We start from the raw sequence: 54,899 nt of genomic DNA on the forward strand, positions 1-54,899 counted from the left end.
ATACCGGTCGGACCGAGACGGCAAACGCGCGGCCGCCCGCGCGGTATGCGCGGGCGGCCGAAACGGCTTCTTCCGTCCTTCCGGGCGCCCGTTGCTCCACTCCTGCCCGGTCCGCCTGTTGACGCCGACGATCCGGCACGCCTCTCGAACGCTGAAGCCCTGCTGCATGAGCCGGAAGTATTCCTCCCGCTCCGCGACCAGCTTCTTGCGTCCCTGAGGCACCCGACCCTCACGAACCTCGAAATCCATCGCATCCCCTGAACTGGGGTGTTGCGACGACCACTAGAACTCAAGTGTACTCCGGGGCGGGGCTTCCGTGTGAGCCGCGCTCGTCCTACTTCTTGGCCGGCTTGAGGCAGAGCACCTTCTCCGGCTTGTTCTTGGTCTCCAGGATGACGACCGGCTGCTGCGGGTCGCACTTGTCCTGCGCGTCCACCGACTTGGTGATCACGTAGGCACCCTTGGCGTCACAGCTCGACGGCTCGGCCTTCTCGCCCTTCTGCACGATGCACGACTCGACCTCGTACTTCTTACCGCCAAAGGCGAAGTACCCGATGCCGGCCGCGCCCACGCCCGCCAGCACGACGGCGACGAGCAGCAGCGCGATGATCAGGCCCTTGCGGGACTTCTTCGCCGGAGCGGCACCCGGGAACGGCGGCAGCGAAGCCCCGCCACCCTCCGGCGTGACCGGAACCGGGGGCACCGGCGGGCCAGCCGGCGGCGGCACCTGGGCGTGACCGGTCGGCACGGGCGCTGTCGGCGTCCCGTACACGGCGGGGATCGCCGGAGCGGGCACGACAGCAGTGGCGTCCTCGACCGGAGGCTGCATGACCGGGGCCTGCGGAGCCGGGGTCACCGGAGCAGCGGGCGGCGCCGGAACGTACGGCGGCGGGGTCGGAGGCATCGCGACCTGAGACGTCACGGTCTCGGGCTCGGCAGGAGCCGCAGGAACGACCGGCGGAGCAGGAGCAACCGGCGGCACCGGAGCAGCAGCGTCGACAACCGGAGCGACCGGAGCCGGAGCAGCGGGCGGTACCGGCGCGGGAGCAACGGGCTCTGTGGACACTGCCGGGGCAGCGGGGGCAGCCGGAACGACCTCGGTGACCGGCTCGGCAACCGCTTCCGTGACAGGCTCGGCCGGGGCCGGAGCGGCGGCAGACGCAGATTCCGTCGCCGGCTCGACGGCGGCCGGCGCCGCGACAGGCTCGGCGACCGGGGCAGTGACGGGCTCGGCAGCTGCGACCGCCTCGGTCGCGGGCTCTGCCGCCGGCGCCGGTTCCGCTGCGGGGGCCGGGACCGCTGCCGGCTGCACCGCTGTCGGTTCCTCAGTGGACGCCGCGGGCACAGCAGGCTGGGGGGTGACCGGCTGGGCTGGGGCCGTCGCGGGCTCGTCCGCGGCCGGCGCCTTGGCCGAGGCGGGGTCCTCGGACGTCATGAAAGTCTCCTTGAGTCGGCGGTCCGGTCGCACCGGCAGGTCCGCCGATGACAGTAGCCGAGAGCAGGACGCTGCGAGATCGCGAAACCGGATACCTCGCTTTATACACTGCGAAGCCCCGGCGGGCTGTGCCTGCCGGGGCTTGCGAAGTGTGGAGCCGGGGATCCGGCTGGGAGATTAGTAGCGGTTCGCGATGGTCAGCAGCTCGTCGCGGAGGGACTGCGACGGGCAGTTCTGCAGTGCACGCTCGATGGCCCGAGCCCGCCGGTGCGCGGCGCGCCGGTTACGGAACTTGTCCATGAGGTTGCTCATCTTCACTCGCCTCTTCTGCGTAGCGCGTCTTTGTTGTATCTCTATTTAACTCCCTCAGACCCCCTCTTCGCCAGCGAATCAAAGGTGTGCTCCCTCACGCTGCCTACGAATCGGAGGTGTCGCGCAGGCGACAGAGTGGTTTCGAAAGGGGCTAGCGTTGGCTGGCATGGCCGCACTGCTGATGCTTCTCGCGTACCCGCTGATCGCGGCCGCCGCGTTTCCCGGGCCGGGGCGGCAGGCTCCGGTGCGGCTGGCGCTGCTGCGCGCGGCCGTGATCACGGGTGGCTACGCCGTGCTCAGCACCGAACTGCTCTCCTGGTACAAGATGATAGGCCTTCTGGGGTTTTGCCTGGTTTGGCTGGTGGCTATCGTGATCGCGGCAGCCGTGCTCGCCTGGCGTCGTCAGAAGATCAATATCGTCGTGTACTGGCGGCATCCTGTGGTCTGGGCGCTCGGGGCGCTCGCGCTCGGCACGTTCGTGCTCGCGATCGGGTACCGGCCGAACAACTTCGACTCCATGACCTACCACCTGCCCAGGATCGAGCACTGGCTGCGGCAGGGCACTGTGGACCTGTTCGCCGTGCGGATCCACAGGCAGGTGACGTTCCCGCCCGGGGCGGAGTACGTGCTGCTTCACCTGCGTGTGCTCAGCGGAGGCGACGCGCTGCTGAACCTGCCGCAGTGGTTCGCGGCTGTCGGGTGCGTGCTCGCCGCCAGCCGGATCACCCTGCAACTCGGCGGCGGCCGGACAGCGCAGCTCCTCACAGCCGTCGTGGCCGGCAGCGCGCCGATCGTGCTCCTGGAGGCCAGCAGCACGCAGAACGACCTGATCACCGCCCTGTGGGTGGCCTCGCTGGCCACGATCCTGCTCGACTTCCGGCTGGCCGACGCGCCACTGCTGGGCCTGGCAACCGGCCTGATCGCCGTCACCAAGATGACCGCGCTGTTCGCCGCCGCGCCGCTGCTGCTGTGGTGGGGAATCCGGCTGGTACGCGAGCGGCCGTGGTGGACCGTCGCGGCCACGGGCGGGCTGCTCGGGCTGGCCGCCTCGCTGTGCACACCGTTCCTGCTGCGGATCTACGCGGAGTGGGGGAACCCGCTCGGGCCGGAGTACCTGGGCGACTCCGTCACCATGCAACGCCACGACCCGGCCGCGATCCTGGTGAACGGGCTCAAGATCGGGCAGGGCATCTTCGACCTTCCCGTACTCGGGCCGCTGGCCGCAGCAGCCGTCCGGGGCGTGGCGGGCCTGCTCGGAGTGGGCATGAACGACCCGGCCGCGAACTTCGGGCCGGCCTTCCCGCAGACCCTCTGGTACCCGGACGAGGACCGCGCCTCCTACCCCCTCCAGGCCGCGCTGATCCTGGCCGGCCTCGCCTACTGCGTCCTCCGCCGCCGGATCCACCTCTACCCCGCCTGCTTCGCCGGGGCGATCCTCCTGCACGTCTCCATGCTCAAGTGGCAGATGTGGGGCAACAGGCTGACCGTGTACCTGCTGATCCTCGGCGCTCCGCTGGCCGGTCTCCTCCTCGCAGCCCTCGCCCGGAGATGGCGGCGCACCACGGCTGCCCTGGTGGCGGTGATGCTGCTGGTCGGCGGGGCGACCGTCGCGTACGGCTGGCCGCGCCGGCTGGCCGGGCCGCAGTCACTGTTCACACTGGACGAGATGGGCGAGCGCTTCGCCCGGCGGCCAGCGTGGGAGGCCGACTTCCGCTGGGCGGCCGGTGCGGTCGGCGGGGCACGGAAGATCGGGCTGGCGCAGGCGAACGACTCGTGGGAGTACCCGTGGTGGGTGCTGCTGGGCGACCGCGACTGGTACGCGCTCCAGACGATGGTCGCCAGCCGCCCGGCGGCCGACCCGCTGAGCATGGACGCGATCGTGTGCATGGTGGAACCAGTCACCGCGTGCGCCAACTACCAGCCGCCGGGGTGGAGCCGGCAGACACACGGCAGGGTGGCGGTGATACTGCCACCGGGCCTCGCTCGTTGAGCCTGCGGCGGCGCTTCGCGGTCACTTGAACCAGGGTGTGGCTTCCGGGTCGAGGGCGAGAGCCACGTACCGGGCATGACGCGATGGCAGCTCGGGCATCGCCTCCGGCGCGAACCACGCGACTTCCAGGGACTCGTCGTCGCCGACCCGCGCGGCACCGCCAGCGGCCCGGCAACGGAATGCCGTGTCGAGCCAGTAGACCTGGTCGCCGTTGGGGCACACCACCAGGTCGAGTGCCTCCACGCCGAGCAGGCTCTCCACGACAGCCTCGACGGCCGTCTCCTCGGCGATCTCGCGCAGCGCCCCGGCCGCGGGCTGCTCACCCGGCTCCAGGCACCCGGTGACCAGCGCCCACTGGCCATTGTCGGACCGGCGGACCAGCAGCACCCGGTCATCGTCGTCGAGCACCACCGCCGTCACACCCGGCAACGGCAGCGGATCACGACCAACTTTCGCCCGCAGGGCGAGCACGAACTCCGGGATAGCCATCCGGCGACACTACTCGGGCGGGCGGCTCACCCGGGTACCCACAAATGATCTTGATCTTGGTTCTTGATCTAACGCGCGGTGGCCCGCTGAGGGCGGATCTGGCAAGCATCAGGGCTTCCCTCGTACCGGTGTTGTACGTGGGAAGCCCTGATGCGCAGTCCAGATTCGTTCTCAGCGGGTCGGCACTACCTACCAGCCGAGGAGAGCGGTTTCTGGGTCCTCGAGGAACGCGCCGATGTCGGCCAGGAACTTCGAGCCCAGCTCGCCATCGATGATCCGGTGGTCGAACGACAGGCCCAGCGTCGTGACCTGACGCGGCTTGACCTTGCCCTTGTGTACCCAGGCCTGCTCGCGGATCGCGCCGAACGCGAGGATCGCGGACTCGCCCGGAGGCAGGATCGGGGTACCGGTGTCGACGCCGTAGACGCCGACGTTGGTGATCGTGAACGTGCCGCCGGTCATGTCGGCCGGGGACGTCTTGCCGTCGCGTGCCGTGCCGACCAGCGTGGTGAGCGCGTCGGCCAGCTCACGGAACGACAGCGAGCCGGCGTCCTTGATGTTCGGCACGATCAGCCCGCGCGGGGTGGCGGCGGCGATGCCCAGGTTCACGTAGTCCTTGACCACGATCTCCTGAGCGGCCTCGTCCCAGGACGAGTTCACCATCGGGTGCCGCTTGAGGGCGGCGGTGGCCGCCTTCATCACCAGCAGCAGCGGGGAGATCCGCACGTCACGCCACTCGCGCTTCGCCTTCAGCCTGTCGAGGGCCTTGACGCCACGGGTCACGTCGATCGTCAGGAACTCGGTGACGTGCGGCGCGGTGAACGCCGACTGCACCATGTTCGCGGCGGTCAGCTTCCGCACACCCTTGATCGGGATGCGGGTCTCGCCACCGGTCGTGACGACGCGGACCGGCGCGGCAGCCGCCGGGGCCGCCACGGCCGCGTGCACGTCCTCGCGGGTGATCGAGCCCTGCGGGCCGGTACCGACGAGGCCGGCCAGCGAGACGCCGAGGTCCTTGGCGAGCTTGCGTACCGGCGGCTTCGCCAGCACGTGCGCCGCGACCGGGGCCACGGGCTCTGCCACCACGACGGGAGCCGGAGCAGCGACGACCGGAGCCGGAGCGGGGGCAGCGACGACCGGAGCCGGGGCACCGCCCTTGCGGGCCCGGCGGGTCGCCGTGCCCTGGCGGGGGCCGTAGCCGACCAGGTTCGCCTCGCGCTTCGGCGCCTCGGCCGAGGCCGGAGCGGCAGCCGGGGTCTCGACCGGCGAGGCCGGCAGCTCACCGGCCGTCGGGTCGGTGTCGTACTCGATGATCGGCGCGCCGACCTCGACCGTCGTGTTCGGCTCGAAGAACAGCTTCGTCACGACGCCGATGTACGGCGAGGGGATCTCGACGGCGGCCTTGGCCGTCTCGACCTCGACGATCGGCTGGTTGAGCTCGACGTGGTCGCCGACCTTGACCAGCCACTGCAGGATCTCGCCCTCGGTGAGGCCCTCGCCGAGGTCGGGGAGCTTGAACTGCTTGATCCGCGACATGCTCACCACCCGAAGGACTTGTCGACGGCGTCCAGGACCCGGTCGAGGTCCGGCAGGAACTCCTCCTCGACCCGGGAGGCCGGGTAGGGGATGTCGTAGCCGGTGACCCGCTGGACCGGGGCCTCCAGGGAGTAGAAGCACTCCTCGGTGACCCGGGCGGAGACCTCCGCGCCGATGCCGAGGTTCTTGGAGGCCTCGTGCACGACGACCAGGCGGCCGGTCTTGCGGACCGAGGCGAAGATCGGCGCGTAGTCCACCGGGGACAGGCTGCGCATGTCGATCACCTCGATCGAGCGGCCGTCCTCCTCCGCTGCCGCGGCGGACTCCAGCGCGACCTTGACCATCGGGCCGTAGGCCACGATCGTCGCGTCCGAGCCCTCACGGAGCACGGCGGACGTGAAGAGGCTGCCCGGCTTGACCGACAGGTCGACCGAGGCCTTCTCGTAGTAGCGCCGCTTGGGCTCCATGAAGACGATCGGGTCGTCGCTGGCGATCGCTTCCTGGATCATCCAGTACGCGTCGGCCGGGTTCGAGCAGGAGACGACCTTGAGGCCCGCGGTGTGCGCGAAGTACGCCTCCGGGGACTCCGAGTGGTGCTCGACCGCGCCGATGCCGCCGCCGAACGGGATCCGGATGACGACCGGCAGCTTCAGCTTGCCGCGCGAGCGGTAGTGCATCTTGGCGAGCTGGGAGACGATCTGGTCGTACGCCGGGTACACGAACCCGTCGAACTGGATCTCCACCACCGGCCGGTAGCCACGGATGGCCAGGCCGATCGCGGTGCCGACGATGCCGGACTCCGCGAGCGGGGTGTCGATGACCCGGTTCTCGCCGAAGTCCTTCTGGAGACCGTCGGTGATCCGGAAGACACCGCCGAGCTTGCCGATGTCCTCACCCATGAGCACGACCTTCGGGTCGTCCTCCATCGCCTTGCGAAGCCCGTTGTTGAGGGCCTTGGCCAGGGTCAGCGTTTCAGCGGCCATCAGTGGGCACCTCCCTCGAACGTTGCCTCGTACGCGACGAACTCCGCGCGCTGCGCGTCCAGGTGGTGCGAGCCACCCGCGTAGACGTGGTCGAACATGGACTCCGGTGCCGGGTTCGGCAGGGAGAGCACCCGCTCGCGCAGGCTCACGGCCTCGACGCCGGCCTGCTTCTCGACGTCGGCGAGGAACGTCTCGTCCGCCAGGCCCTGATTGTTGAGGTACGCGCCGAGCCGGGCGATCGGGTCCTTCGCCTTCCACTCCTCGACCTCGGCGGACTGCCGGTAGCGGGTCGGGTCGTCGGAGGTGGTGTGCGGGGCCATCCGGTACGTGTAGGCCTCGATCATCGTCGGGCCGTTGCCGCGCCGGGCGTTGTCCATCGCCGCCTTGGTCACGGCGTAGACGGCCAGCACGTCGTTGCCGTCCACCCGGATGCCGGGGAAGCCGAAGCCCTGCGCGCGCTGGTACAGCGGGACGCGGGTCTGGCGGGCCACGGGCTCGGAGATGGCGTACTGGTTGTTCTGGCAGAAGAACACGATCGGCGAGTTGTACGCGGCGGCGAACACCATCGACTCGTTCACGTCGCCCTGGCTGCTCGCGCCGTCACCGAAGAACGCGATCACGGCCTCGCCGTTGTCGTCGCCGACGGCGCCGTCGTTCTGGATGCCCATCGCGTACCCGGCGGCGTGCAGCGTCTGGGCGCCGATCACGATCGTGTACATGTTGAACTTGAACTCGTTCGGGTCCCACGCACCCTGGTCGACGCCCCGGAACAGGCCGAACGGCATGATCGGGTCGATGCCACGGGTGTAGAGGACGCCGTGCTCCCGGTACGTCGGGAATGCCATGTCCTGCGGGCGCAGTGCGCGGCCCGCGCCGACCTGGGCGGCCTCCTGGCCGAGCAGCCCTGCCCACAGCCCCAGCTCGCCCTGGCGCTGGAGGGCGGTGGCCTCGGCGTCCAGTCGGCGGACGGTGACCAGGTCGCGGTAGAGGCTCCGGAGCTCGTCGTCGGTGAAGCTGACCGAATACTCGGGATGCTCGACGCGGTCGCCTTCGGGGGTGAGCAGCTGGACGTACTCGGGCTGGCCGCCGGTCTTGCTGCGGCTGCCGGTCTTGGCCTTGGCCTTGGCCTTCTCGGCCATGCGGTTTCCCTTCTCCCTCATCGAGGTGCGCCAGCGCAGGGGTGACGCGCCGGAGCATGACGAAACTGTGCGGCATCCGCCCCGGGTCCGGGGCCTAGTCGCGGGAGCGCCGGCACCGGGAGTTCCCCTTCCGCACGGTAGTGCGGTCACGAACACCTGTGCCGTCGCTGTCCAGCATCGCATGACCGGTGAGAGCGGCCACACTCACGGGATCGGTGGTTTGGCCAGACTCGCCGGTGACTCACGGTTCGAATCCAACTTACGTCGGCAAAAGCCGCAAAATCTCAAGGTCTCGAATCGGCAACGCTCGCGGCCGGCAATTCGCTTCCTGCCTGGGTGACCGTTTCATCCTTGGTACCCGCAGCGCGGTGTTCACGAAGACTCGCCCGGCGGCGGGTCTCGCCTTGGCGCCAGTCATTCGGGCATCCTGGTTGTCCGGGGGATGCTAGGGAGGCTTGGGGATGAAGATCCGGCCACTCGCCGGGCTCGTGGTCGTGGCGTCGTTTGCCGCCGCCGTCCAGTTCAGCGCCGGCGAGGCCTCCCTGAACCAGGGCAGCAGGCCGAGCGTGTCGCTACCGCAGATCGCCGTGCTGCCGACCGGGCCGGTCGTGGTGACCGTGGAGCCCACAGCCCCGGCTGGTACCTCTGGTACCCGGCAGCCGTCGCCGCCCGCCCGCGAGGCCCAGCCCGTCCCGGCCGCACCTCCGCCCGCTCCGCCCCGGGCCCCGGCACCTCCGCCACAGCCGGTGGCTTCCCCGGTACCAGCAGCGCCAGCCCTCCCGGCCACCTGGCCGTCCCGGCGGCCCGAGGTCGTGCCGGTCCAGTCGCCGCCGGTCGTGAAGCCCCCGCCCGTCGTCCAGCCGGTACCGAGGCCGGGCCCTCCGGCTGGTGAGCCCGGCCCGTGCGTGCGGATCAAGGTGCCGTGGCTGGCTCCGCGCATCGCGGTCACCGAGGAGAACGTGCAGATCCGGGTACACCGCGTCACCCACCACAGAGGACGCCTGCCCCGGGTACCGTAGGGGCATGACATTCGTCGATGCCCTGATCGGGGCTGGCATCCTGCTCGTCATCGCCGCGTTCGCAGTCCTGGTACCCGCGACCCGGGGCCGGGGCTATCCGACACCGGGTCAGGCCCGGCGCGCCATGCGCGTCGCGACGCACTCCGGCCCGTGGATCGTCCGTAACTTCACCGACGGCCCCACCCAGAAGCCGGGAATCGACGTCGGCTGAGCCCTCAGGTCCTGGTGACCGCTCCGGTGGTCTCCAGGATCGTGCGGGTCACCAGTTCCGGGTCGTCGTACATCGGCAGGTGGCCGCAGCCCGGCAGCCAGACGTGCCTCGCCTCGGGCAGCCGCTCGCGGGCACGGTCGGCCTGACGGGGGCGCAGGATCCGGTCCTTCGTCCCCCAGGCGACCGTCACAGGGCTCGCCGGGCTCCCCGTGAACTGGTATCCGATCCCGGCCCTGGCCACGCGTGTGAAGGCCCGGCCGCTCCGCAGCGCCATCATGTCGCTGAACAGCACCTCCGGGTCGAGCTGGCCCGGCCTGCCGTAGAACAGCGCCGAGCTGATCCGGCGCAGTCGCGCGGTGCGCAGCGTCCGCCGGATCAGCGCACGCGGCGCGAAGCTCAGCATCCGGTAGCCGACGAGCACGCCAGCCGTGTACCCGAACTCGAGCCTGCTCCAGAAGCCCGCCGGGTCCAGCGCGGTCGCGCTCGCGACGTGGCCCGCGGCGGCGAGTTCGAGGGCGAGCGCCCCGCCGAGCGAGTTGCCGGCCACGTGCGGCCGCTCGACGCCGAGTTCCGTGAAGAACTCGGCGAGCCTGCCGACCACATGACTCATCTCGTACCGGTCGATGCCGGCCGAGGCCCCGAAGCCGGGCAGGTCGATGGCGATCACGTCGTGCCGGGCCGCGAGCCCGTCGAGCACGGGAGCCCAGGCCTGCCAGTGGTGCCCGATGCCGTGCAGGAGGACGAGCGGGCTGCCGGCGCCCCGCCGTTCGTACACAATCGCCATTACCCGAGAGTAGGGACTGGGGTTACTCAGCGGTAGACCTCGATATGCCAAAACCGGCCGGCTACCCGGATCAGTCGAGCGGCCAGGTGTGCACCGGGGCGTTCGTGACCGAGTGCCTCCGGTACCGGACCAGCATCTCGCGGAGCGCGTCCGGCCTGGTCAGGCCCGACTTCTCCAGCTTGGCCACCATCACGGTCTGCCAGGTCGCTCCCGTGCGGCGCAGGGCGCACCGGCGCTCGATGATGCCGAGCAGCCGGTCGCGGATCTCGGGCTCCACGCCGAACCGGTCGAGGCCCTCGTACGCCAGCGGCAGCAGCCGGTCGAGGATCAGGTCGGTGAACTTCAGCTCCGACTCGCCCGGCCACTGGCCGACGGCGTCGATCCCGCGCCGGGCCGCCGAGTAGAAGTTGGCCTCGGCCGCAGTGAAGGGCAGCTTGGTCCACACCGGACGGTCTTCCTCCGCGAGCGCGCGGACGAGGCCGTAGTAGAAAGCCGCGTTGGCCATCATGTCGACGACCGTCGGGCCTGCCGGGAGGACACGGTTCTCGACGCGCAGGTGCGGGCGGCCGCCCATGACGTCGTAGACCGGCCGGTTCCACCGGTACACGGTGCCGTTGTGGAGGCGCAGCTCGCCGAGGGTCGGCACGCCGCCGCCGCGCAGCACCTCCAGCGGGTCCTCGTCGTCGAGGAGGGGGAGCAGCGGCGGGAAGTAGCGGACGTTCTCCTCGAAGAGATCGAAGATCGAGGTGATCCAGCGCTCGCCGAACCACACGCGCGGCCGGACGCCCTGGACCTTGAGCTCCTCCGGACGCACGTCCGTGGCCTGCGTGAACAGCGCGATCCTCGTCTCGGACCACAGCCGCTTACCGAAGGCGAACGGCGAGTTGGCCCCGACCGCGATCTGGGCGGCGACGATGGCCTGCGAGGCGTTCCAGTAGGCCGGGAACTGCTCCGGCGACACCTGGAGGTGGAACTGGATGCTCGTGCACGCCGCCTCGGGCGCGATCGAGTCCATGTCGGCGGAGAACCGCTCCGCCCCCCGGATGTCGATCTCCATGTACTCGCCGCGCTCGGCCATGATCTGGCTGTTCAGCAGGCGGTACCTCGGGTTGGCCGAGAGGTTGTCCTCGATCATGTGCTCGGGCCCCAGGGTCGGCAGGATGCCGATCAGCGCGATCCCGGCGTCTGCCTTGGCCGCGCGGTCGCCGAGCTGGGCGAGGGTGGTCTTCAGCCCGTTCTCGTACGCCGAGAGGCCGTCAGCCCCGATCAGCCGGGGCGGCACGTTGATCTCCAGGTTGAACTGGCCGAGCTCGGTCTGGAGCAGCGGGCTGGCCATGTACGTGAGGATCTCGGCGTTCTTCATCGCCGGGGCCGCAGCGCCGTCAACAATGTTCAACTCGATCTCCAGCCCGGTGAGCGGGTGATCGGAGTCGAACCGCAGCTCGTCGAGCATCAGCGCGAAGACATCGAGGCAGCGCCTCACCTTCTGCCGGTACCGCTGGCGGTCCTCATGGGTGAACTCACGCTGCTGGACGTCCCTGCCCATCGACTCTCCTGGATGGTCGTTCGCGGCGGTGAGCTTCCTAGGTTAGGGGTACCGGGCACCCACGGCTAGTACCCAATCGCATAGCGTATTCACTCATGTCACTCATCGGACAGATCGGCACACCCGGAAACCAGTTCGGACACTGTGGAGCGTGACCGGTCGAGCGCCGGAAACCAGCACTAGGGGCGGTCGCGTGCGCGGTCCCCGGTACAGAATAGTGATGTTTGTCAATGCCGAGGGGCCGCACCTCACGGCACGGCCCCTCGCGGCAGAGTCTGGTCCTGCGGAGATCTACGCCTGGCGGATGGCCTCGGCCTCGATCTCGATCTTGATCTTCTTGCCGACCAGCACGCCGCCGGTCTCCAGCGCGGCGTTGAAGGTCATGCCGAAGTCCTCGCGGTCGATCTCGGTGCTCGCAGAGAAGCCGGCGACCTCCTGGCCCCACGGGCTCTTCGCGAGGCCCTCGAACTCGACGGCCAGCTCGACCTCGCGGGTCACGCCACGGATGGTCAGGTCACCGACCAGGACGAACTCGTTGCCGTCGACGTCCTTGACCGCCTTGGAGGCGAAGGTCACGACCGGGTGGTTCTCGATGTCGAGGAAGTCGCCGGCCTTGACGTGCGCGTCACGGTCGGCGTTGCCGGTGGTGAAGCTGGCCGCCTGGATCGTGACGTTCACGGCGGAGTCGAGCGGGTTCTCCCCGACGGTGATCTCCCCGGCGAACTCGCCGAACGAGCCGCGCACCTTGCTCACCATCATGTGGCGCGCGAGGAAGCCGACCCGGCTGTGCGCGACATCGAGGGCGAAGGTGCCGGCCGCCGGGATGGCAACGCCGTTGAACTCACGGGTGACGATGGAGGTCATGGCTCGTTCCTTTCAGGTTTTGTTGACGACGCAAATATACCCCACGCAACTATCCCGATGTCAACTACTGACTGATAGGGTTGTCACATGAAGGCGTACGAGGACCCGAGGATCACCGCATTCGGCCTGCTGACCGAGGTGCACAACGGCCTGGCCATCCGGCTGGGCCAGGCGAGCCCCAACGGGCTGTCCGCGCCAGAGTTCAGCGTGCTGATCCGGTTGGTACGCAGCCCCGGCTCCCGGCTGCGGCTGTCGGACCTGGCCACGCAGACCACCCTGTCCACCAGCGGCGTCACCCGGCTCGTCGACCGGCTGGAGCAGCAGGGCCTCGTCGAACGGGAGCCCTGCCCCACCGACCGGCGCAGCTCGTACGCGAAGATCACGGCAGCGGGCGCCGAGCTGATCGACAGCCTGGCCGCCGACAGCGTGAAGGTGATAGACCGCTGGTTCACCGGGCTGCTCAGCCCCGAGCGGCTGGACGAGTTCCTCGGCACCCTGCGGATCATCCGCGACGAGGTGCACCCGGGAGCGACCGCAGGCTCTTAGTCTCCGGTCAGCAGAACTCGTCGAGGAGCCGGAAGAAGGCGATCCTGCCCGGGTCCGGCTCCGCGCCGTACCGGCTGAGGAAGCGGGCGGCCAGCTCCGGCCCCCACTGCGCGTTCATGTCGCTGGTCAGCGAGCGGGTACAGATCGCGAGGTCGATCCAGCGGTCGCCGACTCCGAGCCGTTCCACGTCGATCAGCCCGGTCACCTCACACGTCTCCGGGTCGAACAGGACGTTCGGGACGCAGAGGTCGCCGTGCGTGACGACGAGATCCTCGGTACCCGGCCTTGTCCTGAGCAGCTCGGCCACCAGCTGGTCCCGGGTCCAGCCCGAGCGTTCGGCGTCGAGGTCTTCGAGGTCGACCTCGTTGCCGAGCGCCTCGGGGATGGTCACCGCGAGCGTCCGGTCGTACGGGCACCCGGCGACCGGCAGCGCGTGCAGCCGGACCAGCACCTCCGCCAGCGCGTCGATCACCTTCGGGCGCAGCTCGGCAGGCCAGGGCTCGGCGGCCGACCTGCCAGGCACCTCGGCGGTGACCAGCAGGCCGGGGCGGCAGTCCAGCACCTCGGGCGCCGGGATGCCCTGCCCGCGCAGCCAGGCCAGCCGGGAGCCCTCCGCGACCAGGTCGACGGCCCGGTCGTCGGGGTCGGCGGTCTTGCGGTAGACGCCACGGGAACGCGCGACGGCAGCACCCGACCTGCCGATCGTGACCTCTTCCCAGCTCACAGCGCTACCTCTTCTTCTTCCGCCCGTGGTCCTTGTCGCTGCCCGGCATGATCGCGGCGGCCAGGATCCAGGCGCCCCAGATGCCGAGCGGCCAGATCGGCCAGAAGTACCGGAACTCGCCGGACGCGAAGCTCGACACGCCCCAGATCGCGGTGAGGATGACGGCGGTGCCAGCCCAGGTACGCCACTCGTTCATCCAGGCCTTGCGGTCGCTCTCCTTGCGGGCGACCTCTGCGCTCACGACCGGGGCCGGCAGGTCGGCGGTCAGCGGCACGAGTTCGCTCTGGACAACCGCGCGCAGGCTCAGGTCGAACCGCCGCTCGTACTCGTTCAGATCCAGCCGGCCCTCCGACAGCGCGATCCGCAGCCGTTCCGCGACAGCAGACCGGTCCGCGTCGGAGACCCGGATATCGGGGGTGTTCTCGTGATCCACCCAGTGATTGTCACACCCTCGGGCTACGGTCCGGCCATGCGATATGGATTCGTTCTGCCTTATGGTGACGCGCGCCAGGCCGCGGAGCTGGCGGTGATCGCCGAACAGTCCGGATGGGACGGTTTCTTCGTCTGGGAGCCGGTGTGGGGTGTGGACGCCTGGGTGGCGCTCACCGCGGCCGCGATGCGCACCGAGCGCATCAGGCTCGGCACGATGCTCACTCCACTGCCGCGCAGGCGGCCGTGGGAGCTGGCCGGTCAGGTGTCCACTCTCGACAACCTGTCCGGAGGCCGGGTGATCCTGTCCGTCGGGCTGGGCGCCGTCCACGAGGGCTGGCGGGCCTTCGAGCGCGACGAGGGCCGCCGGGTCAGGGCCGGCAAGCTCGACGAGGGCCTGGACATCCTGGCTGGCCTGTGGTCAGGGCAGCCGTTCAGCTATCAGGGCGAGCACTACCAGGTCTCGGAAACAGACTTCTTCGTACCGGCGCCGCCGGTCCAGCGCCCGCGCGTGCCGGTCTGGGTCGTCGGGGCCTGGCCGCGTCCACAGTCGATGCGCCGCTCGGCCCGCTGGGACGGCTGGCTGCCCAACTACATCCCGAAGTCCGATGTGGAGCACACCGAGGGCGGCAGGCCGCCGGTGCCGGAGTTCGCGAAGGCCGTGGAGTGGCTGCGCAGGGAGCGGGGCGGGAGCCTCGACGGGTACGACGTCGTCATGGAGGGCTTCACACCCGCCGATGACCAGCAGGCCGCAGCCGACGAGGTCCGGCCGTGGGCCGAGGCCGGGGCGACCTGGTGGCTGGAGGCCAACTGGGGCCTGGCGAAGGACGAGGTCTACGCGGCGAGCGTGGCCCGGCTGGAGGCGGGGCCGCCCCAGCTCTGATCATCCGCTGGTGGTAACACATACACATGCGCGCACCGATCCCGTACGACTACCTGCCGCCCGTCCCGGCCTTCGCGCTGACCAGCGAGTCGATGGCCGACGGCGGCCGGGTGGCCGACGAGCAGGTCTACGACCGGGGCAACGTCTCGCCGCAGCTGTCCTGGTCCGGCTACCCGGCCCAGACGCTGAGCTTCGCCGTCACCTGCTTCGACCCGGACGCGCCGACCGGCAGCGGCTGGTGGCACTGGCTGGTGTTCAACCTGCCGGCCGATGTCACCTCGCTCGCGGCCGGAGCCGCGCTACCTGCCGGGGCGGTGACATCCCGCAATGACTATGCCGAGTACGGTTACGGCGGCCCGAATCCGCCGCACGGACCAGCACACCGGTACGTGTTCGCGGTGCACGCCCTGGACACCGCTCGCCTGGATCTCGATCCGGACGCGCCGGCCGCCCAGGTCGGCGGGAGTATCCGCAGGCACACCATCGCCCGCGCGGTACTGACCGCGGAGTTCGGCTACTAGGTTTCTCCGGCTTCGGCCCAGCACCACCCCGTCGGCTCGCGAGAAGAGCCACCAGTCGGCTGACGGGCCTGACCCGAGACCACAGGTACCAGCACATCCCTACGGGGATCGGGGATGGCCCGGAAGCTCCGGCTGGCCCTGGAGATGCCCCCAAGCCGTCTCCAGGACCAGCCAGCGGGCATTCCGGTCGGCGAGTGAAGCCCCCAGCGCTCGGCCGCCCGGCCCCATGTGCTTGCCCTGCCCCGGACACTAGCCGGGTGGTTTGCCGGATTCGCCGGTTAAGTTGCTGGTCACCGTGCGTCAGGCGGCAGTTCTGCCGCACGTTCTGCCGCTTTCCGGGGCTGCGTGCGCTGACCTGGTCGGCTAGCCGACTTTCACAGAAGTCCGGCCAGGAGCTTCTGCTCCCGTGGCATCAGGCTCATGCCCTGCCGGGCGCGGAGCCGGTCGAGCCTGGCCAGCGCGTCAGAGCGTTCCGCCGAGTCGTCCGTGCTGACCGCGAGGCCGACCAGGGCTTCGAGGGCGTCGCGGGCGTCGTGCTGCTCGGTCAGCTGCTCGACCGCCTTCGCGAAGCGTTCCGCCGCCCCGCGCCGGTCGCCGCGGGCCAGGGCGACGCTGGCCTCGATCGCGGTACACAGGCCCCGGACGGCTCGGTTCTTCTCGTAGCCGGGCCGGGCCCGCAGGTCGGCCAGGATCGCGGTCGCGTCGTCGAGCCGCGCGTCCTGGGCGTAGGCGTGGGCTGCCGTGCACAGCAGCCGCAGGTGCAGCCCGGGCTCGCCCAGCTCGACCAGGAGCGGCATGGCCTGGCGGGCCACCATGACCGCGTCGGCGTACCGGCAGTCCAGCCTGGCCACCTCGGCCAGGTTGAGCCGGACGACCACGGTCAGCCGGGTGTCCTCGATCTGCCGGGCGAGCCGTTCCGCGACCTCCAGCCGGTGCCGGGCTGCCGTGAGGTCGCCGACCCGGATGTCGTGCCAGATCAGGTTGTTCTGGGCGACGACCATGTCCCGTGGCCGTCCGCTGCGCTGGGCGACGGCGACCGCGCCCTGAGCGTGCCGCAGGCCGGTCTCGTAGTCGCCGAGGGCCTGGCAGAGCCCGGCGGCCATCCCGTGGGCCTGAAGCTCGCCGGAGCTGTCCCCTGCCGTGGCGAAGAGCGCGATGGCCTCGTCGAGCACGTGCAGCCCCGAGTCCTCCGGATCCTGCGCGCCGATCCGGCCCGGCTCGTGGGCCAGCATCACGACACCGAGGATCGCCCAGGCCTTCGTCAGTGGTTCCACTGTGGTGGCTGCCGGGTCGGCCATGAGCGCGCGGAGCAGCTGCTCGCCCTCCTCGCTGCGGCCACGGGCCCGCCAGTACCGGGGGAGCCGGGCGGCGATCCGCAGGGCTGCCGCCGGGTCGTGCTCGGAGCCCCAGACGAGGGCGTAGCGGATCTCGCTGTAGATCTCGGAGAGTCTGGCGATCGCCTGCTTCTGGCCGGCCCCGGTCAGCGCGGCCGAGATCACCGCGACCTGGTCGGCGACGAGCGCCGCGTGCCGGGCACGGAGCGCTGCGAGTTCCTCGGGGCCGGTGCGCTCGGCAGCGTAGTCGCGTACGACGTCGAGCAGGTGGAACCGCAGCTCGGCACCGGGCAGCAGCGTCACGAGCCCGAGAGAGACGAGCCGGTCGACGCTCGGGACGATGTCCTCTTCCGCGAGGGACTCGGCCAGTTCCATCGACCAGCGGCTCGCGAAGGTCGACAGGAGCCGGAGCACCTTGCGTTCGGTCTCGTCGAGCAGCTGGTAGCTGGAGGCGACGGCCGCGCGGAGGCCGGCACCGAGGTCCAGCACGCGGCCGCCGTACCTGGACAGGATCTCCACCACGCTCAGCACCCGGCCCCGCGCCGCGGCCAGTTCGAGGGCGAGCGGCAGGCCGCCGAGGCGTTCGACCAGTTCGGACAGTGCGTCGCGTTCGTCGTCGGAGACCTCGTGCGCGCGGACGCGGCGGAGCCGGTCGAGGAACAGTGTCGCGCCGGCTGTGGCGTCGAGGGGGAGCAGTGTGCGCTGGTACTCGCCCTCGATGCCGATCGGGTGCCTGCCGGTCGCGATGACGTGCAGCCCGGGCAGGCTGGCCCGCAGCTGCGACAGCGCGCCGGCCACGGCGGCGGGGGAGCGCTCGATCGCGTCGACGACGATGAGGGCTGGCTGGGTACGCAGGTGGTCGATCAGTCCCTCTATCCGCACCACCTGGAACGCCGCGGCGATCGCGCCGAGCAGGTCGGTCTCCCCGGCCGCGTCGGTGACCGGCACCGCGACGACGCCGCCCGGGTACCGGGACGCGACCTCGTGCGCGAGGGCGACCGCGAGGCTCGTCTTGCCCACGCCGGCCACGCCGACCAGCGTGATCAGCTCGGCGTCCGGCAGCAGGTCGCCGAGCTCGGCGAGGATCAGGTCCCGGCCGATGAGCTGCGGGGCCGGCGGGAGGTTGCGGATCGCGCCGTCACCGGGCGGGGTGACGACACCCCTGGCGGCGTTGTCGAACTCGACGCGGGTGTTCCCGTTCAGGTTCAGCGCGTCGGCGAGCAGCTCGACGGTGGCGCGCTGCGGGCGGGCGACGTGGCCGCGTTCGAGGTCGCGGAGGGTACGGATGCCGACGCCGGCCCGGCTGGCCAGTTCGCTCTGGGTCAGGCCGGACGCGCGGCGCAGCAGGCGGAGCCGTTCGGCGAAACTGATCACCGGGAACCCTCCAGTGTGGACGATGCCCGCGTGGTCGATGGCCACCAGTTCCACCGGCCGAGGACGGTCATCGAGGCGGGAAGCAGGAGCCCGCGCACGATCGTGACGTCGATCAGCACGGCGAGCAGCATGCCGACACCCAGCTCACGGACGGCGATCAGCTGCCCGGCGGCGAAGCCGGCGAAGACGAGGCAGATGCAGACCGCTGCGGCGGTGACGACGCGGCCGGTGCGGGTGATGCCGTCGAGCACGGCCCGGTCGTCGCTCAGGCCGTTCCGCCTGGCCTCGGTGATCCTGGCGAGCAGGAAGACCTCGTAGTCGGTGGACAGGCCGAAGACGAACACGAACAGCAGTACCGGCGTGGTCAGGTCGAGCGTCCCGAACAGCAGGCTGAGCAGCCCGAAGCTCGCCCCGGCCGTGAGCAGGTTGAAGACCAGCGCCTTGAGCGGGACGACGAGGGAGCGGGTCAGCCAGAAGAGCAGCGCGAACGTGGCCAGCAGCACGGCGAGGACCGCGATGGGCAGGCGCTTGGCGACCGAGGACCGGTAGTCGACGACCTCGGCGGCCTCTCCGCCCACGCGTACCAGGAAGGGGGTTGGCACTTCCCGCACGGCCGTGACGAGATCGCGTGCCTGTGCCCCCGTGGTCTCGCCCTTGGGGGTGAGCTGGATGATCGTCGTGCCTTCCGGCGCGTCGGAGTCGAGCGCGAGCCGATGCGCGCCGGGCAGCCGCAGCAGCTTGTTCATGTAATCGCGGACCTGCGGCGTCGCGTCGTCGGCCTCCACGATCACGTCCAGCGGCCGGGCCGCCGAGCCCGTCATCTTCTGGTACGCGTCGTAGGAGCGCCGGGCCTCCTGGCTGGCCGGGAGGGCACGCGCGTCGGAATTCTGGAGGTCGACGCCGAGGAACGGGACGCTGAGGAGCGCGAGCCCCAGCACCGTCCACAGTGTGACCTGGCCGGCGTTGCGCTGCGCGAAGCCGGCCAGTTTCGGCAGCAGCCGATCGCTGACCTTGGCCGGTTTGAGCCGGTGACCGGCGACGGCGAGGATCGCGGGCACGAGCGTCACCGCCACGGCCGCCGAGACCAGCACGACGACACAGCCGCCGAGCGCCATCGACACGAGCAGCGGCTCGTCGAAGAACAGCAGGCCGAGGAGGGACGCGGCGACCGTCAGGCCGGAGATCACGATGGTCCGGCGGGCCGACCGGCCGTCCTCCCGGAAGCGGGCGACGATCAGCAGCGAGTAGTCCACGGCCAGGCCCAGCCCGAGCAGCGTCACGATGTTGACCGTGTACTCGCTGACCGGCGCCACCCCGGCCAGCAGCCGCAACGCCAGCAGGCTGACGAGGATGGACACGACGGCCACGGCCAGCGGGATCGACGCGCCGAGTACCGAACCGAAGATCACGAAGAGCGCGACCAGCAGCAGCGCGAAGGCCACGCCCTCGCCGATCGCCAGGTCGCTCATCGCCTGCTCCTGGAACGCCCGCTCGGTCAGCTCCTTGCCGCCGACCAGTACCTCCGGCGCGCTGATCTGGTGCAGCAGCGTCTTCACCTGGTCCTCGGCGCCGTGCCGCTCGTCCTCGGACAGGCCGTCGACCAGCTTCACCCGGATGGTCATCGCCAGTTTGTCCCCGCTGACCTGGCCGCCGGGCGAGGAGTACAGGTCGTCGACCTTGGCGACCGGGCCGAGCTTGCGGACCTGCTCGACGATGCCGGAGACCTGGTCGACGAGCGCCTTGTCGTACACGTCCCGGCCCTTGACGACCGCGATCATCACCGGGCCGTCGGGCACGAGCTGGTGCAGCCGGTCCCCGGCCTGCTTCGACTCGGCCCGCGGGCTCAGGGTCGGCGTCTCGCCCAGCCGGTCGAAGACCCCGCCGCCGAGTACGCCACCGAGCACGGCGACCACCGCCCAGATGGCGAGAACGACGTACCGGAACTTGTACCCGAGGCCTGCTGACACCCCGGCACTAAAGCACACCTCAGCAGCACGGGAAACCCCTCGTCAGGTATAGGACAAGTGCGGCACGGCCGGATGCCGGTTCGCTGTTCCGGTACACGAATGATCTCCTTTGGATAGATTTGCCGGAATCACGTGTATGGAGGTGATCGTGAAGGTTCTCGTGTCCGCGCTGCTGCTCAGCGCCCTTCTCGTACCGGCCGGTACCGCAGCGGCCGGTCAGCCGCAGGCCACTCAGGACGGGGTCGTCGCGGCGGCCGCGCAGCAGCTCGCCGGGCCGCCGGTGACGCTGCACTACCCGGGCAGCCAGTACGTCATCGCCCAGCTCCTCGTGCCACCCGGCAGCTCGGTCGAGGTCACCGACGCGACCGGCAGGCAACGCCGGACCTACACCGCCTCCGGCTGGACCTACTCAGTCGAGGGCGACACCATGCTCCTGACCTCCAGCTCAGCCCGGATCGTGCGCACGGCACGCGGCTTCCGTCCCGGCGAGAAGCTCTGCGGCGACGAGGACTTCCGCAACGTCACCTGCTACGCGAAGTCCCATCCGTGGACCTACGAGCACAGCAAGGCCGTCGCCCGGCTCCGCATGGTCCGGCCGGAAGGCGTCTTCGTCTGCACGGCCTGGCGGATCGGCGAGGGCGACCGGATGCTCACCAACAACCACTGCTTCTCGACGGAAGACCAGGCCCAGGGCGTCGAGGTCCAGTTCAACTACCAGTGCGGCACGTGCGACAGCACGACCGTCGACACCGAACAGGTGATCAAGGTGCGTCCCGCCGGGATCCTCACCACCAGGACAAACCCCGACTTCACCTTGTACCGGGTGAGCGACCCCGGCACCATCGCCCACTTCGGATACCTCGAACTCGCCACCGGGGCCGCCGACGTCGGCGAACCCGTCTACATCCCCCAGCACCCGGCCGGGCGGCCCAAGCAGCTCGCGATCCACGACGACCAGCTCGGCGGGAACCGCTGCGAGATCGGCGGCCGGTCGGCGACCCGGCTCCACTACACGTGCGACACGCTCGGCGGCTCGTCAGGCAGCCCGGTACTGTCCCGCAACTCCCACAAGGTCATCGCCCTCCACGCCCTCGGCGCCACCTGCCTCGGCACCTCGGGCGGCAACTCCGGCTACCGGTCCGACCAGATCCACCCACTGATCGAGGAGTACCTGTAAGCAGGCTCTGCTGTGGATGAGCGAGCCCCAGCCCGGTGCCTCTGTCGTGACCGTTCAGCGGCCAGGGGCTGTCGGCAGCGCTGGCACTCGATTCCTGCCTACCCGACCGGACGGGGGACGCTCTAGACACAGAGTCACTGGTCAGCCACGATCACTGAAGCACCCAGCTGTCTTCTTCGTGCTTCTTTCTCTGGCATTGGGCGGGTTGGTGATCAACACTTGATCCCGATGGCTGACATGGATGGCGCATCGCTGCGCAGGGCTCGCGAGGAGGCCGGGCTCAGCCTGGCCGGGATGGCTCGCCGGGCCGGCTACAGCCGCAGCCACCTCGGCAACGTCGAGACCGGCGCGAAGCGAGTGACCACCGATGTCGTGCTGGCCTACGAGCGCGTACTGGGAGATGTGTTGGACCGCCGCGGAGTACTGACCGGCCTGGCCGCCGGGCTGATCGGACCGGGTGCCGCGTCTGAGCTGATCCGGCACGGGTTCACCTCGGCGCTCGACGGGCGGGGTTCGCCCGATGACTGGGAGCGGCAGGTCGCCGGGTACGGCCACGACTACATGGTTCTCGGAGCGAGCGAGTTGCAGGCCAAGCTCGCCGGGGACCTGGTCGTGCTCCAGCAGCACGTGGAAAGCCCGCACCTGTGGGGCCTGGCCGCCCGCGCCATGACCGTGTACGGCAAGACAACGAAGGAACCGGCTGAGGCCATCTCCTGGTACGCACTCGCAGGGAAGGCCGCTGACCGGTCCGGCGACGAATCCGTACAGGTATGGACGCGGGGCCGGGCCGCGCTGGCACTGGCCTACGAAGGCGCTGCTCTCAACGTCGCGAGCCAGCTCGCCGAACACGCGTTGCAACTCTCGGACAAGCCCTCACTGGGACGCCTGAACGCCCTGCTCGGGCAGGCCCACGTCCAGGGACTGCGCGGGCAGCGCAAGGAAGCACAGTCCTCGCTGGACACCGCCCGGCGGGTATTCGACCAGTGCGGTTCCGAGGAACAGATCTCGGACTTCGCCATCCCGGAATGGCGCATGGCGACGATCAGCAGCCTCCTGCTCTCCCGGGTCGGAGCAGAGGCCCAGGCCGTGAAGGCACAGGAGACAGCGGACACGACCCGCCCGGCCACACTCCCCCGGTTCGCGACCCACATCGAACTCCACAGAGGACTGATGCTGGCTCGCACGGGTGACCGGACCGGCGGGGCGACCTACGCCCGCGCCGCCCTGGCCAAGCTGCCAGCCGAGAAGCACAGCCAGTCGCTCCGGCTGATGCTCACCGAGATCGAGCGAACCGGTTCGTGACGCGGATGCCGATCGCGGCGGCCGTCGTCGTCTCGGACGGGCGGGTTCTGCTGGTCCGCAGGAAACAACGGGAAGGGCAGCTGTCGTGGCAGTTCCCAGCCGGCGAAGTCGAACCAGGGGAGACCGGCACCGACGCGGCAGTCCGCGAAGCCCACGAAGAAACGGACCTGATCGTCCGGGCGATCGGGACCCTGGGTAACCGGGCGCACCTCGCTACCGGCCGGACGATGATCTATGTGGCATGCGAAGTGCTGTCCGGTACGGCTCGCGTCGCCGACGAAGAGGAGCTCGCCGAGGTCGAGTGGTGCGACGGCACCCGGCTGGCCGAGTGCATCCCCTACCCGTTGTTCGGCCCGGTACGGGCCTACCTCGACGAACACCTCCGGAAATGCTGAGCCCGCGCGGGGAGCAGACCCCCGCGCGGGCGGCTTAGCAGGTACACCACAAGCTTGTGAACTTTGGTTTGGATCGCACCTGAAGTGGCCCGCTGAGGGCGGATCTGGCAAGCCTCGGGGTTCGCCACGTACCGGTGTTGTACGTGGCGAACCCCGAGGCGCAGTCCAGATTCGTCCTCAGCGGGTCCAAACGGTCAGGAGAGGAGGTCGCGGGCGATGAGCATGCGCTGGACCTCGCTGGTGCCCTCGCCGATCTCCAGGATCTTGGCGTCGCGGTAGAAGCGGCCAGCCGGGAACTCGTTCATGAAGCCGTAGCCACCGTGGATCTGGGCGCACTCGCGGGCGCTGGTGGTGGCGGCTTCCGACGAGTACAGCTTGGCGATGGCCGCCTGGCGCTTGAAGTCCTCGCCGGCCAGCATGCGGGCCGCAGCGTCGTAGTAGGCGAGGCGGGAGGTGTGGGCCCGCAGCTCCATGTCCGCGATCTTGAACTGGACGGCCTGGTAGTTCGCGATGGGCTGGCCGAAGGCGTGGCGTTCCTTCGCGTACTTCACCGACTCGTCCACGCAGCCCTGGGCGAGGCCGACCGCGAGCGCCGAGATCGCGATCCGGCCCTCGTCGAGGATCCGGAGGAACTGGGCGTAGCCACGGCCCTGCTCGCCGACCAGGTTGCCGACCGGCACCCGGACGTTGTCGAACGTCAGCTCGTGGGTGTCGGAGGCGCACCAGCCGACCTTCGAGTACCCGGGCGCGACGGTGAAGCCCGGCGTGCCGTGCGGGACGATGATCGAGGAGATCTCCTTCTTGCCGTTCTCCTTGATCCCGGTCACGGCCGTGACGGTCACCAGCGTCGAGATGTCGGTACCCGAGTTGGTGATGAACGCCTTCGAGCCGTTGATGATCCACTCGGTGCCGTCCTCCGACAGCTCCGCGCGGGTCATCGTGCCGCCGGCGTCTGAGCCCGTACCCGGCTCGGTGAGGCCGAAGGCTGCCAGCTTGCGGCCGGACAGCAGATCGGGGAGGTACTGCTTCTTCTGCTCCTCGGTACCGAACCGGTAGATCGGCATCGCGCCCAGGCTGATCGCGGCCTCCAGCGTGATCGACACGCTGGAGTCGACCCGGGCGATCTCCTCCAGGGCCAGGCAGAGGGCGAAGTAGTCGCCGCCCATGCCGCCGTACTCCTCCGGGAACGGCAGGCCGAACAGCCCCATCTCGCCCATCTTCGCGATGATCTCGTAGGGGAAGGCGTGCCGCTCGTAGTAGTCGCCGATGACGGGCGCGATCTCCTTCGCCGCGAACTCGCGGACGGTCTGGCGGAGCGCCTCGTGCTCGTCGCTGAGCTTGAAGTCAACCATGTCGCTGTGTCCTTTGGGGCGTCTCAGACGGGGGTCACGCCGTGGCGGCGGCGGGAGAAGGCACGGTCCTTGCCTGCGGCTGCCGCGTACCGGCGGATCAGCTCCGCCCGCAGGTCGGCCGGCTCCACGATGGAGTCGATGACCAGCTCGCTGGCGAGCCGGACGATGTCGATGTCCTCTTCGTACTCCGCGCGCCTGGCGGCGACGAAGTCCTCGCGCTCCTCGGCCGGGAGTGCCGCGATCTTGTTGGCGTACACCGCGTTGACCGCGGCTTCCGCTCCCATCACGGCGATCTTCGCGGTCGGCAGGGCGATCGTGGCCTCGGGCTCGAAGCCCGGGCCCGCCATCGCGTAGAGCCCGGCGCCGTACGCCTTGCGGACCACGACGCAGATCTTCGGCACGGTGGCCTCGCTGATCGCGGTGATCATCTTCGCGCCGTGCCGGATGATGCCCTGCTTCTCGACCTGCGTGCCGACCATGAAGCCCGGCACGTCCGACAGGAAGAGCAGCGGCACGTTGAACGCGTCGCACAGCTGCACGAACCGGCTCGCCTTGTCCGCGGAGTCGACGAACAGCACGCCGCCCTTGAACATCGAGTTGTTCGCGACGACGCCGATCACCTGGCCGTCGAGCCGGGCGAAGCCGACCGTCAGTTCCCTGGCCCACAGCGCCTGGATCTCGAAGAACGAGCCCTCGTCGACCAGCCCCTTGATGTACCGGCGCATGTCGAACGCCTGCCGCTCGCTCGGCGGCACCATCGCGGCGAGGTCCACACCGGAGGATTCGGCTGCCTCGGCGGCCGGGGGCTGCTGGGTCCAGTTGGACGGGAGGTACGACAGGTACCGGCGGATGGCCTCGATCGCCTCCTCCTCCGACTTGCAGAGGAAGTGGCCGACGCCGGACTCCTTGCAGTGCACCGAGGCACCGCCCATCGCCTCCAGCGTCGTCTTCTCCCCGGTCACCATCTCGACCATGCGGTCGGAGCCCAGGTACATGGAGGCGTTGCCGTCGACCATCGCGACCACGTCGCAGAAGGCCGGGATGTAGGCGCCACCGGCAGCCGACGGGCCGAACAGCGCGCAGGCCTGGGGGATCGAGCCGCTCGCCTTGACCTGGTTGTAGAAGATCTTGCCCGCGCCGCGGCGACCGGGGAACAGGTCGACCTGGTCGGTGATCCGGGCTCCGGCGGAGTCGACGAGATACACCATCGGCGTACCTGTCGCGTACGCCCGCTCGATGATCCGGATGATCTTCTCGACGGTCCGGGCGCCCCAGGAGCCGGCCTTCACCGTCGAGTCGTTGGCCATCAGGCACACCGGGCGGCCGTCGACCGTCGCCGTGCCGGTGACGACGCCGTCGGCGGGCAGGCCGTCGGCGAGCGCGTTGGCATACATGCCGTCCTCGGTGAAGCTGCCCTCGTCGACGAGGAGCGCCACCCGCTCGCGGGCGAAGAGCTTGCCCTTCGCGGCGTTCGCCGCGTGGTACTTCTCCGCGCCGCCCGCCTGGATCCGCTTCCGCAGATGCTCCAGACCTTCCACCACTGTCCTCCGCTGGCCCGACTGAACGATCGTTAGGGCCAGCCTACAACCACACACGCGAAAGCGGGCCTCCCGGAGGCCCGCTTTTTCCCACAGGGTGAACAGCACTCCGCCCCGGCTGGCTGCCGGGGCGGAAACCGTGCTGCTGGGTGAGATGGGTGAGACTGGGGTCAGTGCTGGACGCCGACCGCCACACAGTGGTTGGACGCGCCGATGCCCAGGCCGGCCACGCCGACGCCGTTGCCGCAGATGTTCCCGACGATCTGAATCGGGATCGCGATGTTGTTGCCGGTCAGGATGCCCGAGTTGCCGTGCGAGATCTGGACCCAGCCCTCGGTGCGCGGGTCTTCCGCCGGGCTGGCCTGTGCAGCGGCCCCCGTGACGGCGACAAGGCCGAGGGACAGGGCTCCAACGCTGATGGTCTTCTTGATCCACATGTTCATGACAGACACAGAACCTTTCTCGGAAGCTCGGACGGAAGGTGCTGAAACCGCTTGCCTTGTGAATTTTTACCCATCTAGCGGCAGTCTGCCCTGATTTCCCCAGAAAAAGCCCAGGACCTCCCTTTGGGAGGCCCTGGGTGAAAGATCTATGGATACACGCTCCGGGCTGGCGGTCCGGTCGCGAGAGTCTGCTCGGTCACGCGCAACTTCTTCGCTGGTACCGGGCGGGCGGGGCGCGGGCCACCACCCACCCGGTACTTCGTGCTTGGAGCTGTCTAGCCGTCTAGCTGCCTAGCGGAAGAGCTGGTTACGCCTGGTCGGCGACCGCGACACCGGTGTCGGACACGCCGCCACCCGCACCCAGGACGCCCACGCCGTTGCCGTTCACGTTCCCGGCGATGTTCAGCTTGGCGATGATGTTGTTGCCGGTCAGAACGCCGGAGTTGCTGTCGGAGATCTGCCAGGTCGGGCCGCCGTGACGCGCGGTGCCGGCCTTCGCGGCGGGCGCGGCCTTGGTCACCTTGGTGGCCTTGGCAGCCTTGGCGGGCTTGGCAGCCTTGGTGGCCTTGTGGCCCTTCTTCGCCTTCTTGCCCTCGGTCATCTCGTCGGCCGCGACGTCGCCGACGCCCAGGTCACCGACGGGCAGGCCGGCCACGTCCACGCCGTTCTGGCCGCTGTTCAGGTTCGCCGGAACCAGGCCGCCCACGACCGGGAGCTTCCCGACCATGTCACCGCCGGGCAGGCCACCGCCGGTCAGCCCGCCCAGGGGCAGGTCGCCCACCAGCGGCAGGGACTCGGTCTTCTTGGCGTAGTGGTGGCCACCGTTGCCGCCCTGGTCGGCGAAGGCACCGCAGAAGTCGCTGATGCCCAGGCCGAAGCCGCCGCCGCCGACGCCGTTGCCGCACACGTTCAGCGCGACGTTCACGGGGACGTACACGTTCTGGCCGGTGCCGACGCCCGAGTTGTCGGACGACATCTGGTTGACGCCGCCCTCCTGGTTGGCGACAGCCACGCAGGAGTCGCTGATGCCCACGCCGCCGCCGAGGATGCCGACGCCGTTGCCGCAGCCGTTCAGGGCCAGGTTGACCGGGATGTAGACGTTGTTGCCGGTCAGCAGGCCCGAGTTGCCGTGCGAGACCTGCATGCCGCCAGCGCCGTGGCCGTAGCCCTCGGTCGCCGACTCACGCTTGCCGGACTTGGCGGCCTTGGCCAGCTTCGCCGGGGAGATCTTGCCGTGCTTGGCGGTCTTGACCGGGGCTGCCATCGGCATGCCCATGTCCTCGCCCTGGTCGGCGCCAGCCGCGCACAGGTCGCTGACACCCACGCCAGCGCCGGCGATGCCGACCCCGTTGCCGCAGACGTTCGCCGCGATCTGGCCGACCGCCGCGCCCTGGTTGCCGCTCAGGATGCCCGAGTTGTTGTGCGTGGTCTGCACGACCGGGGTCACGTCCTGGTCGGCCCACGACACGCAGGTGTCGCTCACGCCGAGGCCGCCACCGAGGCCGCCCCCGCCGTTGCCGCAGAAGTTGCCGGAGAGCTGGCCGGCCGCGATCCCGTTGTTGCCGGTACCGACGCCGCTGTTGTCCGATGCGGACTGCACGCTGGCGGAGGCCGAGCCTGCGGTCAGGAGGATGGCGCCTGCGGCGAGCACACCCACGTTAATCGTCTTGCGAACCCACGTCTTCATGACAGGAGAAGAACCTTCCTGAAAGGTACTGGGAAAAAGAATTGGTTTTGCTATTGGGAATTGCATGGAATTGCTGGGAAATTCAGCCAAGAGAAATGAATTGCCCGCGCAGCCCTTACCGCGGAAAAGTCGAGCCGCGCGGGCAGTCCACTAGTCGGGCGAGACCATCGGGTCCGCGGCAGAGTCCCGCGAGATCCCGATGAAGGACGTCACCGGCAGGACACCAGAGATGGGTGCACTGTGGATGACGGAACCAGGAACCAGGGCGGCAGAGCCACTGTCCTGGTGGGAGCCGGGCAGGCTGCCCGTGCTTCCCGTGTTACCCGTGCCCGGGCCGGACGGAACCGGCGAGGCGGGCAGGGGCTTGCGCGGCGCCGCTGGAGTGCTGACGTCGCGAGCAGCCATGACCAGGTCGCGGTCGAAGCTGCTGCGCTCCGGGGAGACCTCTCCCGTCGGAGCGGCGGCCGGGGGGCCGCTCGTGACACGCGTGCTGCGCTCCTGCGCCTGCACCGTGCCGGGCACCGCGGTGACCTGCCGCGGTGATGGGGAACCGGTCCGGTCCACCATCCCGTTGCCCGAAGCCCGGAAAACCGGCTCGGTGAGCTGACGGAGGTCAGTCACCGGTGCGATTGCCTTGGCCAGCGGAGTGATGGCGGTGCCGGTCAGCTCGGCGGGAATGACGTCGGTGGCGACCACCGAAATCACGCTCTGCGTGGTCCGCGCGAGACCCGTTACCACCTGGCCGGTGGTTGCCGGGAGCACCCGATCGGGCACGCCCCCCTGCTCCAGTAGGCCGGACGTGACGCCCAGAACGGGGTCGGTGACCGCGTTCGTGGTTTGGGCGACCGGCGCCAGCCCGGCGGGAGAGCCGAGGTGCGAAGCCGTGTCGAGCAGACCGCCGAGCGGCGCGGTGGCAACGTCGGCCACCTGCGCCACGTTCAGCGCGTCCTCAGGAGAATCGCCGGCCTGAGCGGCCGAGCCGGACAGCAACCAGGCCGCCGCGGCGAAACCCGCGATCGTCAGGGCACGCAGCGCATGGGCACGCCAGGACCGCGCGGTGCGCGTGGTCTGTGACGTGTTCATGGCTGGATCGTCCCTTCGCGGTTTTCCTTGGACATATGGGTCAACGAAAGGTCTCTGCCGGCAGTCACGGCTATTGCCGGAGAAATCCGCCGAATTTATTTTCGTGTACCGGCTGACATAGTGAGCTGCCCGCCGGTGCGTGTATTCCACTGACACGAGGATGGCCGGGAGTACCGGAGGACCGGGATGGACGACGCAGCCGAGCGCGAGTTCCGTGAGTACGTCGCGGCGAGGCAGGGCGCGCACTACCGGACGGCGTACCTGCTGACCGGGCACCACGAGGACGCGCAGGACCTGGTGCAGGCCGCCCTGACCCGGCTCGCCGCGCACTGGCCCCGGGTGCAGCGCTCGGGCTCGCCCGACGCCTACGTCCGGCGGATCCTGTACCACCAGCGGGTCAGCTGGTGGCGCCTGCTCCGCAACCGGCGCGAGCACGCGGCCGCCGAGCTGCCCGACCAGCCGTCCATGGTGGACCCGGCTGCCGACAGCGCGGTCCGGGTGACCCTCGGCGCCGCACTCCGGCAGCTCACCCCGAAGCAGCGCGCCGTGATCGTCCTCCGGTACTACGAGGACCGGCCGGAAGCCGAGATCGCTGAGATCCTGGGCTGCTCGGTCGGCACGGTGCGCAGCCAGGTGCACCGGACTCTGGCCCGCCTTCGTGTGCTGTGCCCCGAACTCGCACTCACCCTGGAGACAGCATGACCATCGACGACGCGCGGCTCAGTTCCGCGCTGCACGAGCTGGCCGACACCCCGGCCCCGGCAGGCCTGGCCGACACCGCGCTGGCTGGCGCCCGGCGCAGGCGGCGGGTACGAGCCGCCGTGACCAGTACTTCCGCGCTGGCCGTGGCGGGGATCCTCGCCGTTCCTTTCCTGTTCAACAGCGGGGCGACGCCGGCCCCGGCCGGGTTCGGTGCCGCGCCGTCCCCGTCACCCACGAGCTCCCTGGTCCTGCCAGGTGAACCGGCGAAGTGCCAGCTTCCCATGATCAGGGTGGACGTGAAGGAGGTGCCGCAGGACAAGCGGCCGCCGTACCTGAAGGGCGTGCTGGAGGCGCTGCCACCGCGCTCCGACTACCAGGTGCAGTCGGGCACGCTGATCTGCGACTTCAACGAGGGCCGGGGCCTGGAGGCATACGCGGTGATCAACCTCGGCGGCATGACCCGCCCGGGCGGCCACCTCACCGTGTACCTGAACAAGCCGTCGGAGCGCCCGAAGACGTGCGCGGCGTTCGCAGCCAAGCACCAGTCCGAGAACGTCACGATCACGTCCTGCCAGGAGGCTGACGCCAGCAACCCGCTCCGGGTGACCACGCGCGAGACCCAGGGCACGGTGATGGCCTTCGCCGTCTACCCCGACCGGGCACTGTGGATGGAGTCACACCCGGCGAAGACCGGCGGGGTCCCGGTGACCAGCGCCGAGCAGCTCATGAAGGTCGTAACCAGCAAGAACCTGCACGACCAGCTAAACCAGTAGGAACTCCCGCACCGCCAGCTGCCACAGCTCCGGGCTGTCGAGGTGGACGTCGTGACCACCACCCGGGAAGGTCACGGCGCTCGCCAGCGGATGCGTGGCCATCCGCTCGAACTCGGCGGCGTCCAGGAAACCCTTCTCGCCCCTGACCAGCAGCATCGGGCAGGACACCGAGGCGAACTCCGTCCATCGTGGACCAGACGCCGCTGCGATCGTCGCGACCATGACGTCGGAGTCGAAGGCCGGACGGAGCCCGTCGTCGTGTACTTCGAGCCCGGCGGCCCACGCCGCCCCGGCCAGCCCGCCACCCAGATACTCGGCGGCCGTCGCCAGGTCAGGGAACGGCACCGGCCAGCCCGACAGCCAGCGGTCGATGCCAGCAGCGGTGTCGCCGTCCGGGCCGGCCGGGCCAGCCTCGGCGAGGACGAGCCGGTTCACGAGATCGGGCCGGGCGGCCGCCACCAGGAAAGCAGTGTGCCCGCCGAGCGACTGGCCGATCACGACGGCTGGGCCGATCTCCTCCAGCGCGAGGACGGCGTCGGCGACGTGCGCAGCACGGGACACGTCGGCCGGGCGGCGCTCGCTGGCACCGTGACCGCGCGGGTCGAGAGCGTGGACGTGATGCGTACCGGTCAGCCAGGAAGCGGTCGCCGCCCACTCCCGCGCGTTCCCGCACAACCCCGGCAGCAGGAGTGCCGGCGAACCGGTGCCGCCCAGGTCGTGGAGAGCCAGCCGGGTACCGTCAGCGGCCGTCAGCGTGATCATGGTTCGGAAACGTAGCAGCGGGCCGCCTGTGATGGCAGCCCGCTGGTACAAACAAGATCTAGACCCGAGGCCCCGCACGCAGGACGCCGGACGGCAGCTCACGGCCGACGATCTCCTGCGCCAGCTTCGCGACCTCGATCAGTGCCCGCAGGTCGATGCCGGTGTCGATGCCCATGTCTTCCAGCATGTGCACGACCTCCTCTGTCGCCACGTTGCCGGTCGCACCCGGGGCGTAGGGGCAGCCGCCGAGCCCGCCGACACTCGCGTCGTACTCGGTGATCCCCAGCTCCAGAGCCGTGAGGATGTTCGCCAGGGCCGTGCCGCGCGTGTTGTGGAAGTGCAGCAGCAGCGGCAGGTCGTGCTTCTCCCGGACCGGCCCGACCACCTCACGCACCCGGCGCGGCGTACCCATGCCGGTCGTGTCGCCGAAGGCCACCCGGTCCGCGCCGTCTGCGATCACCCGGTCCACAATGGCGTGCACGCGCAACGGGTCGACATCCCCCTCGTACGGGCAGCCGAACGAGGTCGAGATGATCACCTCGGCCGTCGCGCCGTTACGGTGCAGCAGGTCGATGAGCTGGGCGATGTCGTCCAGCGACTCGTCCGTGGACCGGTTGACGTTCTTCAGGTTGTGCGTGTTCGACGCGGAGACCACGACCTCGATCTCGGAGAAGCCGGCCGCGAGCGCGCGCTCGGCACCCTTCGAGTTCGGAATCAGCGCCGAGTAGCTGATCTCCGGGTTCTTGGCCGCTGCCGACCAGACCTCACCCGCGTCGGCCATCTGCGGGATGGCCTTCGGGTGCACGAAGCTGACCGCCTCGATGCGCTTCACTCCGGTACCCGACAGGGCGTCCAGCAGCCGCACCTTGGCCTCGGTCGAGACCACGGCCTCGTTCTGCAGGCCGTCGCGCGGTCCGACCTCGCGGATCGAAACAGAGCTGGGCAGGCTCACCTCATCCTCCCGACGATGCCGGTGTCGTAGTCCCCGCTCAGGAACTCCTCGTTCTCCAATAGTTCCGCGAAGAACGGCAGGTTGCACTTCGGGCCGACGATCGTGAACCCGGCAACGGCGGCCTTGGCCTTCTCGATCGCCTCGGCCCGGGTCGGGGCGTGCACGATCACCTTCGCCATCAGCGAGTCGTAGAACGGGGTCACGGTCGTGCCGGGGCCGTACCCGGAGTCGACACGCACGCCCTCCGGCTCCACCCACTCCTTGACGACGCCGGGGCCGGGCAGGAAGCGCTTGGGGTCCTCGGCGTTCACCCGCAGCTCGATCGCGTGGCCACTCGGCGTGGTGGGCACCTCGACCGGCAGGCCGGACGCGACCCGCAGCTGGGCCTCGACCAGGTCGATGCCGAACACGGACTCGGTGACCGGGTGCTCGACCTGGAGCCGCGTGTTCATCTCGAGGAAGTAGAAGTCGCCGGTCGACGGGTCGAGCAGGCACTCGACAGTGCCGGCGTTGCGGTAGTCCACGGCCTCGCCGGCTTTGACGGCTGCGGCGAGCATCCGCTGGCGGGTCTCCTCGGAGATGCCGGGGGACGGGGACTCCTCGACGAGCTTCTGGTTACGGCGCTGCACGGAGCACTCCCGCTCGCCGAGCGCGACGACGGTGCCGTCGGCCAGGCCGAGGATCTGCACCTCGACATGCCGGATCCGGGGGAAGTACCGCTCGACGAGCACGCTGCCGTCGCCGAACATCCGCTCGGCGAACCCACGAACCTTGTCGTACTCCTTGGCCAGGCTCTCCGGGTCGCCCGCCGGGGCCATGCCCATCCCGCCACCACCGGCCGAAGCCTTGATCATGACCGGGTACCCGATGCGCTCGGCGGCGGCCAGCGCCTCCTCGACGGTGTCCATCGGATCCGGGGTGCCCGGGGCGACCGGTACGCCGGCGGCGGCCATCAGGTTCCGTGCGTTGATCTTGTCGCCCATCGCGACGATCGCCTCGGAGGACGGACCGACCCAGATCAGCCCGTTGTCCACGACGGCCTTGGCGAAGTCGGCGTTCTCGGAGAGGAAGCCGTAGCCGGGGTGGATGGCCTGGGCGCCCGTCGCCTTGGCCGCGGCCAGGACAGCCTCGGTGTTCCGGTACGACTCGGCGGGGTTGGCCGGCCCGATCAGCACAGCCTCGTCGGCCTCGGTGACGAACGGCATGCCGACGTCGGCCTCGGAGTACACAGCGATGGCCCGGATGCCCAGTCGTTTCGCGGTGCGGATGACCCGGCGGGCGATCTCACCCCGGTTGGCGACCAGCAGCGACTCGATCAACGTCTTCCTCCGAACCATCACGAACCCACGAGCTGAACGATCGTTAGGTTATCTCAGCCAGCTATAGACCTGCTATACCCAAGGACATGATCTCGCCCTGCCCCGAGTGTGGCGGCCAGCGGGTGTCCGCGCCACTGTACGGCGACGCCGCGATCGGACGCGGCACCTGGGCCACCCGGCACGTCACCGACCTGCGCTGCCTGGCCTGCCTCGCCTGCGGATACACCGCCCTGTACGCCAAGGACCTCGACAAGCTCCGCAACGCGGCCCGCAAGCACCCGAAACAGTTCGGGCTGACCGAAGCCCCGGCCATCCCAGCCCAGCGCGAACCAGCCGGCGAGACCTCACCACCCGGGGCCTCGTCACGTGCGGCCTCGTCACCTGGGGACGAGGACACAGCCGAGCACCCGGTCGTGCCGTAGACCAGTTTCCGGCAACCGCCAGACGCCGCCGCCTTTGTCTGATATATCCACATAGTTGCGCTGAGGCCGCTTTGGGTGACCCGGCACTGGCGTGGCGCTCGTCTCTCAGGCAAAAAAGGGGCACACAGTGCACAAGACAATCGGCGTCCTCGTGGCGGCCGCCGCAGGGATGCTGCTGCTGGCCGGGCCGGCACACGCCGACACCAACGCCTACAACTCGGGGCTGCTCACCACAGCCGGCGTCGCCGTACTCCCGGTACAGGGCTGCATGAGCCCGATCACGGTACTCACGGCAGGCCTCCCGCTGGGCCCACCCAGCCAGGACCGCTGCGCCCAGTAAAACCGGTACTCCCGCCCTTGATCTCGATGATCTTGATCTAAGGCGAGGTGGCCCGCTGAGCGGAAATCTGACAAGCAACGCGAAAGCCCGTGTACTGGTTGTACACGGGCTTTTGCGTTGCGCAGCTCAGATTTTCGCTCAGCGGGTCGGCACGACAAAGCGGGTCGGCACTACGAAAGGGCGGAGAGGGCGGCTTTGCAGAGGAGCGCGGCCCGGCGGTCGCGGTCGACCTCCCCGCCCAGGAACGGCGTCGAGTTCATCAGGCCGAAGGCCGCGTGGGCCAGCACCCGGGCCTCGCTCGGCGCCAGCTGGGGCCGCAGCTTCGTCAGTACCCCGACCCACTCCTCCACGTACTGCCGCTGGAGCCTGCGGATCTCGCGGCGCGGCTCGGCTGGCAGCCGGTCCAGCTCGTGCAGGTGCACGGCGATCACGGCCGGATGCGCGAGCGCGAACTCGACGTGGAAGCTGACGAGGGCGGCGAGCGCCTTGGCCGGCTCGCCGGAGAACTCCAGAGCCCGCTCCTGACCACCGGCCAGCAGCTGCTCACTGACGGGGGTGAGCGCGGCGGCCAGCATGGCTTCCTTGCCGGCGAAGTGGTGGTACAGCGCCGGGCCGGTCACCCCGGCAGCCGCGCCGATGTCGTCCATCGAGACGCCGTGATAACCGCGTTCGGCGAAGAGCTGGACGGCGATGTCCAGGATCTCGTCGCGGCGGGTGCGGCGGCGAGGCGGGGCGGCGAGGTCTTCGGTCACCCGGACAGGGTAACTCGCGAGTAACCCTCACAGGCTGTGGAAGGCTGGCGGGATGCGGTTGGCGAACCTGACGATCTATCCCATCAAGTCCACTCGTGGCATCGATGTCGAAGCTGCGCCGGTCGAGCCGTGGGGCCTGGCCGGCGACCGCCGCTGGGTCGTGACCGACCCGGAAGGCGTGCAGGTCACGGCCCGAGAGGCTCACGCCTTGTTGCAGGTCAGCACGGCACTCGTGCCGGGCGGCCTAGAGATCGAAGGCCTGTTCGTGCCGGAGCCGGAGGGCGGCGAGCTCGTGCCGATCAGGGTCGGCAGGGACGACCTGACCGGCGTCGTGGCCTCGGCGGAGGCCGGCGACTGGTTCTCACGGCGGCTCGGCAGGCCCGGCCTCCGCCTCGTCTGGTGCGATGACCCGACCCGGCGGCGGCTCAAGCCGGCGTTCAGCCAGCCGGGCGACAGCAGCGCGCTGTCCGACGCCTATCCGCTGCTGCTCGCCACGACCGGATCGCTCCAGCAGCTCAACACGTGGATCGGGCCGGAGTCCGACCTGCCGATGACCCGCTTCCGGCCCAATGTCGTCGTCGACTCGGCCGAACCGTTCGCCGAGGACACCTGGAAGCGCATCCGGATCGGCGAGGTCGAGTTCCGCGCGGCTGAGCCGTGCAGCAGGTGCGTCATGACCACTGTGGACGCCGAGACGCTGACCACCGGCCCTGAGCCGATCCGCACCCTCGCGAAACACCGGAGGTGGGACGGCAAGACCTGGTTCGGCATGAACCTGATCCCCGACGGGACCGGCGAGCTGCGGCTCGGCGATCCCGTCGAGGTGCTCGCCTAGCCGGCTTCCGTTTCCTCTTTCGCCTCGGCCAGCAGGGCTTCGACCTGCGGGCGCTGCGGAGCCTCCGCTGGCAGCTCGGCCAGCGCGGCCTCCAGCACCCGCACGGCTTCATCCTGCTGGCCGCTCTGTAGCAGCAGGCGTCCGTGCAGTGTGGACGCCGTCGCCGCCTGGAAACTGGCCTCGATGCCACGGAACATGTCAGCCACCGGCTCGATCCGGGTCAGCGCGTCGGCCGCCCGGTCGTGGTTGGCCAGGATCCTGGCCGCGTCGTAGCCGAGCATGGCCAGCTCCCAGACCGCCTGCGGCTCAGCACTCTCCAGTGTGGATGCCGTCTCATCGGCCACACCCAGCACGGCCAGCGCCTGCCCCGGATCGCCTGCCCACTGCCACGACAGGGCCGAGCGGCGGCGCGCCCGCAGCTCGTCCAGATCAAGACCCATTTTCTTGTACGCGTCGGCAGCCAGACCGAACTGTGCGGCAGCCTCGGCGTCCCGGTCGACCATGTCCAGGTGCCCGGCAGCCTCCTCACGGAGCTGGCCCTCACCCGCGTGGTTCTCCTCGGCCGCGCACTCGGCGATCACGTCATCGAGCAGCGTGATCGCCTGGTCCGTCTGGCCGAGGTCCGCGTACGCCTTCGACAGGATGAACCGGCACCGGCCGGCCTCCTCGTCGCCGGTGGCGACCAGGATGGACAGTGCGTCCTCCGCGACCAGTGCTGCCTCGTCCGGCTTGCCGATGTGCAGGTAGATGCCGGCGAGCTCCATGCCGGCACTCGCGGCCTGCGGCGTACCGGGCAGGCCCGCCATCACCGCGCGATAGTCCGCAGTGGACTCGTCGAGCTCGCCGAAGCTCTGGTGCATCCGGCCACGGAACAGCCGGGCCAGGCTGAGGTCCTCACCGGCCAGGCCGGGCAGGGCGAGGCCCACCAGCCCGATCGCCTCCCGCAGCCCGTCCTCCGTACCGAGGGCGGCGTTCGCCTGGGCCAGCCGCATCCGGGCTCCCGCGATCTGCTGAGGCCTGCCCGCCTGCTCAGCCAGCTCCAGCGACCCCGTCAGCACCTCGACCGCCTCGGGAGCCCGGCCGCTGAGCAGGAACGCGAGGCCGTACCGCCCGCAGGCCGTCGAAGCCTGAGCCGGCGTGCCGTGCGCAGCCATGTACTCGGCTGCCGCCGCCAGCTCCGCCAGCTGCTCCTCCGACACGCCCCCGGCCTCGATCACCTCGATCGTGACCCGGCCCAGGCATTCCAGCCGTCGTACCTCGTCGCCGGCCTGCGCGAACAACTCCGCCGCCCGCGACCAGTGCTTCTGGGCTTCCGCCCGCTCGGCATACCCACGGGCGACGAGCCGCAGCGCCAGCAGCCGGCCCTCCGGCTCGGGGCAGACCTCGTCGAACCGGCGCCAGTACCCGGCTTCGAGCACCTCGTCATACGTGCCCTCGGCGAGGTCGGCCAGCTCGGCGGCGGTCAGGGAACTGTCCACTGTGGGTACAGGATCGGGCTCTGTGACCGGGGCAGGCGGGGCGAGCGGCTGAACGGCGGTGAGCGGCAGATAGTCGATCCACGGCTCTTCCACCAGGCGCTCCGCGACCCAGTCGCCCTGGTGACTCGTGCCGTTACGCGCGTCGAACCGCGCGCCCAGCGCCGTCGCACGCTCGGACAGCTCCTTGTGCAGCTCAGCCACCGACCGCTCCGACCGGCCGACGATCACCGCACCGTGACCGAGCCCGGCCAGCCGGCCCAGCAGCAGGCCAGCGGCAGCCGAGAAGGTCATCTCGGCCATCGGTGACGGCGCGGTCTCCAGCCAGTCGAGGTGGCGGCCGAGCAGTTCCAGCCCGCGCGCCTCGTTGCCGGTCAGGGCACAGAAGGCGATGTGGTCGGCGATGTCGTACAGCTCGGCACGGTTGGCCTGGATCAGCCGGTAGGCCTTGCGGTGCGCGTCGCGCGCCTCGGCCAGCCGTCCAGTGCGGACATACGGCTTGAGCAGCCGGGTCAGGATCGACTGCGGCTGCTCCGTGCAGTCCAGCTGGCCGTTGAGCACCGGCAGCGCCTGGGCGACGGCCTCCTCGTACTCCCCGCGCGAGCTCAGGTAGCCGACCTGCCCGGCCGGGTCGCAGCCGATGCAGTCGGACATCTCGACCCGCGGCGCGATCTGCCACTGCCGGTACTCCTCGGCAGAGGCTTCCTCGTCGCCGATGTGCCGGGCCAGCACGTGCTTGTACTTGTGGACGGGCTGCATGCCGTGCCCCGCCAGCTGGTACCGCCGCTCCATGTCGGCCAGCACCGCCCGCGTCCGGTCCAGCGGGATCTCCGGGAACCGGGTCAGGTTGCCGATCATCCACTTGAAGTGCCAGAACAGGCTGTGGTTGTACCGAGCCTCCGCCTCACCACGGTCGTAGGCTGCCAGGCACCAGGCGAACGTGACGAAGCTCTTGGACTCCTCCCCGCCGTACTGGTAGGCGTTGGTCGCCAGCATCCGCGCCGCGTACTGCACATCGGCGTGCCCGCCAGCGTCAGCGTGCCGGATGACCTCCTCGACGGCGGCGATCTGCGCCGAGCCGTACGGCATGCGCCACGCGTCACCCAGCATGTCCCGCAGTTCGTCGATCGTCCTCATGCGACACCCCCCATGGTGTTGCCGTCAGTGCCAGGGACGGCCTGGTTGAGCAGGCCGAGGAACGACCTGTTGAGCAGCGCGGCGTCGGCCGGCCGGATCGGGTGGTATCCGAGCAGCAGCGCCTGCCCGTACAGCGCCTCGACCGCCAGGCCGACCAGCTCGGCGCTCTCCAGGCTGGCGATCCGCCGGATGAGCGGGTTGCGGTAGTTGAGCACGAGCTGCGGCCGGTCCTCGGCCGGCTTGTCGAAGGCCGAGAGCACGCCAGCCCACAGCTCGTCGGCCCGATCCCGGGTCGCGCGCAGCTCGGCGGCGAAGGCCGCTGAACGGTCCAGCAGGTACAGGGCGGGAAGCGTGGCCGGCTCGAACGACCGGAGCACCAGCTCGCAGCCGAGCTTGTCCATGCTGCGCTGAGCCGCGTTCAGGAAGGGGCGCATGGCCAGCTCCACCGACGGCTCCACCGGGTCGAACCGGGTGGCCAGGTCGGTCGGGTCCAGCCGTTCGACCTTGATCTCCGGGTCAAGGGACGGCAGCCGCTCGATGATCTCGGAGTCGTACGTGTACCCGCCGTTGACCAGCGCGATGTCCTGCGCGGCGGCCACCGCGGCCAGCTGCCGGAACTCGTCGGCCGTCGCCGTGTACCGGATGACGCCGTACCGGGTGCGGAACTCCGCCAGAGTCATCCGCCCGACGTTGGTCTCCACCGGCCACCACTCGTCGACCAGCCGGAGCATGTCGTCGTCGTGCTGGGCGAGCGCCTTGACCCCGAGGTGGTGCACGCCGAGGAAGTCGCCGAGGCGGCGCGGGTCGGTGCGGGCCAGGCCGACCAGCCAGCCGCGGAGCTGGTCGCCGAGCGCCTCGCGGGTCTCGTCGAGCAGGCTGTCCGTGTACAGCGCCTCCCGGCTGGCCGTCGGGCGCAGCTCACCGGCGTCGACCACGCAGCGGGCGAAGAACGCCCAGTCGGGGAGCAGGCCCTCGATGCTCTCGCCGAGCAGCATCCGCTTGAGGTACACGCGGTGGCCGGAGCGCTCCGCCGGATTCGCAGGGAAGGGCAGCACGTACGCGACGCCGGAAAGGCCGGCCGCCGGGACCTTCAGCTCCACCGCGTCGAACGGCGTGAACCCGAGCGCGTCCTGCGCATACCCCACGAGGTCGGCCTTGCGCTGGTGCTGCTCCTCGGCAGCCCACGGGAGGCCGGAGCCGGTGACCTGCTCGCCGTTCACCAGGACCCGCAGCGGCAGCATCGAGCCGTACAACCGGGCGAGCTCGACGACAGTGGGCGCCTCGAACCACTGCCCGCCACCCGGCCGGGCCACGAGCGTCACGGTCGTGCCGATCTCCGGCCGCTCGGCGGCAGCGGCCCGCACCGAGTACGTACCGTCGGACCGGCCCAGCCACTCCACGGTCTGCGAGCCCTCGGCCCTGGTCAGCACGTGCACCTCGTCGGCGACCAGGAACGCGGACAGCAGCCCGATCCCGAACTGGCCCAGGAACTCGTGCCGGGCGAACCCGAGGTCGTCCCGCTTCGAACTGCGGCCGATCGTGGCCAGCAGCTCGTGCACCTGCGCCTCGGTCAGGCCGACGCCAGGGTCGGCGATCGTCAGCCGGGTGCCGTCCGTTGTGATCTCCACAGTGGACGGATCGGCCTGGGCGGCCAGGCCGCGGGCCGTGACGGCGTCCACGGCGTTCTGCAGCAGCTCACGGACATACACCCGCGGGCTGGAGTACAGATGGTGGCTGAGCAGGTCGACGATGCCCCGCAGATCTACCTGGAAAGTTCGCTCCACGGCAGCCACCGTACCGACCCGGTCCGACATTTGCCGTACCTGTTTCCCGCCACTCCGTGATCAACATCCGGCGGGCCCGGCCTGCGCAGAACAACCCGGTGTCAGCTCGCGCGCCAACCGGCCACATACCGGGCACAACAGGCGGCGAGGAAAGCCCCGGCGGCGTTCAGCAGGACGTCGTCGATGGAGCTGTGCCTGCCGATCGCCAGCACGTACTGGACGATCTCCACCACGGCCGAACAGCCAGCCGCGATGGCAAGCACACGGAGCGGGGTCAGCGCGGGCCAGCGGATCGGCAGGCAGAAGCCCAGGGCTGCGAAGACAAGCAGGTTACCGCCGATCTGCTCCATCGGGGACGGACCGCCGAGCTGGTCGGCGAGGTCACGGAACGGTACGAGGTTCACGGAACGGCCATGCCCGGCCGGGGTGAGGATCATCCAGAGCCACGGCACCGTACCGGCCACCATCGCCACGTCGCACAGCGCGGTACGCCACGAGCCCCTGCGCCTGGCCAGCAGCCACACGACCAGCGCGCCCGCAGGTACCAGCGCGACGCTCGCCAGGATCACGCCGCCCCACACCCGCCAGGTCTCCGCCACCAGCACAGTGTGCCGGTGCCCGTGCCCCTTGTCGGAACAAGCCGGCCGGGGCAGTCTGGGGTAATGGCTCCCCCGAAGCACGCAGACGCGTGGCGCCACACGTTCGGTGCCTCTGTCGCCCTCGCTGGCCAGTTCGCCCCGCACGACTGGGGGCGGCCCACCGACTGCCCAGCGTGGACGGTGCACGACATCGTCGCCCACCTGATCGGCGCGGAACGGTGGACGATGGGCGAGCCGCTCCCGGACTACCAGCTGCCGGACCTGCCGCACGTCGGCAAGGACTTCGACCGGTGGACCGAGATCCCGGTGCAGCTCCGCAAGGGCCTGCCGCCAGCGGTGCTGGTCGCGGAGCTCAAGGAGGTGTACGAGCTGCGGTCAGCCCAGATCGGCACCCTCGACGGCACAGCGGAGACCTCCTCGCCCTGGGGCTACGACATGGCGGTCGACCAGGCCGTCGCGATCCGCGTGCTGGACTGCTGGGCACACGAGCAGGACCTGCGGCGCGCCGTGAACCGGCCGGGCAACCTGGACTCGCCCGCCGCCCGGGTGGCCCGCGCGACGTTCCTGCGTGCGCTGCCGAAGATCGTGGCCCGGGTCGGCGGGCCGGGTGACGTCGTGCGGTTCGACGTGACCGGCGCGCTGCCGTTCTCCACGGACATCGAGGTCGACGCCGACGGCATGGGCTTCGCACGGGGCGCGACGGGCCGGCCGGCGGTCACGCTGAGCATGGGCTGGGACACCTTCGCCCGGCTGTGCTGTGGCCGCGTACCGGCGAACCGGGCTCCCGTCACCTACACCGGCAACGCCGAGCTGGGCCTGCGGGTGGCGATGAAACTCGCCGTGACCCCGTAGTCCCTAGAACTCGTCCAGGATCAGCTTCGTCAGCTCGGGGCGCTTCGCGGTGAGCCCGTCGCCGGAGGAGCGGCCGGTGAGACGGCGGCCGACCCACGGTACGAGATGGTTCCTGGCCCACTGGGCGTCGGCGCGGCGGCGGGCCAGCCACGGCGCGGGCTCGGCTGGCGGCAGGTCGGCCGACCAGCTGGGCTCAGCCGGTACACCCAGAGCAGTGAGAACCTTGGCAGCGACCCGGCGGTGGCCGGCGGCGTTGAGGTGCAGCCGGTCGATGCTCCACAGCCGAGGGTCGTGGAACGCCTGGTCGTTGTAGAGGTCGATCAGGTAGGCGCCGTGCCGCTCCGCAGTCTCGGCGACCTTGATGTTCATGGCCTCTGTCCGGGCCTTGACCAGGGACTTCCCCGGCATCCGCGGCGTGATGTCGGCGAACTGGAACAGGACGACGTCAGCGCCGCTGGCCCGCAGCATCCGCACGATCTCGTCGAACCTGGCCACCAGCGCCGGCACGTCGACCTTGCGGCGCAGCACGTCGTTGCCCCCGGCCGCGAAGCTGACCAGGTCGGGAGCCATCCGCAGCGTCGCGGGCACCTGCTCCTCGACCACGGCGTCGAACTTCTTGCCGCGGATCGCGAGATTGGCGTAGCTGAGGGTGGCCTCGGCGGCGAGCCGGTTGGCGACCAGGTCGGCCCAGCCCCGGAAGACGCCGCTGGGCAGGGCGTCGTCCATGCCTTCCGTGAAACTGTCGCCGAGCGCGACGTAGCTGGACCAGCGCATAACGACAGTTGTACAACGAGCGTGCGCGCGCACGCTAATTCGCCCGGCATGACCTCGATTACAGCTCCGGCGCGCGCCGTCGGCCCGGCCGGTAACTCGGTCGCGGGCGGGCCCGGAACCAGCCCATACTCTCTGGGCATGGCGATACGAATGTCGACTTTGTTCCTCCGGACCCTGCGTGAAGACCCCGCGGATGCCGAGGTGCCCAGCCACCGGTTGCTGCTGCGTGGCGGCTACATCAGAAGGTCATCTCCCGGCGTCTACTCCTGGCTTCCGCTCGGCAGGCTGCTCCTCGACCAGGTCAACCGGGTGATCCGCGAGGAGATGGCCGCGACCGGCGCGCAGGAGGTCTCGCTGCCATCGCTGCTGCCCCGCGACGTGTTCGACGAGTCGGGCCGGTGGACGGAGTACGGCGAGGAGATGTTCCGCCTGCGGGACCGGCGCGGCGGCGACTACCTCCTCGGCCCCACCCACGAGGAGATGTTCACGCTGCTGGTGAAGGACCTCTACTCCTCGTACCGCGACTATCCCGTGACGCTGTTCCAGATCGGCACCAAGTTCCGCGACGAGAAGCGGCCCCGCGCCGGGCTGCTGCGCGGCCGCGAGTTCCTGATGAAGGACGCGTACTCCTTCGACCTGACGAGGGAGGGGCTGGACGCCTCCTACGCCGCCCAGCGCGCCGCCTACATCCGCGTCTTCGCCCGCCTCGGGCTGACCTACGAGATCGTCACGGCGGTCTCCGGCCCGATGGGCGGCTCGGCCTCTGAGGAGTTCCTGGCCAGGGCTGCCGTCGGCGAGGACACCTACGCCGGCTGCTCCGCCTGCGGCTACGCGGCGAACGTCGAAGCCGTCGTCACCCCCGCACCCGCAGCCCAGCCCGTCACCGCGCCCGCGATGACCGTGGTCGACACCCCCGACACCCCCACGATCGAGTCCCTGGTCAAGGTCATCGGTGAGCTCGGCCGCGACATCACCGCCGCTCAGACCCTGAAGAACGTCGTCTTTTTCGTACGGGAGCCCGACGGCACCGGTGCGCCCCTGATCGTCGGCGTCCCCGGAGACCGGGACGTCGACCAGAAGCGCCTCGAAGCCGTGCTCTACCCCGCCACGGTCAGCATCTTCGAGGACTTCGCCGCGTACCCCCAGCTCGTCCCCGGCTACATCGGGCCGCAGGGGCTCGAAGGCGTGCGGTACCTGGCCGACCCCCGCGTCACCGACGGGACGGCCTGGGTGACCGGGGCCAACGCCGAAGGCAAGCACGCCCTGGACGTCGTGTGCGGGCGGGACTTCACGCCCGACGGGACCATCGAGGCCGCCACGGTCCGCGAGGGCGACCCCTGCCCCGGCTGCGGGAACGGGCTGAGCATGGAACGCGGCATCGAGATCGCGCACATCTTCCAGCTCGGGACCCGGTACACGGACGTGTACGGGCTCGACGCCCTCGACGCCAGCGGCGAGCTGACCCGGATCCTCATGGGCTCCTACGGCATCGGCGTCTCCCGCGCGATCGCCTCGATCGCCGAGCAGCACCACGACGAGCACGGCCTGATGTGGCCTGCCGAGATCGCGCCGGCCCAGGTGCACGTGGTCGCGCTGGGCAATGTGGACGCCGCCCTCGACCTCGCCGCTTCCCTGGAATCCGCAGGGCTGCGCGTGATGGTCGACGACCGGGCGGGGATCTCGGCCGGGGTGAGGTTCGCCGACGCCGACCTGCTGGGCGCGCCGCACATCGTCGTGGTCGGCCGGCGCTACCCCGACGGCTACGTGGAACTGAAAACACGCGCCACCGGGAACCGTGAGGACGTACAGCTGGACGCGCTCACCTCCCGGCTCGCGCGCTGACCCCTCCGGTCGTCCTCCCGAGCCCTGCCGGGCTCACGGCCGCCCTCCGGGCTCACGGGTGGGGGCTCCCGGCGCTACCGCGCCACGCCCCCACCCTCCTCTGTCTCCGCTCGTCTCTGCTTTTTCTCCAGGTCCGTCCGCGTCCGACCGCGCTCGACCCGCAAACACCCGTACCCCTGAATACCCGGCTGACCTCGGGCTCCCGCATCTCGGGCACCGTCACGAACCGGCAGTACCTTCACGAGCCCAGAAAACTGCCCCGCGAGACGGCATAGCCCCGCCCCGCCATCCCTCGTTATCCACACGGCAGCGCCGAACCCGCGAACCCGCGCCTCACGTTCCGTGACTCCCATTCTCGACGCCCTGTGATCTTCGGCAAGTTATGCACAGGCTCGGCCCGGGGTTATACACAGCCCACAGGCCCCAGAGTTATCCACAGGCCGACCCGCCAACAGCGGGCAGGGCGCCCCACATCAGACACGAGATCCACAAGCTCACAATCGGCGAATTCCGGGCCGATGAGCTCAGCAGTCCCGTTGTTTCACGTGAAACCACCCCGCAGGACGGTCATATCTGCCTAAAGTGGTCAGGGCGGAGGCGACAAGCCGTCCCCAGAACTTATCCACAGCCTGTGGATAAGTATGTGTGTAAGAAGAAGCACCCTGGGTCTGTCCACAGGGTGCAGTGGAGTTATCCACAGGGTTGTCCACAGGCTGTGTGAAGTAACACCTCATGCGCCGCCGCCTCGGAACTCCCGCCGAAGACTCACTCACAGTGAGCCGGCTCGCGTGCCGAACCTCGGACTCGACCCACGTGCCGAAGATCGTCCTACCTGGTGGAGACGAGGGGAATCGAACCCCTAACCCCCGCCTTGCAAAGGCGACGGCAAAGCATACGACAGTGTCGGCTGGCGTCTGACGCTGGGGTACCGGCCTCGGTGATGCCGCTCGATGTCGGCCATTGTCGGATGCCTTGGCTACAGAATTGGCTACAGCTACCGGCCTGTCCAGTTTCGCTCTGCATCAAGATCGACCTGCGTTGCAGCCTGTGAGGTTCGCCCTCACGGGCCGCAACGGGTTTGATCTTTGCCCTGCACAAGGAGGGGCCTTTCAGCCATCCCGTCGCCTCGTCCCACACGTAGTGCGATCGGGCCTGCCCCTCCCTGGCGCAGGTGGAGCGCCCCACTGGACGAACGACCTGTGCCAGGGAGGGGCGGGTCTGATAGGGCTTTGCCTGGGTCGTGGCGTCGGGATGGCTGACAGAGCACCGACGACCGAGAGTCCACCGCTCTGCCCAGCCATCCCGGAGCTGAGGCCCCCGCCGGAGGCGTGCTCTTGACCTTCCCCGCTCACCACCAGGTCGTCACGCTCGATCGGTGCGAGGTCTGGCCTGAGCCACAACCAGACGACCCGGCACGNGCGGAGAGCTGGGCAGGCTGATCGAGTGTCACCGTGAGCGGGCAGGCGTCGCGACCACTCCACTTCGGTCTTCAAAAGTGCTGGACCACCTACCCGCCTCGCGGCTGGCTCTTGAGCGTGCCGGTCGTGGTCTCCGCCGGTTCTCGGCGGCTTCCCGTGCCCGCGGCCGACCGGAGGGAGAGCCGCGGGCACGGCGTGCCGCCGGGCGGCTGCCGCGACCGGCACGCGCGCCGCGAGGCGCGCCTTGATCCTGTAGAGAACAATTCGGCAACCACTCGGGGTGTGTGCCATCTGCTGCGTGTCCAGCACGTGCATAGGTCATGCGCGGTAGGATGTGCAGTATGGCTACTGAGCGGGTGAATCTGACGATGGATCAGACGGCTCTGGCTGCGGCGCGGTCGATGGCTGCGGCTGAGGGTCAGTCGTTGTCGGAGTGGCTGTCGAAGGCTGCGCTGGAGCGGGTGATGGCGCATGCTGCGCGGGTGTCTGCTGAGCAGGATCGGCTGATGCCGGAAGAGTTCGCGGGCTTCGACGCTGAGCGTGAGGCACGGATGTTCGGTGAGGCGGCGTGAGGCGTGGCGAGGTGTGGGCGATCAAGCGTGCCGGGCGTGAGCACCTGGTCGTCATCGTCGGGCATGACACCTTGACTGAGGCTCGTACCGGGGTGCTGTCTGTGCCGCTGTCAGACGTGCGGGCGTCGACGCTGATCGAGCCCGCGCTGTGGCTGGACGACGACACCCCGGCTGGTGTGGCGCTGACGCCCCGGGTCGGAGAAGTCACCAAGGACTACTTCTCCGAGTGCCGGGGCAAGCTGCGAGATGACAGCCTCAGCTCACTCGACATCGCGCTGAGGGCTGCGCTCGATCTTTAGCGGGTGAAGTCGGTGCAGTAGGCAACGGTTGCGTCGTCGCTGACTTTGCCCCTGTGCCAGCGCTCGCCGTGTGGGTCTGCGGCCTCGATGGCGCGAGTCTGGCGGAGGAGTTCGCTCGGTCCGTCTGCGGCGAGAAGGGCGAGCGTCTGGGGCCAGTTGGCTTCCTCGAAGACGTCAACGAACCGCGAAGCGCCGTCGGACAGCAGGGCTGCTGCTTTCACGGTGCTGGCCGGGACGCTGCCTCGGATCGCTTCCTTGGCAACCGTCGGGTCGGCTGCTGCGACCCAGAATCCGCCGGGGCTGTTGCGGTGCTTCTGCATCTGGACCATGAACCGGGCGCGAGCTTGCGCGTGCTCGGTTGTCCCGACAGGCAAGGATGCCATTTCAGCCCAGAGGTGCTGGGCAACGTCGTCATGCCGGTTGTCGCAAATGACTAGGGGCTCGTCGCCCTGGTCGAGGACGAGAGTCGAGTCGGCGAGGACGAGGTAGTCAAGATTCTCTAGGTGCTGGCGCAGGATGACGACCGTAGCTGAGGGCGTTCCGGGGTGCGTGGTGTCGCAGGTGTCGGCGTGGCTGGCTGCCACATCCCGGATGGCGTCTGCGAGCAGGACGTCTAGTCCGTGCCCGGGTCGCGTGCTCAGGTGATTGAGAAGTGTGCGGCCGAGCTGCCCGACGTACCAGGGCGCGTCGTGGATGCAGCCTGACTCGATACCAGTCGTTCCGACTCCGTCAATGACGATGACGGCGTCCTCGGTGGCCGCTACGAAGTCCTCGTTCGGGACGCCCGGCTGGGCTGGTTCGGTGGCGAACGTAACGCGCATGTCACACAGCCTCGTGTCGGTAGATCGGGCTCAGCAGCTCGACCCTGGTCGGGCTGTGAGTGTCAGGGTCATAGTCGGCGCCAACGATCACTGAGAAGCGGTCGGTCTTGGCCTGCCGGTACAGCTCGTCGATTCGGGTACTGATCAGGTGGGCCACGCCGAGGGAACCCTGGGGGTGAATGCCCGTGAAGATGATCAGGTCGCCCAGGCCGTCTGGCCTTCTCAACCGCCCGAGGTAAGCCGTGTCGTTCGGACGCGGAGGGTCCTGATCCTGGCCGGATCGGTACCGCTGGCCTGTCTGCCTGTCCACCAGGGTCCAGACCTGGTCGTGGTCACGCTCGAACCTGATGAACGGGTCCTGATCGAGGACTTCAGCGATGGCGGGGGAGATCCGGGGACCAGACACCACGATCAAGCCTGCGCGGTTGAGGTCGATCGCACCGCCGACCGGGATGCGCTCGGTCGAGCAGTCAAGGCCGAACGACTCGGCTAGGTCCTTGAGCTGGCTGGCTACGTCGGTATCCTCCACCGCAACCACCGGGCGGGATCGGATGGTTTCCCGCTTCACGGGGATGGCGACGGTGATCGAGCCAGAACCGAGGAAGGCCCCTTCGGCTGCGGGGCCGTCCTGCTTGATCTGGTGGATCCGCCCACGGCTCAGACCTACAGCCTTGGCAATGTCGCCGTAGGAGTGGCCTTCGTCGTGCAGCTCAGCGATCAGCAGCTTCCGAAGCCTGCCAAGCTCTGTGGCCTCCTGACGCGCTTCTGCCATCTTCTTCGTGGCGCGGCGTACCGCCTCGAAGCGATCCGGTAGCTCCCTAAGCTCTCGAACGCTGTCGATCATCGCCACGCACCCTTCCCTAGTCGGGTCGCATACCCGCTCAGCCCCCATGTCCAGGAGCACGTTCCGTTCCTTGCCTTCGCTCAATCCTAGATCCTTGTCTAGGCCCCTTGACGCCCGGCGAACGGATGAGTACTTTGGTGTCTAGCCCCCTAGACAGTGCCGGGAAGCCTCGGCGGTCAACTGTCTAGGGTACTAGACAGGAGATTGCGGTGGCGATTGCTGGTGGTTTCCGGTTCAAGGTCGACATGGCGGATGTGTTCCCGAAGGGGTGCGTGATGGGTGCGGATCCGGTGGTGGCGGTGACGGACTTCGAGAAGAAGGGGAAGAAGGCCGACGACCAGGAGCGTGACAAGCAGGATCCGGATCTGCGGGTGTGGGCGGTGCGGGTGACTGACCTGGACGAGGCGCTGGTGGGTAAGTCGCGTGAGGTGGTTGTGAAGATCTCGGCCACGGTGCAGCCGGTTCCGCCGGTGGGTGCGTTCCAGCAGGTGGAGTTCGAGGGGCTGACGATCACGCCGTGGGTGGAGGAGAAGTCGTTCGGCGGGGTGAGCCGGGGCGTTCAGAAGTTCTCGATCCGGGCGACCGGTTTCAAGATGTCGGGCAAGGCTGCTCCGGCGGCGGCCCCGAAGGCTGGCGCGTGATGCGGCGGTCGGCGCGGTCGAACCTGGACACGACGGTCAGCCAGCATGTCCGTGAGTACACCGAGTGTTCCTACGTGGTCTATGGCCATCAGAACCGGGTGACCGTGGACGTCGGCCAGGTGACGTTGTTCCTGCCCGCCTCCGAGCTGGCTGAGCTGATTGACGTGCTCGGTGAGGTTCAGGCGGAGCTGGCTTTGGCGGTCGTGCCGCCGGATGGTTCGTGATCGGTCTTGGTGGTGCTGGGCCGGTGTTCTTGGCGGAATCTGCGGCCCAGCACTCGTAGCAACTCCCTGATGAGCAGGAGGTGTGCTGTGGGCAAGCGTACGGCAACCAGCCTCGCGACGCCGGAGGGCAACCCGGTGGGCAAGTGCGAGGTGTGCCGGAAGAAGAAGACTCTCAGCAACGGCCGGTGTGAGGTCTGCGCCGGGCAGCTTGAGATCGCGTTCCCGGCGGTGCGGGACAGTTCGGGCCGGTTCGTGAAGGCGGGCTGGTGATGGCCGGGCTGATGGTGCGCACGTCGTATCCGTGCGGGTTGTGTGACGGTGCGGGTGAGGTTCCGGCTTCGTCCTTGGTGGACGGTGCGGCGCTGGTGATCTGCCCGGTGTGTGAGGGCTCGGGTTCAGACCCGGATGTGGTGGCTCGTGACCCCCTCGCGCCGGTGCGCCGGCCGGTTTCGCTGCTGGTGGTGGCCTGATGGCCCGGCGGAAACGGCGTAGCGGGCTGGTGCGGGCGTGGCGGCGGTCGAAGTCGGCGTACCGGACGGCGAAGAGGCGCTACCGGCAGGCGAAGAAGGTTGCGAGGGCTGCTGCGGCTGGTACGCGGCGGGTGTGGCGGAAGGTCACCTACCGGGAGCTGGGGGAGCGGATCGCAGCCGACACCCTGGCGCGGGCGGCGGCGCGGGAAGCCAGGCGGCGTGAGGGGTCTTCGCGGGTGCCGAAGGTCGCGGTGCATGAGCCGCCGGAAGTGGTCAAGGCAGTGATGGCAGCAAGGAAGACAACGGCAACGGCGGGACTGGGAGGTTCAGCGGTGGATGCGCTCGGGATGGTGGACGCGGCGGCTCGTGGGAAGTCGTCGGAGCATGAGCAGGCGATGGCGATCGTGAACAAGTGGCTGTACGTGGTGAACGAGGCGGCGGTGAACCTGGCGACGGTGCGGGGTGAGTCCTCGGAACTGTCGACGGATGTGCTGTCGCTACCGCTGGCTGGTGCGATGCGCAGGCTGGATGAGGCCATGCAGGTGCTCATGATGCTGCGCGGCCGTGTCGCGGAGATGGGTTAGAGGCGTGGCGGGCCAGATGGTGCTGCCGCCCGGGATGGATGCGGGCGAAGCCCTGGGTGTGCTGTACAGCGCGGGGCACAAGGTCGGGCAGGCGCATGCGGACCTCGAAGACGCCGCCGGGGACGTCGAGGACATCGGACTGGATGTCCTTGAGGGGTCCCTGGAGCGGGCGAAGAACGCAGCGTACGACGTCCTGGAAATGATCTCCGATCTCAAGACCGCTGCACGTCGCGGTATGTAGCAGCAAGAGGTAGCCCGGCCGTCAGGCGGCGTTCCCGGTTCGATCCCGGGGCGGGCACGAGGCAGGCCAGCCGGTGAGCTTGGCGGCGACCGGGCCTGTTCTCTTCCCTGATCTGTGACTCCGATGTGGAGGGTATGTCGTGACGAAGGAAGAAGAGCTGCGGTTCCTGCTCGCGGTTGGACGTCACGTCCGGCGGGCGCACGAAGAGATGGAACCGGCGGTGCGGCAGCTGAAGAAAGCCGAAGAGTTCGCCTACATCACCGAGCGTGCCGATGCCGCGCTCGTCCTGCTCGACTGCGTGCTTGACCTGCTGGCCGGATCGATGCCAGACCTCACCGAGGCGTAGCGGCACATGCAAGACGGAAGGCCACCGAGCTTGGCGGCAGATGGCCTCCCGATCTCCCCTGATCCGCAAAAACCTGGAGAGGACTCCATCCTAATGCGTACTTCCCTGGCTCCTTCGCGCCGTTCTGCGGCTGACGTCCTGGTCGGCACGCTGTTCCGCGCTGCGGGCATGCTCCTGGTCCTGCTCGGCAAAACCGCCTGGGCGCTCGTCAAGTTCCTGGCCCGTCACCCCCGCTCGACAGCGGTCCTGGCTGTCGCTGGGGCGCTCGTTCACAAGGCGGGCTGGCCTGCCCTCGCTGTGGTCCTGGCCCTGGCTGGAGGTGTCCTGGCCGGGTGGCGTGGCCTGCACCCGCGCTCGTTCCGCCGGACCGTGCAGCCGTGGATCGTGGCGTGGTGGCGGCGGTGGTCGTTCTACTCCCGCCAGTGGCCCGGCTGGGCGTACCGCTGCAAGCTGACCGTCCGCACCGAAGACGGCGGAGAAGAGGCCGCCCAGATCCGCAAGGTAACCGTGACGCCGGGTACCGATCGGCTTCTGGTCCGCATGCCGGTGGGCCTGCAACCCAAAGCGTTCGAGAACGCAGCCGACGCTCTCCAGCATGCCTCGGGGTCCCTCGATTGCCGGATCATCCCCGCTGGCAAACCGGCTCATGTGGTCATCGAGTTCCAGCGGCGTGACGTCCTGGCCGCCGTGGTCCCGGCCCTCCCGGTCCCCGCCGGACCCGCCAGCCAGGCACCACTGCCCCGCCCTATGGAGATCGCGCGTAAGTGGGCGGCTCCGGTCCTGCGGTATCTGCCTGGCGTGGTCCCGGCAGAGCAGTCCGAGTTGTCCCCGGTCGCCAAGCTCGGTATCGACCTGGGTGCCGTGCCGGTCGGGATCCGGGAAGACGGAAACCGCTGGGCGCTGCCCCTGCTGGGCCGTCACGTCCTCGTCGGTGGCATGTCCCGGTCGGGCAAGGGCAGCATCATCTGGTCCCTGATGCGGCATCTGGCTCCGGCGATCCGTGACGGCCTGGTCGTGGTCGACGGCATCGACCCGAAAGGCGGCCTGGAACTGGAGATCGGCAAGGCCATGTTCGCCCGGTACGAGGCTGACGACCTCGAAGCGATGGCCGACCTGATCGAAGCCGAAGCGGCTGACGCCGACCACCGCTCGAAGCTGCTGCGTGGCGGGGCTCGTAAGTTCACGCCGTCGGCGGAGTACCCGTTCCGGATCCTGCTCATTGACGAACTCGCCTCCCTGACCGCCTACGCCCCGATGGCCATCCGCATGCGCGTGGAGAAGGCCCTGGGGCTGCTGCTGACCAAAGGCGCAGCCCCCGGCTTCTGCGTGCTCGGCTTCGTCCAGGAACCCTCCAAGGACATCGTGCCCATGCGCGGCCTGTTCACCCACCGCGTCGCACTCGCCCTGGACACTCCGTCGCAGGTGGACATGGTGCTGGGTGACGGCATGCGTGACCGGGGCGCGTACGCAGACCAGATCAGCCTCGCGACACCCGGTGTCGGCTACGCCAAAGACGATGCCGAACGGCAGCCGTTGCGGGTCCGGGCCGCCTACGTCACCGACGACGAGATCCGCGACATGGCCGAGACCTACCCCGCACCCGGCATCACCCTGGCCGCTGTCCTCGGCGCGGGAGAACCGGCCTCCGCCCCGGCGACAGCCCCGGCCACGGTTCCGCTTCCGGCCAAAACGCAGCCTGGCCCGCTGCTGCCTCCGGCTCTGCTGGCCGTGCTCAACAAGGCCACCAAGCCCGAGCCTGACGCCAGCGACGGCAACGGCAACGGGCCTGCGGCCGGTGACAGCACGACCGGTGGTGGTACCCGATGACCCGCCGCTTCTACCGGCTGCGCACACCCGCCGAACCCGGTACCGGGCCGGTCGCGGTGTCCGTGCGGGTCGATGAGACCACAGGAGAGCTGTACCTCGCGGTCGGTGCCGGGCGTCGCCGGATGGGGCTCACACCTGATGAAGCCTGGGCGTTGTGGCGGTGCCTGTCGGAGGCCGTGTCCTCGGTCAGCGAGCCCCCGGCGTTCGTCATGACCCACATCAAAGCCTCCCGTCCCCGCAAGCAGAAAGGCGGCACATCATGACCGGCTACTACGACGACGGCGCGGGCGACGAGCCGCAATGCCAGCTCTGCGGGGCACCGTGGGGATTCCCGTACTGCTCCGACGCCTGTGCTGCGGCTGATGACAACGGCTACTACTTGTACCGCTGGCCGGACCCCGCTGACAACGAGGGGAAGGGCTCGCGATGAACCGGACCTCTGGCCCGTCGAAGGCTTTCACCCGGATCAGCCGGGGCTTCGCGCTCGACATCGACCGGCGCTGGCGCGACACAGAAGACGACCCCTACGCCGACTGGATCACCCGCCGTGCGACCCAGCTCCACGACGACCAGGCCGCCGAGTACACCGGATGGGAGGAACAGCCATGACCGCCACCGTGACCGCCCTCCCGCTCCCCGGCCTCGCCCCGGTGCAGGCTGAGCCGGAGGCCCCTCGTCCGGGATCGCGTGCTGCCCGTCAGACCGTGCCGCTGTCCAAGGCGGTCCTGAAAGAGATCGCGGCTGAGGCCGGGGTGTGCCTGCACCCGATCGCCCTGCGCCGCACCGACACCACCACCGGCCTGACCGAGATCACCGAAGTTCCGTGCGGTGCCCGGCTCGCGTCGAAGTGCGTGCCCTGCGCCGAGAAGAACCGCAAGCTGCGGGTCCAGCAGATCCGGGAGGGCTGGCACCGCGACACCGAACCCGACCCTGTGCCCCGCCAGTCCACAATGGAAGAACGCTGGCTCGTGACGCACCGCGCCGCCCTCGAATGGGAACGCGCCGCCCTCGCGACCGCCCAGCTCCACCCCGACGAACGCGCCCGCCAGCTCGCAGACCTCGACGCAGCCATCGAAGACATCGCCGCCGAGCTCGCGAACGCCGGCCTGCGCGGGTCACTGCCGTCCTCGGCGGACAAGGCCAAACCTGCCGTGAAACGCTCGACCAAGCGGCGTCAGGACGTACCGGACCTGCCGCGCATGAAGGTCGACCGGGGCCGCACAGTGGGGCGGGTGATCGCCGGGCGTGACGGATCGATGCACCGCGACTCGATGCTGCTCACCATCACGCTGCCGTCGTACGGCGACATCCACTCGCCCCGGAGGGCTGGGCGTCCGGTGTGCGCGTGCGGGTCATCGCATCACCCAGACGATCCGGTGGTGGGTACCCCGGTCGACCCTGCCTCGTACGACTACCGCCGTGCCGCCCTCGACAGCATTCACTTCTCCCGGCTGACCGACCGGCTTTGGCAGAACCTCCGCCGCGCGACCGGCATCAACATCCAGTACGCGGGCTGCGTCGAACTTCAGAAGCGGCTTGCCCCTCACGCGCACTTCGCCGTACGCGGCACCGTCCCCCGCGCCCTGGTCCGCCGGGTCGCTGAGGCCACCTACCACCAGGTGTGGTGGCCCGCCCACGACGAACTCGCCCACGACCCTGCCCGGCCACCCCGATACGACGCCGAGGCCGACTGCTGGATCGACCATGCTGGTACCCCGGTCGACCTGGTGCCGTGGGACGACGCGGTCGAGGCCATCGACCAGGACGACCAGCCCGAACCCGCTCACGTGATCCGTTGCGGCCGGATCGACCCGCGCGGCGTGAAGGGCGGAACGAAGGACGCTGAGCGCACGGTCCGGTACGTCACCAAGTATCTGACCAAAGACATCACCGACCACGTGAAACCCGAAGCCGCGGCTGCTGCTGCGCACTTCGACCGGCTCCACGCTGAGCTGTCGGTGCTGCCGTGCTCGGCGACGTGCGCGAACTGGATCCTCTACGGCATCGCACCCAAAGGCTGCTCGGGCAAGCTGAGGCCGGGCAACTGCCGGGGGAGTGTCCACCAGCGCGAATCACTCGGCTTCACCGGACGCCGGGTCCTCATCTCCCGCCAGTGGTCCGGCAAGACACTCACCGATCACCGGGCCGACAACGCCGCATGGGTCCGGGCGCTGCTGGCTCTCGGCAACGGCGACCAGGACGGCGAGCAGCAACCCGGCCAGCCACCGG

At 69.5% G+C, this 54,899-nt stretch carries 58 protein-coding genes and 1 pseudogene (1 of these 59 running past the window's edge); 30 read left to right on the plus strand and 29 right to left on the minus strand.

Going from position 1 to position 54,899, the window contains the following annotated elements; all coding sequences use genetic code 11:
- The 3 genes and pseudogenes from A3G1_RS41270 to A3G1_RS42040 form a co-directional block, all read right to left on the minus strand.
- Positions 1-249 (minus strand): annotated as a pseudogene (locus A3G1_RS41270) (IS30 family transposase); the annotation flags it as partial.
- Positions 250-334: 85 nt separating this feature from the next.
- Positions 335-1,435 (minus strand): hypothetical protein, encoded by a 1,101-nt coding sequence (locus tag A3G1_RS37900; RefSeq protein WP_018347401.1) that lies wholly within the window; start codon positions 1,433-1,435, stop codon positions 335-337.
- Between the two features lie 177 nt (positions 1,436-1,612).
- Positions 1,613-1,747, minus strand: a complete 135-nt coding sequence (locus A3G1_RS42040) for a hypothetical protein (protein WP_018347402.1) — start codon at positions 1,745-1,747, stop codon at positions 1,613-1,615.
- A gap of 166 nt (positions 1,748-1,913) precedes the next feature.
- Between A3G1_RS42040 and A3G1_RS32355 the strand changes: the two genes are divergently transcribed.
- On the plus strand, positions 1,914-3,737 hold the full coding sequence (locus tag A3G1_RS32355) for a hypothetical protein (RefSeq protein WP_018347403.1): 1,824 nt from the start codon (positions 1,914-1,916) through the stop codon (positions 3,735-3,737).
- Positions 3,738-3,758: 21 nt separating this feature from the next.
- On the opposite strand, the gene A3G1_RS0100025 is transcribed toward A3G1_RS32355, so the two are convergent.
- The 4 genes from A3G1_RS0100025 to pdhA all read right to left on the minus strand — a co-directional run bounded on the left by A3G1_RS0100025 (position 3,759) and on the right by pdhA (position 7,884).
- Complete coding sequence (locus A3G1_RS0100025) at positions 3,759-4,226, minus strand: NUDIX hydrolase (protein WP_026211640.1); 468 nt, start codon at positions 4,224-4,226, stop codon at positions 3,759-3,761.
- A gap of 189 nt (positions 4,227-4,415) precedes the next feature.
- Positions 4,416-5,762: a dihydrolipoamide acetyltransferase family protein gene (locus A3G1_RS0100030; RefSeq protein ID WP_026211641.1), complete on the minus strand. Its 1,347-nt coding sequence runs from the start codon at positions 5,760-5,762 to the stop codon at positions 4,416-4,418.
- Positions 5,763-5,764: 2 nt separating this feature from the next.
- Positions 5,765-6,745, minus strand: a complete 981-nt coding sequence (locus A3G1_RS0100035; RefSeq protein ID WP_018347406.1) for an alpha-ketoacid dehydrogenase subunit beta — start codon at positions 6,743-6,745, stop codon at positions 5,765-5,767.
- Complete coding sequence (gene pdhA / locus A3G1_RS0100040; RefSeq protein WP_018347407.1) at positions 6,745-7,884, minus strand: pyruvate dehydrogenase (acetyl-transferring) E1 component subunit alpha; 1,140 nt, start codon at positions 7,882-7,884, stop codon at positions 6,745-6,747. The genes A3G1_RS0100035 and pdhA overlap by 1 nt, the downstream gene beginning before the upstream one ends.
- Positions 7,885-8,345: 461 nt before the next feature.
- Here pdhA and A3G1_RS37905 point away from each other — a divergent pair, with 461 nt between their 5' ends.
- Both A3G1_RS37905 and A3G1_RS0100050 read left to right on the plus strand, forming a co-directional pair.
- Positions 8,346-8,903: a hypothetical protein gene (locus A3G1_RS37905; protein ID WP_026211643.1), complete on the plus strand. Its 558-nt coding sequence runs from the start codon at positions 8,346-8,348 to the stop codon at positions 8,901-8,903.
- Between the two features lie 4 nt (positions 8,904-8,907).
- A complete protein-coding gene (locus tag A3G1_RS0100050) occupies positions 8,908-9,114 on the plus strand; it encodes a hypothetical protein (protein WP_018347408.1) in 207 nt (68 codons plus the stop codon).
- Positions 9,115-9,118: 4 nt separating this feature from the next.
- Here A3G1_RS0100050 and A3G1_RS0100055 read toward each other — a convergent pair whose 3' ends face one another.
- The 3 genes from A3G1_RS0100055 to A3G1_RS0100065 form a co-directional block, all read right to left on the minus strand.
- Positions 9,119-9,898 (minus strand): alpha/beta fold hydrolase, encoded by a 780-nt coding sequence (locus A3G1_RS0100055; protein ID WP_018347409.1) that lies wholly within the window; start codon positions 9,896-9,898, stop codon positions 9,119-9,121.
- A 70-nt stretch (positions 9,899-9,968) separates the two neighbouring features.
- Positions 9,969-11,444, minus strand: coding sequence for a glutamate-cysteine ligase family protein (locus A3G1_RS0100060; RefSeq protein WP_018347410.1), 1,476 nt, complete (start codon positions 11,442-11,444; stop codon positions 9,969-9,971).
- Positions 11,445-11,735: 291 nt separating this feature from the next.
- A complete protein-coding gene (locus A3G1_RS0100065) occupies positions 11,736-12,308 on the minus strand; it encodes a YceI family protein (RefSeq protein WP_018347411.1) in 573 nt (190 codons plus the stop codon).
- 87 nt (positions 12,309-12,395) lie between these two features.
- Here A3G1_RS0100065 and A3G1_RS0100070 point away from each other — a divergent pair, with 87 nt between their 5' ends.
- A complete protein-coding gene (locus A3G1_RS0100070) occupies positions 12,396-12,854 on the plus strand; it encodes a MarR family winged helix-turn-helix transcriptional regulator (RefSeq protein ID WP_018347412.1) in 459 nt (152 codons plus the stop codon).
- A gap of 7 nt (positions 12,855-12,861) precedes the next feature.
- Here A3G1_RS0100070 and A3G1_RS0100075 read toward each other — a convergent pair whose 3' ends face one another.
- Together A3G1_RS0100075 and A3G1_RS0100080 are read right to left on the minus strand one after the other, a co-directional pair.
- Complete coding sequence (locus A3G1_RS0100075) at positions 12,862-13,578, minus strand: APH(3') family aminoglycoside O-phosphotransferase (RefSeq protein WP_018347413.1); 717 nt, start codon at positions 13,576-13,578, stop codon at positions 12,862-12,864.
- A 4-nt stretch (positions 13,579-13,582) separates the two neighbouring features.
- Positions 13,583-14,011, minus strand: coding sequence for a DUF1707 SHOCT-like domain-containing protein (locus A3G1_RS0100080; protein ID WP_018347414.1), 429 nt, complete (start codon positions 14,009-14,011; stop codon positions 13,583-13,585).
- 36 nt (positions 14,012-14,047) lie between these two features.
- Between A3G1_RS0100080 and A3G1_RS0100085 the strand changes: the two genes are divergently transcribed.
- Together A3G1_RS0100085 and A3G1_RS0100090 are read left to right on the plus strand one after the other, a co-directional pair.
- Positions 14,048-14,890 (plus strand): LLM class flavin-dependent oxidoreductase, encoded by an 843-nt coding sequence (locus A3G1_RS0100085; RefSeq protein ID WP_026211645.1) that lies wholly within the window; start codon positions 14,048-14,050, stop codon positions 14,888-14,890.
- Positions 14,891-14,916: 26 nt separating this feature from the next.
- Positions 14,917-15,411, plus strand: a complete 495-nt coding sequence (locus A3G1_RS0100090; protein ID WP_018347416.1) for a YbhB/YbcL family Raf kinase inhibitor-like protein — start codon at positions 14,917-14,919, stop codon at positions 15,409-15,411.
- A 374-nt stretch (positions 15,412-15,785) separates the two neighbouring features.
- Here A3G1_RS0100090 and A3G1_RS0100095 read toward each other — a convergent pair whose 3' ends face one another.
- The gene (locus A3G1_RS0100095) at positions 15,786-18,173 is read right to left on the minus strand and encodes an ATP-binding protein (protein WP_018347417.1); all 2,388 of its coding nucleotides are present in this window, start codon (positions 18,171-18,173) and stop codon (positions 15,786-15,788) included.
- Positions 18,116-20,086: an MMPL family transporter gene (locus A3G1_RS32365; protein ID WP_018347418.1), complete on the minus strand. Its 1,971-nt coding sequence runs from the start codon at positions 20,084-20,086 to the stop codon at positions 18,116-18,118. The genes A3G1_RS0100095 and A3G1_RS32365 overlap by 58 nt, the downstream gene beginning before the upstream one ends.
- A 148-nt stretch (positions 20,087-20,234) precedes the next feature.
- Here A3G1_RS32365 and A3G1_RS37910 point away from each other — a divergent pair, with 148 nt between their 5' ends.
- The 3 genes from A3G1_RS37910 to A3G1_RS0100115 all read left to right on the plus strand — a co-directional run bounded on the left by A3G1_RS37910 (position 20,235) and on the right by A3G1_RS0100115 (position 22,960).
- Positions 20,235-21,263 carry a trypsin-like serine peptidase gene (locus A3G1_RS37910; RefSeq protein ID WP_157640776.1) on the plus strand — a complete coding sequence of 343 codons (1,029 nt, stop codon included), beginning with the start codon at positions 20,235-20,237 and terminating at the stop codon, positions 21,261-21,263.
- A 228-nt stretch (positions 21,264-21,491) separates the two neighbouring features.
- Positions 21,492-22,565 carry a helix-turn-helix transcriptional regulator gene (locus A3G1_RS0100110; RefSeq protein WP_018347420.1) on the plus strand — a complete coding sequence of 358 codons (1,074 nt, stop codon included), beginning with the start codon at positions 21,492-21,494 and terminating at the stop codon, positions 22,563-22,565.
- A gap of 5 nt (positions 22,566-22,570) precedes the next feature.
- Complete coding sequence (locus A3G1_RS0100115; protein WP_040477244.1) at positions 22,571-22,960, plus strand: NUDIX hydrolase; 390 nt, start codon at positions 22,571-22,573, stop codon at positions 22,958-22,960.
- A gap of 194 nt (positions 22,961-23,154) precedes the next feature.
- Here A3G1_RS0100115 and A3G1_RS0100120 read toward each other — a convergent pair whose 3' ends face one another.
- The 5 genes from A3G1_RS0100120 to A3G1_RS0100140 all read right to left on the minus strand — a co-directional run bounded on the left by A3G1_RS0100120 (position 23,155) and on the right by A3G1_RS0100140 (position 29,213).
- Positions 23,155-24,312: an acyl-CoA dehydrogenase family protein gene (locus A3G1_RS0100120; protein WP_018347422.1), complete on the minus strand. Its 1,158-nt coding sequence runs from the start codon at positions 24,310-24,312 to the stop codon at positions 23,155-23,157.
- 23 nt (positions 24,313-24,335) lie between these two features.
- The gene (locus tag A3G1_RS0100125) at positions 24,336-25,850 is read right to left on the minus strand and encodes an acyl-CoA carboxylase subunit beta (protein ID WP_018347423.1); all 1,515 of its coding nucleotides are present in this window, start codon (positions 25,848-25,850) and stop codon (positions 24,336-24,338) included.
- 170 nt (positions 25,851-26,020) lie between these two features.
- A complete protein-coding gene (locus A3G1_RS32375; protein WP_018347424.1) occupies positions 26,021-26,293 on the minus strand; it encodes a chaplin family protein in 273 nt (90 codons plus the stop codon).
- Between the two features lie 307 nt (positions 26,294-26,600).
- A complete protein-coding gene (locus A3G1_RS0100135) occupies positions 26,601-27,980 on the minus strand; it encodes a hypothetical protein (protein ID WP_157640778.1) in 1,380 nt (459 codons plus the stop codon).
- A 150-nt stretch (positions 27,981-28,130) separates the two neighbouring features.
- Positions 28,131-29,213, minus strand: a complete 1,083-nt coding sequence (locus tag A3G1_RS0100140; protein WP_157640780.1) for a hypothetical protein — start codon at positions 29,211-29,213, stop codon at positions 28,131-28,133.
- Positions 29,214-29,249: 36 nt separating this feature from the next.
- Between A3G1_RS0100140 and A3G1_RS0100145 the strand changes: the two genes are divergently transcribed.
- Complete coding sequence (locus tag A3G1_RS0100145; protein ID WP_018347427.1) at positions 29,250-29,765, plus strand: SigE family RNA polymerase sigma factor; 516 nt, start codon at positions 29,250-29,252, stop codon at positions 29,763-29,765.
- Positions 29,762-30,538: a hypothetical protein gene (locus A3G1_RS0100150; RefSeq protein WP_018347428.1), complete on the plus strand. Its 777-nt coding sequence runs from the start codon at positions 29,762-29,764 to the stop codon at positions 30,536-30,538. The genes A3G1_RS0100145 and A3G1_RS0100150 overlap by 4 nt, the downstream gene beginning before the upstream one ends.
- Here the strand turns inward: A3G1_RS0100150 and A3G1_RS32380 are convergent.
- The 3 genes from A3G1_RS32380 to A3G1_RS0100165 are packed head-to-tail and all read right to left on the minus strand — an operon-like array spanning position 30,527 to position 33,571.
- Positions 30,527-31,300: an alpha/beta fold hydrolase gene (locus A3G1_RS32380; RefSeq protein WP_018347429.1), complete on the minus strand. Its 774-nt coding sequence runs from the start codon at positions 31,298-31,300 to the stop codon at positions 30,527-30,529. The genes A3G1_RS0100150 and A3G1_RS32380 overlap by 12 nt on opposite strands.
- A gap of 58 nt (positions 31,301-31,358) precedes the next feature.
- Complete coding sequence (locus tag A3G1_RS0100160; protein WP_026211647.1) at positions 31,359-32,246, minus strand: hydroxymethylglutaryl-CoA lyase; 888 nt, start codon at positions 32,244-32,246, stop codon at positions 31,359-31,361.
- A 2-nt stretch (positions 32,247-32,248) separates the two neighbouring features.
- Positions 32,249-33,571, minus strand: a complete 1,323-nt coding sequence (locus tag A3G1_RS0100165) for an acetyl-CoA carboxylase biotin carboxylase subunit (protein WP_018347431.1) — start codon at positions 33,569-33,571, stop codon at positions 32,249-32,251.
- An 86-nt stretch (positions 33,572-33,657) separates the two neighbouring features.
- Between A3G1_RS0100165 and A3G1_RS0100170 the strand changes: the two genes are divergently transcribed.
- Together A3G1_RS0100170 and A3G1_RS0100175 are read left to right on the plus strand one after the other, a co-directional pair.
- Positions 33,658-33,993, plus strand: a complete 336-nt coding sequence (locus A3G1_RS0100170) for a hypothetical protein (RefSeq protein ID WP_157640782.1) — start codon at positions 33,658-33,660, stop codon at positions 33,991-33,993.
- 127 nt (positions 33,994-34,120) lie between these two features.
- The gene (locus A3G1_RS0100175; RefSeq protein ID WP_018347433.1) at positions 34,121-34,333 is read left to right on the plus strand and encodes a hypothetical protein; all 213 of its coding nucleotides are present in this window, start codon (positions 34,121-34,123) and stop codon (positions 34,331-34,333) included.
- 170 nt (positions 34,334-34,503) lie between these two features.
- On the opposite strand, the gene A3G1_RS0100180 is transcribed toward A3G1_RS0100175, so the two are convergent.
- Positions 34,504-35,085 (minus strand): TetR/AcrR family transcriptional regulator, encoded by a 582-nt coding sequence (locus A3G1_RS0100180; protein WP_018347434.1) that lies wholly within the window; start codon positions 35,083-35,085, stop codon positions 34,504-34,506.
- A gap of 52 nt (positions 35,086-35,137) precedes the next feature.
- On the opposite strand from A3G1_RS0100180, the gene A3G1_RS0100185 reads away from it, so the two are divergent.
- Complete coding sequence (locus tag A3G1_RS0100185; protein ID WP_018347435.1) at positions 35,138-35,920, plus strand: MOSC domain-containing protein; 783 nt, start codon at positions 35,138-35,140, stop codon at positions 35,918-35,920.
- Here the strand turns inward: A3G1_RS0100185 and A3G1_RS32385 are convergent.
- The 3 genes from A3G1_RS32385 to A3G1_RS0100200 all read right to left on the minus strand — a co-directional run bounded on the left by A3G1_RS32385 (position 35,917) and on the right by A3G1_RS0100200 (position 40,915).
- Complete coding sequence (locus A3G1_RS32385) at positions 35,917-38,532, minus strand: tetratricopeptide repeat protein (protein ID WP_018347436.1); 2,616 nt, start codon at positions 38,530-38,532, stop codon at positions 35,917-35,919. The genes A3G1_RS0100185 and A3G1_RS32385 overlap by 4 nt on opposite strands.
- Positions 38,529-40,316 (minus strand): HSP90 family protein, encoded by a 1,788-nt coding sequence (locus tag A3G1_RS0100195; RefSeq protein ID WP_026211648.1) that lies wholly within the window; start codon positions 40,314-40,316, stop codon positions 38,529-38,531. Before A3G1_RS0100195 ends, A3G1_RS32385 begins: the two co-directional genes overlap by 4 nt.
- A 101-nt stretch (positions 40,317-40,417) precedes the next feature.
- Positions 40,418-40,915, minus strand: coding sequence for a VanZ family protein (locus tag A3G1_RS0100200; RefSeq protein ID WP_157640784.1), 498 nt, complete (start codon positions 40,913-40,915; stop codon positions 40,418-40,420).
- A gap of 63 nt (positions 40,916-40,978) precedes the next feature.
- On the opposite strand from A3G1_RS0100200, the gene A3G1_RS0100205 reads away from it, so the two are divergent.
- Entirely contained in the window at positions 40,979-41,767 is a 789-nt protein-coding gene (locus tag A3G1_RS0100205; RefSeq protein ID WP_018347439.1) for a maleylpyruvate isomerase family mycothiol-dependent enzyme, read from the plus strand.
- A 3-nt stretch (positions 41,768-41,770) separates the two neighbouring features.
- Here A3G1_RS0100205 and A3G1_RS0100210 read toward each other — a convergent pair whose 3' ends face one another.
- Entirely contained in the window at positions 41,771-42,541 is a 771-nt protein-coding gene (locus tag A3G1_RS0100210) for an SGNH/GDSL hydrolase family protein (protein ID WP_018347440.1), read from the minus strand.
- Between the two features lie 138 nt (positions 42,542-42,679).
- Here A3G1_RS0100210 and A3G1_RS0100215 point away from each other — a divergent pair, with 138 nt between their 5' ends.
- The 3 genes from A3G1_RS0100215 to A3G1_RS0100230 all read left to right on the plus strand — a co-directional run bounded on the left by A3G1_RS0100215 (position 42,680) and on the right by A3G1_RS0100230 (position 46,672).
- Positions 42,680-44,383: a proline--tRNA ligase gene (locus tag A3G1_RS0100215; protein WP_026211649.1), complete on the plus strand. Its 1,704-nt coding sequence runs from the start codon at positions 42,680-42,682 to the stop codon at positions 44,381-44,383.
- Positions 44,384-46,142: 1,759 nt separating this feature from the next.
- On the plus strand, positions 46,143-46,373 hold the full coding sequence (locus A3G1_RS32390) for a hypothetical protein (protein WP_018347442.1): 231 nt from the start codon (positions 46,143-46,145) through the stop codon (positions 46,371-46,373).
- Positions 46,370-46,672 (plus strand): sugar ABC transporter substrate-binding protein, encoded by a 303-nt coding sequence (locus A3G1_RS0100230; protein WP_018347443.1) that lies wholly within the window; start codon positions 46,370-46,372, stop codon positions 46,670-46,672. The genes A3G1_RS32390 and A3G1_RS0100230 overlap by 4 nt, the downstream gene beginning before the upstream one ends.
- Here the strand turns inward: A3G1_RS0100230 and A3G1_RS0100235 are convergent.
- Together A3G1_RS0100235 and A3G1_RS0100240 are read right to left on the minus strand one after the other, a co-directional pair.
- Positions 46,669-47,493, minus strand: coding sequence for a hypothetical protein (locus tag A3G1_RS0100235; protein ID WP_018347444.1), 825 nt, complete (start codon positions 47,491-47,493; stop codon positions 46,669-46,671). The genes A3G1_RS0100230 and A3G1_RS0100235 overlap by 4 nt on opposite strands.
- Before the next feature lies 1 nt (position 47,494).
- A complete protein-coding gene (locus A3G1_RS0100240) occupies positions 47,495-48,337 on the minus strand; it encodes an RNA polymerase subunit sigma-24 (RefSeq protein WP_026211650.1) in 843 nt (280 codons plus the stop codon).
- A gap of 209 nt (positions 48,338-48,546) precedes the next feature.
- Here A3G1_RS0100240 and A3G1_RS0100245 point away from each other — a divergent pair, with 209 nt between their 5' ends.
- From A3G1_RS0100245 to A3G1_RS0100295, 12 genes are all read left to right on the plus strand, one after another.
- A complete protein-coding gene (locus tag A3G1_RS0100245; RefSeq protein WP_018347446.1) occupies positions 48,547-48,978 on the plus strand; it encodes a hypothetical protein in 432 nt (143 codons plus the stop codon).
- Positions 48,978-49,202, plus strand: a complete 225-nt coding sequence (locus A3G1_RS0100250; protein WP_018347447.1) for a hypothetical protein — start codon at positions 48,978-48,980, stop codon at positions 49,200-49,202. The genes A3G1_RS0100245 and A3G1_RS0100250 overlap by 1 nt, the downstream gene beginning before the upstream one ends.
- An 87-nt stretch (positions 49,203-49,289) precedes the next feature.
- Positions 49,290-49,472 carry a hypothetical protein gene (locus A3G1_RS0100255; protein ID WP_018347448.1) on the plus strand — a complete coding sequence of 61 codons (183 nt, stop codon included), beginning with the start codon at positions 49,290-49,292 and terminating at the stop codon, positions 49,470-49,472.
- Positions 49,472-49,672: a hypothetical protein gene (locus A3G1_RS40200; protein ID WP_157640786.1), complete on the plus strand. Its 201-nt coding sequence runs from the start codon at positions 49,472-49,474 to the stop codon at positions 49,670-49,672. The genes A3G1_RS0100255 and A3G1_RS40200 overlap by 1 nt, the downstream gene beginning before the upstream one ends.
- A complete protein-coding gene (locus A3G1_RS0100265) occupies positions 49,672-50,256 on the plus strand; it encodes a hypothetical protein (RefSeq protein WP_157640788.1) in 585 nt (194 codons plus the stop codon). The genes A3G1_RS40200 and A3G1_RS0100265 overlap by 1 nt, the downstream gene beginning before the upstream one ends.
- Before the next feature lie 4 nt (positions 50,257-50,260).
- Positions 50,261-50,497, plus strand: a complete 237-nt coding sequence (locus A3G1_RS0100270) for a hypothetical protein (protein WP_018347450.1) — start codon at positions 50,261-50,263, stop codon at positions 50,495-50,497.
- Between the two features lie 139 nt (positions 50,498-50,636).
- Positions 50,637-50,843, plus strand: coding sequence for a hypothetical protein (locus A3G1_RS0100275; protein ID WP_018347451.1), 207 nt, complete (start codon positions 50,637-50,639; stop codon positions 50,841-50,843).
- A 93-nt stretch (positions 50,844-50,936) separates the two neighbouring features.
- Positions 50,937-52,670, plus strand: coding sequence for an FtsK/SpoIIIE domain-containing protein (locus A3G1_RS37915; RefSeq protein ID WP_018347452.1), 1,734 nt, complete (start codon positions 50,937-50,939; stop codon positions 52,668-52,670).
- Entirely contained in the window at positions 52,667-52,933 is a 267-nt protein-coding gene (locus A3G1_RS0100285; protein WP_018347453.1) for a hypothetical protein, read from the plus strand. Before A3G1_RS37915 ends, A3G1_RS0100285 begins: the two co-directional genes overlap by 4 nt.
- Positions 52,930-53,100, plus strand: a complete 171-nt coding sequence (locus tag A3G1_RS40205; RefSeq protein WP_018347454.1) for a hypothetical protein — start codon at positions 52,930-52,932, stop codon at positions 53,098-53,100. Before A3G1_RS0100285 ends, A3G1_RS40205 begins: the two co-directional genes overlap by 4 nt.
- The gene (locus A3G1_RS0100290) at positions 53,097-53,279 is read left to right on the plus strand and encodes a hypothetical protein (RefSeq protein ID WP_018347455.1); all 183 of its coding nucleotides are present in this window, start codon (positions 53,097-53,099) and stop codon (positions 53,277-53,279) included. Before A3G1_RS40205 ends, A3G1_RS0100290 begins: the two co-directional genes overlap by 4 nt.
- A protein-coding gene (locus A3G1_RS0100295) for a replication initiator (RefSeq protein WP_018347456.1) crosses the window boundary here: on the plus strand, positions 53,276-54,899 show its 5' portion. It continues 176 nt past the right edge of the window; only the first 1,624 of its 1,800 coding nucleotides appear in the window; it begins with the start codon at positions 53,276-53,278; the stop codon falls past the right edge of the window. Before A3G1_RS0100290 ends, A3G1_RS0100295 begins: the two co-directional genes overlap by 4 nt.

It is taken from the genome of Longispora albida DSM 44784, from assembly GCF_000379825.1.
In the GTDB taxonomy this organism is placed as follows: domain Bacteria; phylum Actinomycetota; class Actinomycetes; order Mycobacteriales; family Micromonosporaceae; genus Longispora; species Longispora albida.

Coding starts and splice junctions, on each gene's coding strand:
- A3G1_RS0100240 (WP_026211650.1), bottom strand. CDS start 48,337: ATGATCGACAGCGTTCGAGAGCTTAGGGAGCTACCGGATCGCTTCGAG.
- A3G1_RS0100120 (WP_018347422.1), bottom strand. CDS start 24,312: ATGGTTGACTTCAAGCTCAGCGACGAGCACGAGGCGCTCCGCCAGACC.
- A3G1_RS32390 (WP_018347442.1), top strand. CDS start 46,143: ATGGCTACTGAGCGGGTGAATCTGACGATGGATCAGACGGCTCTGGCT.
- A3G1_RS0100110 (WP_018347420.1), top strand. CDS start 21,492: ATGGCTGACATGGATGGCGCATCGCTGCGCAGGGCTCGCGAGGAGGCC.
- A3G1_RS0100090 (WP_018347416.1), top strand. CDS start 14,917: ATGCGCGCACCGATCCCGTACGACTACCTGCCGCCCGTCCCGGCCTTC.
- A3G1_RS37915 (WP_018347452.1), top strand. CDS start 50,937: ATGCGTACTTCCCTGGCTCCTTCGCGCCGTTCTGCGGCTGACGTCCTG.
- A3G1_RS32375 (WP_018347424.1), bottom strand. CDS start 26,293: ATGAACATGTGGATCAAGAAGACCATCAGCGTTGGAGCCCTGTCCCTC.
- A3G1_RS0100055 (WP_018347409.1), bottom strand. CDS start 9,898: ATGGCGATTGTGTACGAACGGCGGGGCGCCGGCAGCCCGCTCGTCCTC.
- A3G1_RS0100265 (WP_157640788.1), top strand. CDS start 49,672: ATGGCCCGGCGGAAACGGCGTAGCGGGCTGGTGCGGGCGTGGCGGCGG.
- A3G1_RS0100150 (WP_018347428.1), top strand. CDS start 29,762: ATGACCATCGACGACGCGCGGCTCAGTTCCGCGCTGCACGAGCTGGCC.
- A3G1_RS0100035 (WP_018347406.1), bottom strand. CDS start 6,745: ATGGCCGCTGAAACGCTGACCCTGGCCAAGGCCCTCAACAACGGGCTT.
- A3G1_RS40200 (WP_157640786.1), top strand. CDS start 49,472: ATGGCCGGGCTGATGGTGCGCACGTCGTATCCGTGCGGGTTGTGTGAC.
- A3G1_RS0100205 (WP_018347439.1), top strand. CDS start 40,979: ATGGCTCCCCCGAAGCACGCAGACGCGTGGCGCCACACGTTCGGTGCC.
- A3G1_RS0100145 (WP_018347427.1), top strand. CDS start 29,250: ATGGACGACGCAGCCGAGCGCGAGTTCCGTGAGTACGTCGCGGCGAGG.
- A3G1_RS40205 (WP_018347454.1), top strand. CDS start 52,930: ATGACCGGCTACTACGACGACGGCGCGGGCGACGAGCCGCAATGCCAG.
- A3G1_RS0100215 (WP_026211649.1), top strand. CDS start 42,680: ATGGCGATACGAATGTCGACTTTGTTCCTCCGGACCCTGCGTGAAGAC.
- A3G1_RS0100085 (WP_026211645.1), top strand. CDS start 14,048: ATGCGATATGGATTCGTTCTGCCTTATGGTGACGCGCGCCAGGCCGCG.
- A3G1_RS32355 (WP_018347403.1), top strand. CDS start 1,914: ATGGCCGCACTGCTGATGCTTCTCGCGTACCCGCTGATCGCGGCCGCC.
- A3G1_RS0100030 (WP_026211641.1), bottom strand. CDS start 5,762: ATGTCGCGGATCAAGCAGTTCAAGCTCCCCGACCTCGGCGAGGGCCTC.
- A3G1_RS37905 (WP_026211643.1), top strand. CDS start 8,346: ATGAAGATCCGGCCACTCGCCGGGCTCGTGGTCGTGGCGTCGTTTGCC.
- A3G1_RS0100025 (WP_026211640.1), bottom strand. CDS start 4,226: ATGGCTATCCCGGAGTTCGTGCTCGCCCTGCGGGCGAAAGTTGGTCGT.
- A3G1_RS0100210 (WP_018347440.1), bottom strand. CDS start 42,541: ATGCGCTGGTCCAGCTACGTCGCGCTCGGCGACAGTTTCACGGAAGGC.
- A3G1_RS0100170 (WP_157640782.1), top strand. CDS start 33,658: ATGATCTCGCCCTGCCCCGAGTGTGGCGGCCAGCGGGTGTCCGCGCCA.
- A3G1_RS0100115 (WP_040477244.1), top strand. CDS start 22,571: ATGCCGATCGCGGCGGCCGTCGTCGTCTCGGACGGGCGGGTTCTGCTG.
- A3G1_RS0100185 (WP_018347435.1), top strand. CDS start 35,138: ATGCGGTTGGCGAACCTGACGATCTATCCCATCAAGTCCACTCGTGGC.
- A3G1_RS0100050 (WP_018347408.1), top strand. CDS start 8,908: ATGACATTCGTCGATGCCCTGATCGGGGCTGGCATCCTGCTCGTCATC.
- A3G1_RS0100135 (WP_157640778.1), bottom strand. CDS start 27,980: ATGAAGACGTGGGTTCGCAAGACGATTAACGTGGGTGTGCTCGCCGCA.
- A3G1_RS0100065 (WP_018347411.1), bottom strand. CDS start 12,308: ATGACCTCCATCGTCACCCGTGAGTTCAACGGCGTTGCCATCCCGGCG.
- A3G1_RS0100290 (WP_018347455.1), top strand. CDS start 53,097: ATGAACCGGACCTCTGGCCCGTCGAAGGCTTTCACCCGGATCAGCCGG.
- A3G1_RS0100060 (WP_018347410.1), bottom strand. CDS start 11,444: ATGGGCAGGGACGTCCAGCAGCGTGAGTTCACCCATGAGGACCGCCAG.
- A3G1_RS0100250 (WP_018347447.1), top strand. CDS start 48,978: ATGCGGCGGTCGGCGCGGTCGAACCTGGACACGACGGTCAGCCAGCAT.
- A3G1_RS42040 (WP_018347402.1), bottom strand. CDS start 1,747: ATGAGCAACCTCATGGACAAGTTCCGTAACCGGCGCGCCGCGCACCGG.
- A3G1_RS37900 (WP_018347401.1), bottom strand. CDS start 1,435: ATGACGTCCGAGGACCCCGCCTCGGCCAAGGCGCCGGCCGCGGACGAG.
- pdhA (WP_018347407.1), bottom strand. CDS start 7,884: ATGGCCGAGAAGGCCAAGGCCAAGGCCAAGACCGGCAGCCGCAGCAAG.
- A3G1_RS32380 (WP_018347429.1), bottom strand. CDS start 31,300: ATGATCACGCTGACGGCCGCTGACGGTACCCGGCTGGCTCTCCACGAC.
- A3G1_RS32385 (WP_018347436.1), bottom strand. CDS start 38,532: ATGAGGACGATCGACGAACTGCGGGACATGCTGGGTGACGCGTGGCGC.
- A3G1_RS0100285 (WP_018347453.1), top strand. CDS start 52,667: ATGACCCGCCGCTTCTACCGGCTGCGCACACCCGCCGAACCCGGTACC.
- A3G1_RS0100070 (WP_018347412.1), top strand. CDS start 12,396: ATGAAGGCGTACGAGGACCCGAGGATCACCGCATTCGGCCTGCTGACC.
- A3G1_RS0100235 (WP_018347444.1), bottom strand. CDS start 47,493: ATGCGCGTTACGTTCGCCACCGAACCAGCCCAGCCGGGCGTCCCGAAC.